41 protein-coding genes (2 of these 41 cut by a window edge) are annotated in these 57,671 nt (G+C 49.0%); 37 read left to right on the top strand and 4 right to left on the bottom strand.

The features are described from left to right. The 9 genes from BN98_RS03145 to BN98_RS03105 all read left to right on the top strand — a co-directional run. Positions 1-1,239, top strand: partial view of a glutamine synthetase III domain-containing protein gene (locus BN98_RS03145; RefSeq protein WP_040942519.1) — the 3' portion only. 843 nt of this gene lie to the left of the window's left edge; the window shows 1,239 of its 2,082 coding nt (coding positions 844-2,082); its start codon lies off the left edge, out of view; the stop codon is at positions 1,237-1,239. 29 nt (positions 1,240-1,268) lie between these two features. Next, positions 1,269-2,618, top strand: a complete 1,350-nt coding sequence (gene hisS, locus BN98_RS03140) for a histidine--tRNA ligase (protein ID WP_019189777.1) — start codon at positions 1,269-1,271, stop codon at positions 2,616-2,618. Next, the gene (gene thrS, locus BN98_RS03135; RefSeq protein ID WP_019189778.1) at positions 2,615-4,522 is read left to right on the top strand and encodes a threonine--tRNA ligase; all 1,908 of its coding nucleotides are present in this window, start codon (positions 2,615-2,617) and stop codon (positions 4,520-4,522) included. The genes hisS and thrS overlap by 4 nt, the downstream gene beginning before the upstream one ends. Positions 4,523-4,604: 82 nt before the next feature. Continuing rightward, positions 4,605-4,883 (top strand): hypothetical protein, encoded by a 279-nt coding sequence (locus tag BN98_RS03130; RefSeq protein WP_019189779.1) that lies wholly within the window; start codon positions 4,605-4,607, stop codon positions 4,881-4,883. Between the two features lie 180 nt (positions 4,884-5,063). Continuing rightward, positions 5,064-6,137, top strand: a complete 1,074-nt coding sequence (locus BN98_RS03125) for a metal ABC transporter substrate-binding protein (RefSeq protein WP_019189780.1) — start codon at positions 5,064-5,066, stop codon at positions 6,135-6,137. Further along, positions 6,137-6,814 carry a metal ABC transporter ATP-binding protein gene (locus BN98_RS03120; RefSeq protein WP_019189781.1) on the top strand — a complete coding sequence of 226 codons (678 nt, stop codon included), beginning with the start codon at positions 6,137-6,139 and terminating at the stop codon, positions 6,812-6,814. The genes BN98_RS03125 and BN98_RS03120 overlap by 1 nt, the downstream gene beginning before the upstream one ends. Further along, positions 6,808-7,626 (top strand): metal ABC transporter permease, encoded by an 819-nt coding sequence (locus BN98_RS03115; protein WP_019189782.1) that lies wholly within the window; start codon positions 6,808-6,810, stop codon positions 7,624-7,626. Before BN98_RS03120 ends, BN98_RS03115 begins: the two co-directional genes overlap by 7 nt. 264 nt (positions 7,627-7,890) lie before the next feature. Continuing rightward, complete coding sequence (locus tag BN98_RS03110) at positions 7,891-10,407, top strand: ABC-2 transporter permease (RefSeq protein ID WP_019189783.1); 2,517 nt, start codon at positions 7,891-7,893, stop codon at positions 10,405-10,407. Between the two features lie 9 nt (positions 10,408-10,416). Then, positions 10,417-11,121 carry an ABC transporter ATP-binding protein gene (locus BN98_RS03105; protein WP_019189784.1) on the top strand — a complete coding sequence of 235 codons (705 nt, stop codon included), beginning with the start codon at positions 10,417-10,419 and terminating at the stop codon, positions 11,119-11,121. A gap of 1,173 nt (positions 11,122-12,294) precedes the next feature. Here BN98_RS03105 and rplT read toward each other — a convergent pair. The 3 genes from rplT to infC are packed head-to-tail and all read right to left on the bottom strand — an operon-like array spanning position 12,295 to position 13,373. Further along, positions 12,295-12,639, bottom strand: a complete 345-nt coding sequence (gene rplT / locus BN98_RS03095; protein ID WP_019189786.1) for a 50S ribosomal protein L20 — start codon at positions 12,637-12,639, stop codon at positions 12,295-12,297. 14 nt (positions 12,640-12,653) lie between these two features. Beyond that, positions 12,654-12,851: a 50S ribosomal protein L35 gene (rpmI, locus tag BN98_RS03090; protein ID WP_019189787.1), complete on the bottom strand. Its 198-nt coding sequence runs from the start codon at positions 12,849-12,851 to the stop codon at positions 12,654-12,656. 9 nt (positions 12,852-12,860) lie between these two features. Continuing rightward, positions 12,861-13,373 carry a translation initiation factor IF-3 gene (gene infC / locus BN98_RS03085; RefSeq protein WP_040942662.1) on the bottom strand — a complete coding sequence of 171 codons (513 nt, stop codon included), beginning with the start codon at positions 13,371-13,373 and terminating at the stop codon, positions 12,861-12,863. 296 nt (positions 13,374-13,669) lie between these two features. Between infC and BN98_RS03080 the strand changes: the two genes are divergently transcribed. From BN98_RS03080 to BN98_RS02990, 19 genes are all read left to right on the top strand, one after another. Continuing rightward, the gene (locus tag BN98_RS03080; RefSeq protein ID WP_019189789.1) at positions 13,670-15,034 is read left to right on the top strand and encodes a TrkH family potassium uptake protein; all 1,365 of its coding nucleotides are present in this window, start codon (positions 13,670-13,672) and stop codon (positions 15,032-15,034) included. Between the two features lie 35 nt (positions 15,035-15,069). Then, the gene (locus BN98_RS03075; RefSeq protein WP_019189790.1) at positions 15,070-15,744 is read left to right on the top strand and encodes a potassium channel family protein; all 675 of its coding nucleotides are present in this window, start codon (positions 15,070-15,072) and stop codon (positions 15,742-15,744) included. Next, positions 15,723-16,565, top strand: a complete 843-nt coding sequence (locus BN98_RS03070; RefSeq protein ID WP_019189791.1) for a TrmH family RNA methyltransferase — start codon at positions 15,723-15,725, stop codon at positions 16,563-16,565. Before BN98_RS03075 ends, BN98_RS03070 begins: the two co-directional genes overlap by 22 nt. 24 nt (positions 16,566-16,589) lie before the next feature. Then, complete coding sequence (locus BN98_RS03065; RefSeq protein ID WP_019189792.1) at positions 16,590-17,627, top strand: phenylalanine--tRNA ligase subunit alpha; 1,038 nt, start codon at positions 16,590-16,592, stop codon at positions 17,625-17,627. Between the two features lie 9 nt (positions 17,628-17,636). Continuing rightward, positions 17,637-20,090: a phenylalanine--tRNA ligase subunit beta gene (gene pheT, locus BN98_RS03060; RefSeq protein WP_019189793.1), complete on the top strand. Its 2,454-nt coding sequence runs from the start codon at positions 17,637-17,639 to the stop codon at positions 20,088-20,090. A gap of 13 nt (positions 20,091-20,103) precedes the next feature. Continuing rightward, positions 20,104-20,535: a cell division protein ZapA gene (locus BN98_RS03055; RefSeq protein ID WP_019189794.1), complete on the top strand. Its 432-nt coding sequence runs from the start codon at positions 20,104-20,106 to the stop codon at positions 20,533-20,535. Further along, positions 20,532-22,835: a peptidase U32 family protein gene (locus BN98_RS03050; protein ID WP_019189795.1), complete on the top strand. Its 2,304-nt coding sequence runs from the start codon at positions 20,532-20,534 to the stop codon at positions 22,833-22,835. The genes BN98_RS03055 and BN98_RS03050 overlap by 4 nt, the downstream gene beginning before the upstream one ends. Before the next feature lie 255 nt (positions 22,836-23,090). After that, positions 23,091-26,417, top strand: coding sequence for a heme ABC transporter substrate-binding protein IsdE (gene isdE / locus BN98_RS08130; RefSeq protein ID WP_019189796.1), 3,327 nt, complete (start codon positions 23,091-23,093; stop codon positions 26,415-26,417). Next, a complete protein-coding gene (locus BN98_RS03040; protein ID WP_019189797.1) occupies positions 26,395-27,429 on the top strand; it encodes a FecCD family ABC transporter permease in 1,035 nt (344 codons plus the stop codon). Before isdE ends, BN98_RS03040 begins: the two co-directional genes overlap by 23 nt. Next, complete coding sequence (locus BN98_RS03035; protein WP_019189798.1) at positions 27,419-28,204, top strand: ABC transporter ATP-binding protein; 786 nt, start codon at positions 27,419-27,421, stop codon at positions 28,202-28,204. Before BN98_RS03040 ends, BN98_RS03035 begins: the two co-directional genes overlap by 11 nt. Positions 28,205-28,249: 45 nt before the next feature. Continuing rightward, positions 28,250-33,469 carry a X2-like carbohydrate binding domain-containing protein gene (locus BN98_RS07840; protein ID WP_052332290.1) on the top strand — a complete coding sequence of 1,740 codons (5,220 nt, stop codon included), beginning with the start codon at positions 28,250-28,252 and terminating at the stop codon, positions 33,467-33,469. A 124-nt stretch (positions 33,470-33,593) separates the two neighbouring features. Then, the gene (locus tag BN98_RS03025; protein ID WP_019189800.1) at positions 33,594-33,992 is read left to right on the top strand and encodes a YbaN family protein; all 399 of its coding nucleotides are present in this window, start codon (positions 33,594-33,596) and stop codon (positions 33,990-33,992) included. Next, positions 33,989-35,731 (top strand): ABC transporter ATP-binding protein/permease, encoded by a 1,743-nt coding sequence (locus BN98_RS03020; RefSeq protein ID WP_019189801.1) that lies wholly within the window; start codon positions 33,989-33,991, stop codon positions 35,729-35,731. Before BN98_RS03025 ends, BN98_RS03020 begins: the two co-directional genes overlap by 4 nt. Beyond that, positions 35,715-37,418 carry an amino acid ABC transporter ATP-binding/permease protein gene (locus tag BN98_RS03015; RefSeq protein WP_040942517.1) on the top strand — a complete coding sequence of 568 codons (1,704 nt, stop codon included), beginning with the start codon at positions 35,715-35,717 and terminating at the stop codon, positions 37,416-37,418. The genes BN98_RS03020 and BN98_RS03015 overlap by 17 nt, the downstream gene beginning before the upstream one ends. Before the next feature lie 125 nt (positions 37,419-37,543). Then, positions 37,544-39,889: an endonuclease MutS2 gene (locus BN98_RS03010; RefSeq protein ID WP_019189803.1), complete on the top strand. Its 2,346-nt coding sequence runs from the start codon at positions 37,544-37,546 to the stop codon at positions 39,887-39,889. Between the two features lie 12 nt (positions 39,890-39,901). After that, entirely contained in the window at positions 39,902-40,612 is a 711-nt protein-coding gene (locus tag BN98_RS03005; protein ID WP_019189804.1) for a hypothetical protein, read from the top strand. 8 nt (positions 40,613-40,620) lie between these two features. Next, the gene (locus BN98_RS03000) at positions 40,621-41,958 is read left to right on the top strand and encodes a tetratricopeptide repeat protein (protein ID WP_019189805.1); all 1,338 of its coding nucleotides are present in this window, start codon (positions 40,621-40,623) and stop codon (positions 41,956-41,958) included. A gap of 9 nt (positions 41,959-41,967) precedes the next feature. Then, positions 41,968-42,390, top strand: a complete 423-nt coding sequence (locus BN98_RS02995; RefSeq protein ID WP_019189806.1) for an MORN repeat-containing protein — start codon at positions 41,968-41,970, stop codon at positions 42,388-42,390. Then, positions 42,339-44,288 carry an acyltransferase family protein gene (locus tag BN98_RS02990; RefSeq protein WP_019189807.1) on the top strand — a complete coding sequence of 650 codons (1,950 nt, stop codon included), beginning with the start codon at positions 42,339-42,341 and terminating at the stop codon, positions 44,286-44,288. Before BN98_RS02995 ends, BN98_RS02990 begins: the two co-directional genes overlap by 52 nt. A 63-nt stretch (positions 44,289-44,351) precedes the next feature. Here the strand turns inward: BN98_RS02990 and murC are convergent, their stop codons facing one another. Beyond that, positions 44,352-45,746 carry a UDP-N-acetylmuramate--L-alanine ligase gene (gene murC, locus BN98_RS02985; RefSeq protein WP_019189808.1) on the bottom strand — a complete coding sequence of 465 codons (1,395 nt, stop codon included), beginning with the start codon at positions 45,744-45,746 and terminating at the stop codon, positions 44,352-44,354. A 135-nt stretch (positions 45,747-45,881) separates the two neighbouring features. Here murC and BN98_RS07835 point away from each other — a divergent pair, with 135 nt between their 5' ends. From BN98_RS07835 to eno, 9 genes are all read left to right on the top strand, one after another. Beyond that, positions 45,882-47,006, top strand: coding sequence for a DapH/DapD/GlmU-related protein (locus BN98_RS07835; RefSeq protein ID WP_019189809.1), 1,125 nt, complete (start codon positions 45,882-45,884; stop codon positions 47,004-47,006). 53 nt (positions 47,007-47,059) lie between these two features. Next, positions 47,060-48,013 (top strand): ribose-phosphate diphosphokinase, encoded by a 954-nt coding sequence (locus BN98_RS02975; protein ID WP_019189810.1) that lies wholly within the window; start codon positions 47,060-47,062, stop codon positions 48,011-48,013. Continuing rightward, complete coding sequence (gene pth / locus BN98_RS02970) at positions 48,010-48,696, top strand: aminoacyl-tRNA hydrolase (RefSeq protein WP_019189811.1); 687 nt, start codon at positions 48,010-48,012, stop codon at positions 48,694-48,696. Before BN98_RS02975 ends, pth begins: the two co-directional genes overlap by 4 nt. Further along, positions 48,693-52,205 (top strand): transcription-repair coupling factor, encoded by a 3,513-nt coding sequence (gene mfd, locus BN98_RS02965; RefSeq protein WP_019189812.1) that lies wholly within the window; start codon positions 48,693-48,695, stop codon positions 52,203-52,205. Before pth ends, mfd begins: the two co-directional genes overlap by 4 nt. Next, positions 52,202-53,179 (top strand): peptidylprolyl isomerase, encoded by a 978-nt coding sequence (locus BN98_RS02960; RefSeq protein WP_019189813.1) that lies wholly within the window; start codon positions 52,202-52,204, stop codon positions 53,177-53,179. The genes mfd and BN98_RS02960 overlap by 4 nt, the downstream gene beginning before the upstream one ends. Positions 53,180-53,278: 99 nt before the next feature. Continuing rightward, positions 53,279-54,283: a type I glyceraldehyde-3-phosphate dehydrogenase gene (gap, locus tag BN98_RS02955; RefSeq protein WP_019189814.1), complete on the top strand. Its 1,005-nt coding sequence runs from the start codon at positions 53,279-53,281 to the stop codon at positions 54,281-54,283. A 64-nt stretch (positions 54,284-54,347) separates the two neighbouring features. Beyond that, positions 54,348-55,541 carry a phosphoglycerate kinase gene (locus tag BN98_RS08575; RefSeq protein ID WP_019189815.1) on the top strand — a complete coding sequence of 398 codons (1,194 nt, stop codon included), beginning with the start codon at positions 54,348-54,350 and terminating at the stop codon, positions 55,539-55,541. 33 nt (positions 55,542-55,574) lie between these two features. Continuing rightward, positions 55,575-56,330 (top strand): triose-phosphate isomerase, encoded by a 756-nt coding sequence (gene tpiA / locus BN98_RS08570; RefSeq protein WP_019189816.1) that lies wholly within the window; start codon positions 55,575-55,577, stop codon positions 56,328-56,330. 33 nt (positions 56,331-56,363) lie between these two features. Then, positions 56,364-57,671, top strand: the 5' portion of a protein-coding gene (gene eno, locus BN98_RS02940; protein WP_019189817.1) for a phosphopyruvate hydratase. The gene runs 6 nt beyond the window's last position; 1,308 of the gene's 1,314 nt are visible here — the first part of the coding sequence; the start codon lies at positions 56,364-56,366; its stop codon lies off the right edge, out of view.

Here is a 57,671-nt window from a genome sequence, read left to right as displayed (position 1 = left end):
ACCGTGGATCAAAACATGGTCGTGATGGACATTTTAGAAAATGTGGCAACACATCATGGCTTCCAGTGCTTACTGCATGAAAAACCGTTTGATGGCCTGAACGGATCGGGCAAACACAGCAATTTTTCCCTGACCACATCGACGGGCGAGAACTTATTTGACCCCGGCGATGAACAGCCGCATGATCTGCGCTTTTTGCTGTTTGTGACAGCCTTTATCGTGGCGGTGGATCGCTATCAGACGCTGCTGCGCATGGCGGCTTCTGATGAAGGCAATGATCATCGCTTGGGTGGCAATGAAGCGCCGCCGGCTATTATTTCCATTAACTTGGGAGAAACGCTGCATGATCTTTTTATTGAATTGGCCAAGACAACAAAGATTCCGAAGGTGAAACTCACCTCAATTTTGGAACCGGTGGTCACGCTGGCGGATCTGTCTATTGAAACGACGGATCGCAATCGCACCTCACCGGTATCTTTCACCGGCAATCGCTTTGAGCTTCGCATGCTCGGTTCGTCGCTCAATGCCTCGGCCATGAACACCTTCCTCTTTGCGGGCATGGCGGAGTCCTTGGAAGAGATTGCTCTGCAATTGGAGTCGTCGGATACTTCTACACCGGAAGCCTTACATGACACCACGATGCAGATTTGCCATCACGCGTTGGAACAGCATCAACGCATCCTCTTTACCGGCGACGGTTATAAGAAGGAATGGGTGGAGGAGTCGAAGCGCCGAGGACTGGAACAGGTGTCCGGCTATTTGGACAGTATTGATGCCATTACGCGAGAAGAGACCGTGCGCCTGTGTGAGCGCTTTGGGGTTTTAAGTCGTGAAGAGCTCGTGGCACGCCGCGAAATTCTTATCGAGCGATTCAACCATTCGGTGGGCTTGCAAGGGCAGGTATTGGCACGCATGGCGACAAAGGGAATATATCCGGCGCTTATGGAATATCAGATTCGTTTGCAAAAAGCTGTCGCCGGCGGCTTGAGCACCTCGTTGGAGAAAAAAGCGAAGGAAAACGCACGACTCATGGATGCCTTGGATGTCGCGAGCACGGCACTCAAAGAATCGTTGAAAAAGGCGGAGGGCATGGATGATGCCAAACGCCAAAGTGTTTGTTATCGCGACGAAGTGCGGGAAGCGATGCGCGCCTTAGAGGATATTTGCAATGAAATTGAAGCGTTTGTACCGGAAGAGTTGCTTCCGTACCCCGCTTCAAGCGTTTTAGTTGTACAATAGGAATAGTATAACTAAAGGAGGTAGGAAGGATGATTCAACCGAGTATTCTGCCGGGATTTATGGAACTACTGCCGGAAGAGCAGGTTCTGTTTGAACACGTCAAGCAGGCCATCGAAAAGACCTATCAACGTTACGGTTTCTGGCCTCTGGATACACCCGCTATCGAAAAAAACGAAATTCTTTTTGCCAAAGGCGGCGGAGAGACGACAAAACAGATTTATCACATCGAGAAGGGAGAAAATTCTGCCGATCAATCGCTACGCTTTGATCTGACGGTGCCTCTGGCGCGCTATGTGGCGCAGCACACTTCTGAGCTTTCGTTCCCGTTCCGTCGTTATCATATTGGAAAAGTCTATCGTGGCGAGCGGAACCAAAAAGGTCGCTATCGCGAGTTTTATCAAGCTGATGTGGATGTCATCGGGCTGGATAACCTCTCGGTGATTAATGATGCCGAGTGCCCTGCGGTCATTTACGACGTATTTCAGGCGTTGGAAATTCCCGGCGTACACATTCATATTAACCATCGCGGCATGTTGAACGGCTTCTTTACCTCGTTAGGGATTCGCGATGCACTGGAAGTCTTGCATGCCATCGATAAATTGGCCAAGATTGGCGCTGATGCAGTGGCGGATCTGTTGGAAATGAACGGCGTCAATCCGAAACAGCAGGAAGAAATTTTCCGCTTCATCGGTCTTACCGATGATCGTCCGGCCGAAGAACGATTGGAAGCCTATGCGGCGTCTTTACCGGATGATGCTCCCGGCGCCGAAGAATTTAAGCAAGGATGGGCCGATCTGCAGACTATCATAAAAGCCATGCAGGGCTTTGGCATGCCGAAAGAATCCATCGTGTTGGATCTTTCCATTACACGCGGCTTGGATTATTACACCGGTGTGGTCTATGAAACCTTTATCGAAGGCTACGAATCCATCGGTTCCGTCGCTTCCGGCGGTCGCTATGATGATCTGGCGTCCAACTTTACAAAACAGAAAATGCCCGGTGTCGGTATTTCGATCGGTCTCACACGCCTGTTCTATCAATTGCGGCAAGCCGATTTGATTCGTCCGAAAAAAGGCGATTATATCACAGCACTCATCATTCCCATGAGCGCGGAGGAACTGGATTTTGCGCTCGAATGTGTGCATGCGCTACGAAAAGAAGGCATTACCGTTCAACTTTATACCGAAACGGGTAGAATGAAAAAGAAATTCTCCTATGCCGATGCCGAAGGCGTACGTTTTACGATCATTCTCGGCGAATCCGAACGCAAGGAGAAGAAGATCAGTTTGAAGAATATGGAAAGTGGAGAACAAACGACAATGACGCTTGCGGAAGCAATTGATATCATGCGCGACGCAAGTGGAAGGGGGAACGAATGAAAGTTTACACGAAGGACGGCAGCGCCCTGGAATTACAGGAGGGTGCAAACGCATTAGATGCCGCCAAGGCCATCAGCCAGGGCTTGGCCCGCAATGCGCTGGCAGCAGAGATTAACGGAGAGGGTGCGGATCTGCGCACCGTTTTGCACAACGGCGATAAAATAGCCATTTGCACCTTTGATGACGAATATGGCCGTCTGGCCTTCCGTCATTCCACTTCGCATTTGATGGCACAAGCCGTGCAGCGCCTTTACCCCGAGGCACGTTTAGCCATCGGACCCGCTATTAAAGAAGGATTCTACTACGATATCGATTTTGGCGATACAGTGCTTACCGATGAAGATCTGCCGAAAATCGAAGCGGAAATGAAAAAAATCGTGAAGGAAAATCCGGACATCACGCGCTTTACGAAATCGCGTGAAGACGCTATTGCTTTCTTCAAGGAAAAACAGGAACCGTACAAAGTGGAGCTGATCGAAGATCTGCCCGAGGATGCGGTCATTAGCTTTTATCAGCAGGGCGATTGGGTAGACCTCTGTGCCGGCCCGCATCTGATGAATTTCCACGGCATTAAGGCGATTAAGCTGACCAGCCTTGCCGGCGCGTATTGGCGTGGCGATGAGCATAATAAGATGCTCACCCGCATTTACGGTACCAGTTTTCCAAAGCAATCCATGCTGGATGACTATCTGGCACGCATTGAAGAGGCTAAAAAACGTGATCACCGTAAGATCGGTAAGGACATGGAGCTCTTTGCCCTCATGGAAGAAGGACCCGGTTTCCCGTTCTTCCTGCCTAACGGCATGCGCCTGAAGAATGCCTTGCTGGATTACTGGCGTGAATTGCACAAAGAGGCAGGGTATCTGGAAATCTCTACACCGACGATTTTGAATCGCCAGCTGTGGGAAACCTCGGGTCACTGGGATCACTATCGTGAAAACATGTATACCACGAAGATCGATGGGGAAGATTATGCGATTAAACCGATGAACTGCCCGGGCGCTATGCTCGTGTACAATTCGAAGCCGCATTCCTATCGTGATCTGCCGCTGCGTTTGGCGGAACTTGGCAATGTCCATCGCCATGAGCTTTCAGGTGCTCTTCACGGCCTTTTCCGTGTGCGCAACTTTACGCAAGACGATGCGCATATTTTCTTAACGCCGGAAATGATCGAGGACGAGATTCGTAAAATTGTGGCATTGATCGACCGTGTCTATTCGAAATTGGGCTTTACGTATTCGATGGAAATCTCGACGCGCCCGGAGGATTCCATGGGCTCGGATGAGGATTGGGAAGTAGCTACCGCCGGTCTTAAGAATGCCTTGGATTCCTTGGGCAAGCCCTATGAAATCAACGAAGGCGACGGCGCCTTCTATGGCCCGAAGATTGACTTTAAGATTGAAGACGTGCTGGGTCGTACCTGGCAATGCGCGACCATTCAGCTGGACTTCCAGCTGCCGCAGCGATTCGGTGCGGAATACATCGGTAAGGATGGCGAAAAGCACCAGCCGGTTCTGATTCACCGCGTGATTTACGGATCCATTGAGCGCTTCATCGGTATTCTTATCGAACAGTTTGCGGGCAACTTCCCCCTGTGGTTGGCCCCGGTACAGGTCGAACTCATACCGGTGAACAATGCGGCTCATGGTGAATATGCGCAACAGATGGCAAGGGAACTCGAAGATCTCGGTGTTCATGTCGACGTGGATCTGCGCGAAGAAACACTGGGCAAAAAGATTCGTGATGCCCAGATTAAAAAATCCTTCCTGCAAATCGTGGTTGGCGACAACGAAATGTCCGAGCATACCGTCAGCGTCCGCATCCATGGCGAAAAAGAAGCCAAGAGTTACGCTTGGGAAGACTTCAAGAACTGGATTACGGAGCAGATTGCAACGCGCGCATAAAGATGGCGCCGCTTGCATGGCACAGTTTGATATTAGGGAAGGCGGCCCGTCGGGTCGCCTTCTTTCGTTTAAAGGAGAAGCAATGATTACGGTCTATGTTATGAAAAGTTGTGGCGATTGTGCGTCTTTATCCGCTCAACTGGAACACAATGACAAATTTTTACGTAAAGATATCGGGGAGGACGTGCGGGTGTTAAAAGAATTTTTGCAGCTGCGCGATCATAAGGATGCCTTTATCGATGTGCGCCTTAAGGGACTGGTCGGCATTCCTTGCTTTGTTCGAGAGGATGGGACGGTAACCCTGGACCCGGAAGAAGTGGGATTATCCACCGGTCCCGATGATGCACCGACTTGCCAATAAGACGAGCGTCTTCTCTAAAATACCCGACCCCTACCCCTTATGGGTATTGCACCGTTTTGTATACTGTTAATGAACCTTAACCTGTGCACGGGAAAAATCATGGCGACTATTGTTTTCGAAATCATTTGGTCGCAAGAAACGGTCGTTTGATGCGATCGTAACATTAACAGAGGAGAAACTATGCAACAAAAAAGAAACAAGGGGCTTGTCCCCGCAGGACGTATTTTAGCTCTTTCACTGGGCATGGCCCTTCTTTTTGCCGGATGTGGTCAAAAAGGGAAACCCGCTACTTCGCAAATGACTTCACAAGAAGAATCGGTTGCGACTTCATCGACAGAGACAAAAGAAAATACAAAAGAAGCTTCTTTACACATTATGGCAGCAACGGATCCGATCTATGACTTTGCCAAAGCCATCGGCGGCGACCGCGTGGCAGTGACGGATCTCATTGAAGGCGAAGCCGATGAACATCATTGGGAACCATCGCCACAGCTGTTAACGCAGATCAATGATTCCGAGCTGTTTCTGGTGAGCGGTGCTGGATTGGAGAACTGGTTGGATGATGTGAAAGCCTCCTTGACGGATAAAGTCAAAGTGTTGGATATGTCAGAAGGGGTGAAGCTTGTCAAGGTGGAAGAACATGAAGACGAGCATGAGCATGAGCATGAAGATGCCGACGCCTCCCATGACGAACACGAAGAACATGAACATCACCATCATCACGGTATCTACGATCCGCATTATTGGCTGAGCCCGAAAGCAGCAGCTAAGCAGGCTGAAAACGTATATAAGGCGATGGTAGCGGCAGATCCGGCCGGCAAAGAAACGTATGATGCCAACTATAAAAAAGTACAGGCAGAATTTGATAGACTGAATAAGGCCTATGAGGAGAAGCTAAAACCCTTTGCGGGCAGATCGGTAATTGTACCGCACGAGGCTTTTGGGTATCTCTTTGATGAATATCAGTTAAAACAGGTTGGTTTGGAAGGAATGCTCGCAGAAGGACAGCCGGATGCGAAAAAGTTGGCGCAAATTGTAGATCTGGCCAAAAAAGAGGGAATTAAGACCATCTTCTACGAAGCCTATGGCGATGATAAAGAAGCGGACGCGATTGCAAAAGAAATTGGAGCAAAGACGGCCCCCCTCTACACCTTGGAAGCAGAATCCAAAGAAGATCGTGAAAAGGGTGAGAATTACTTCACCTTTATGATGAAAAACCTGGATGCCATTGTGGCATCGTTCGGAGGAAAATAATGCAGGAAGTCTATCGGCTGGAGCATGTGCAATTTCAATACGATGCGGATGTTGTACTGGAGGATGCCACGTTTTGTGTGCGTCCGGCGGACTTTGTCGGCATCGTCGGCGAGAACGGGGGAGGGAAAACAACCCTCCTTCGTCTTCTCACGGGAGAATGCAAACCTCTGGCCGGTAGACTTTTTTTCTACGGGCAAGAGGGGGTGCGTGGCCCAGCGATGCGCCGCATCGGCTATGTGCCGCAGATGAATCCAACGACCGGCATGGCGTTTCCGATCAGCTGCCGCGAGGTAGTATCGCTCGGGCTCACGCGCTCCATTGTGCCTCGCTTTTTTTTGAATCGCAGTGAAAAACAAAAAGTGGATGATTCTTTGGCACATCTGGGGGTCGAGGCATTGGCCGATCGCAACTTTCATGCCCTTTCCGGGGGACAGAAGCAGCGCGTTCTTATTGCAAAAGCGCTTGTAGATGCACCGGATGTTTTGCTTTTTGATGAACCGACCGTGGGCATTGATGAAGAGAGCAAGGCACAGTTTGTCAAAACGCTCGATCATATGAATCAGGTGCACGGCATTACGATTCTGGTGGTTACCCATGAACGAGATATCGGCGAAGGGCACTGGAATCGCCTTTTCTGTGTGCAAGAGCATCGCGTTAGGGAGGTGAAGGTATGCTGAAATATGCTTTCATGCAACGCGCCTTTTTAGTAGGCATTCTTTTGGGTCTTATTATTCCGTTAATGGGCGTCGTTGTCGTGAATCGTCGCACCTCCACCATTGGCGATGCGTTGTCCCATTCGTCGCTTGCCGGTATCGGTTTCGGACTCCTTTTTGGTTTTTCTCCGCTGGTCGGATCGGTAATCATGACAATACTCGGCGCATTTTCCATTGAACTCGTGCGTCGTCGCTTTCCCAAAAGCGGTGACTTAGCAACAGCCATGGTGATGTCCGTCGGCGTCGGGCTGGCTTCGATCTTATCCGATGTCGTACCGACTGCCATGAAGTTTGAAACCTATCTTTTCGGCTCCATCGTAACGATTCGTCCGGAGGAAATGTTCTTAAGCCTGGCGATCGGTGTCGCGGTGCTGGTGCTGTTTTTTACGCTTTACTATCCTTTACTCTACATCAGCGTTGATCCGAACGGGGCGCGGCTGACGGGCCTTCCGATGCGCTTGTTGGATACGCTTTTTACCGTCCTATTGGCTATCACCATAGCGATGGCAGCGCGTACGATCGGGGCGCTCATGGTGTCCTCTCTGATGATTCTTCCGGTGGCAACAGCCATGCTTTTTGCGAAAAGCTATCGCCGTGCGGTACTTTTTGCGATGCTTTGTGGTGCGCTTTCCGTCCTTTCCGGACTTACGGTATCCTTTTATATGGGCTTAAAACCGGGTGGGGCCATTGTCCTTATTGGGATCGGCATTTTTCTTCTGTCTCTTTTGGTACAACAGATGCAACGTATTCGAAATCGTAGCGTCTCACGTCCGTAACGTTTTCTAAATTAAGTGAAATTCTTTTCTGAAATCGATTTTTCGCTATTTTATAGCATTAGAAGTGTAAACGGGGTATATTAGCTTTAAGTCGAATTGCTTTTAATCCTTTAAAAGGAGGTAACAATGAAAGCACGTCGTGTCAAAAAGCTTTTTTTGTTGTTCACCCTATTGCTGACCGCTGAATAGCTAAACACTCAATGTATGATGGAAAAGCAATTCAACCTTTTGCGTATCGCACGGTAACGATGGAGGAGGCCCGTTATGGTGTTTTTTGAGTGTAAAAAGTTCATCAAGAAGAAAAACGTTTTCATAATACTCTTTTTTGCGCTCCTATCCGCCGCTTTCGGCATCCTGATGCAAAAACAAGACAATGTTTCGAAATTTCAATTTCGCGTGGTGGAAGATGAATTTGCTCCTTATCCCATGTTTTTGGCAATGAATTCTAGCGAAGTGACCGAAGAACAGAAAACGGCGTATGAAAAAGCAATTCAGTTGAATCCGACGTCTCAGGAATCGGTAATGTTAGAAATGGCATTAAAAGATATGCCATTATCGGATCCGACATATCTCGAACAGTATCATCGCCTGGTTCAATATACCTTGGACGAATTCACGGGGGATTTGAAGCTATATGATGCTATGACGACAAAGAACCCCAAGTTGAAGACCGAGGAGAGCGAAAGACTGGCGGAGATCGGGCGATGGGAAAACTATAAAAATCAAAAAATCGTTTCCGAGGGTCTTCAAGATCCCTATTACCCCACGCATCCGGGCGGGGACAATTTGGTACAAGCGTTTTTGTTTCAGCAGGAAAATATCTTTGGAGTTTGGCAACTCTTGTTTTTCCTTGTATTATTCTCCACCTTTTACTCCAGAGAACGAGAGCAGGGAACCTTATCGCTTTTGCATACCCAAGCGTATTCGCGACGCCATATTCTAAGCGCTAAGGCGGTTGTGATTGCGTTCGGCGTTTTACTATACACGATAGCGGCATTTCTGTTTTTTGTTGCAATCAGTACCCTCCGCGGTATGCCCTTTACCGGCTTTCAAGATATGTATCGCTTTATCACCGGTGAAAAGGCATACACCGTCATTCGCGGATGGCTTCTGCTTCTCCAAGTCATGGGCGTCTTTTTTGTCACCGCTTTCATGGTTGCTCTGTTTGCTTTGTTCTTAAGTACACGCCTATCCGGCGAACAGGCATTGGCTGTGAGCTTAGCTTCTTTTGCCATTCTTTATGTGTTCACCAAAAACACAACATGGTTTAGACACATTGCTAACCCGATTTACGGGGTACAGTCCTTTAATGTGCTCTTAGGGTATTTTGCCCTCCAGACGGATGCAGCAGGCGTTACCACACTAAAACAAGTCCTCGCTTTTCCGTGGTACAAATACGGTCTGTACGTTTTGATGGCTCTGGTTTTCTTCCTTTTGAGCTGCTTTCCTAAGGAGCAGGTTAGCGCCTCGCGTTTTTCGCGGCATACGTGGCGTATTTCTTCACTGCCTGCTTTTGAACAAAAGAAAAGTCTGTTGTCGCAAGGGGCCCTCATTTATGTGTTGGCTTTTGTGATTTTGATCGTCTCCAATTTTTTCATTTTGTCAAGAATCGATCATTACACCGAACTCGAAAATTTGGGGGAACACAATAGTCGATTGGCAGACTATCAAGACAGAATAAAGGAGCAGCAACAAGCGTTAGATGACTTTGATGCCCACATTGCAGCCATGGATTCGTCCAAATGGTCCGAAGAGGACAAAGAAGAGGTGAAGCGGGACCGGGATAATTACGTGGTCGAACTTGAAAACGCCAGAGACCGGCTGGGCTTTTATCAGTCCATGATCACTGCCTACAAAAATAAAGACGGTAAAGAATTCTACGCTCTTGCGGCACGGACGCAACAGATTGAGGGCAACATCGAATATGTGCCCGGCTTAGCCAATGATTTTCCCAGTGATTTTACGACGGCGATGAAACAACAATTGCTGCAAAAAGCATCGGATCAGAATTGTCCGCCGATGTTTTCCTTTGCACCGCATGTTTCTGCCTTAGAGACACATAAGGATCCCTCCTTTATCGAAAAGAATTCCGAAAATGCCGGCTATGCCTCGCATAGTGCAAGTTACTTACCGTTTCGATTGATTCGCAGTCATCAACTGACGCTTTGGATCGACGCTCTTGTGCTCCTGATTGCAGGCATCGGTTACGCCAATGACCGGGAACACGGATCGCAATGCGCTTTTCTTTTCACCAACGGACTCTCGCGCAGACGGTATACGTTGATGAAACTTTTTGCACAATGGGGACTTGGCGTTGCCATTTTACTGATTGGCTTTATATTTGTCACGCTCATCGGCCTTGTGTCCGGCGGCATTGGCGACTATAACTTTCCCGTGACGGTTTATCAAGAGATGGCAACGAAAACCATTCCTATGTGGCATTACTACGTACGCTGGTTTATAGCGATGATCGGCAGTATTACGTTTATCGTTTCTTTGCAGATGGCGTTATCGCTTGTTATTGACAATAAAGCAAAGCTTCTGGGCGCCTTTGGCTTACTTACGGTGATTGGCCTATTGTTCACAGAAGCTTTCGGTCCGCTCAAAAGCCTGAATCCCTTTATCTACTTGAAATCCAATGTCGTTGCGGACCAATCCATCGCCATTATTGCGCATACGAATCTGTTTTCCTATCCGATCGCCCTGGCCGTTCTTTTCGGCTGGTCGCTTCTTTGGATACTCTTGTCATGCAGCTTCGTGAATCGTTTGAAAGTGAAATAGGAGGGAATTATGTCCATTTTAAAAATCGAAAACGTGACGAAAAATTATGGACGTCATGAAGTATTAAAGGGCGTCAACCTTCTTTTGGATAAGCCCGGTATTGTGGCTCTTGTCGGGCCGAACGGGGCAGGGAAGTCCACCCTCTTCAATATCATTTCTAATCTGTTAAAGCCCACCGCCGGCACGATTGAAGTGTTGGGGAAGAAAAACACCGATCCCTCTATATTCTTAGAAGCCTCTTTTTTAAAGGATAACCGGGTGCTTTACGAATACCTGACGGGTCTGGACCATTTGGATTTTATTCGCATCGCCCAGAAACTGCCGAAATCCAGAGTGGATGAAGTTATTGCCAAAATGAATATCCAAACCTATGTGAAGAAAAAAGTCGGCACATATTCCTTGGGCATGAAGCAGCATCTCCTTATCGCAATGGCACTACTCAACAAGCCGAAGCTTTTGATTTTGGACGAGCCGTTAAATGGTCTGGATCCGACATCGGTCATTTTGGTTCGCCGTTTGCTTAAATCCTTAGCGGCGGAGGGCTCCGTTGTTCTTATTTCTTCTCACACCTTAAGTGAGATTGATCAAATGACGGGCAATATCCTTTTTCTGAAGGATGGGCAAATTGTCGAAAGCACCTTTGATGAAAAACTGACGGCGGAAGAAAAGTATTTGAGTATTTTCCCGGAAGAACTGGAGAAAATTGCGCCGTGAGAAGGAAAAGGTGACGACGCAAAAGTGGAAGGGGCAGCCCCAAGAGGTAAACTTTTGGGGCTGCCCCTTCTTCTGTTCCATTCACCGGCCGGGGAACGGCACATTTTAGGCGTCGACGAGGCTTAGGCGTTAACGAGGTTTAAGCGTCGACGAGGTCATTTCGACTTTTCGCTATTTTCTACAAAAGGCACGGTCACGCCCGACACCGGAACGCACTTTTCGACCGTGCCTTTGGGGATTTTTAGCAAAAGGCACGGTCGCCAAGCTCACTTGAATGCACTATTCGACCGTGCCTTTGCCGATATTTTGTAAAAGGCACGGTCGCTTAGCTCACTTGAATGCACTTTTTGACCGTGCCCTTGTCGTTTTTTTGCAAAAGGCACGGTCGCCAAGCTCACTTGAATGCGCCTTTTGACCGTGCCTTTGGGGATTTTTAGCAAAAGGCACGGTCACGCCCGACACGAGAAAGCACTTTTTGACCGTGCCTTTGCCCATTTTTTGTAAAAGGCACGGTCGCGCCCGACACGATAACGCACATTTCGACCGTGCCTTTGTCGTTTTTTTGCAAAAGGCACGGTCGCTTAGCGCACTTGAATGCACTTTTTGACCGTGCCTTTAGCGATTTTTAGCAAAAGGCACGGTCATGCCCGACACCGGAACGCACTTTTCGACCGTGCCTTTGCCGATTTTTTGCAAAAGGCACGGTCGCGCCCGACACAATAACGCACTTTTTGACCGTGCCTTTGCTGATTTTTTGTAAAAGGCACGGTCGCCAAGCTCACTTGAATGCACTTTTTGACCGTGCCTTTGCCGATTTTTAGCAAAAGGCACGGTCGCGCCCGATACGATAACGCGCTTTTTGACCGTGCCTTTGGGGATTTTTAGCAAAAGGCACGGTCGCGTAGCGCACTTGAACTCGTTCTTCGATCACGCCTTTAGCGGGGTTAAATCAGAAGGAGTCGGCCACCGGCCGACGGCAGGCAAGGATAGCGCCGCTCATGCGGGGCCAAGCGGACTCGTCCACCGGTCGACGGTCGCTAGGGAAGAGCGCCGCCATGCGGCGCGGCTCAGAACGTCGCCAGAGGCCACGTTTCTCTTTGCATCACATAAAAAAGCATCGCCACCAAAGTTCACACCATGGCAGCGACGCTCTTCTTTTATTTAGGAAAGTCCTTATTTTACCTGGTTAATTAAAGCCTTGAAGTCTTCCGGATTATGAATGGCCATTTCCGAGAGCATCTTACGGTTGATCGTAATGTTCTGCTTCTTCAGGCCGTTCATGAAGCGGGAGTAGTTCGTTCCGTTTTCGCGGCAAGCTGCGTTAATACGAGCAATCCACAATTGACGGAATTGACGTTTGCGCTGTTTACGTCCGACATAGGCGTACTGCAGGGATTTGATAACCGCCTGCTTAGCCACGCGGTAAAGCTTCGACTTGGCGCCGAAATAGCCCTTTGCTTTGCGCAAAATTTCCTTATGTGTTTTCTTGGCGTTTACGCCACCTTTTACACGTGCCATTACTCAGTCCTCCTTTACCGCGGCAGCATCTTGTCGATGCGCTTCATATCACTTTTGCTGACGACGGTCGACTGACGCAAATGACGAATGCGCTTGCCGGTATACTTGCCGGTCATATGGCTTTTTCCGGAGAAGAAGCGTTTCAGCTGACCGGATCCGGTGCGTTTGAAACGCTTAGCCGAACCGCGATGGGTTTTCATTTTTGCTTTCATGATGACTCCTTAGTTTTCAGTTTTCGGTTCCACCAGCATTACCATGCTGCGGCCTTCCATTTTTGGCTTTTGATCCATCTGTCCAACTTCTTGCACGAAAGAAAAGATCCGTTCCAGGACTTCGCGCCCCTGTTCGGTATGACCCAATTCACGGCCGCGGAAGCGGACACTGACCTTGACCTTATCGCCGCTTTCCAGAATCTCCAAAATCTTTTTGGATTTTGTTTCCAGATCGTGGTCGTCAATGCGCGGACTGAGACGAATTTCTCTGGTCTCACTGTTCTTTTGGTTCTTGCGCTGTTCTTTTTGTTTCTTCAGCGTTTCGTAGCGATACTTTCCGTAGTCCATCAGACGACAGACGGGCGGGTTAGCATTGGGCGAAATGAGAGCCAAATCCAGATGCTGTTCCTCTGCTTGCGCATTGGCGTCTTGGATGGACATGATGCCAAGCTGTTCGCCCAAAGCATCGATCAGTCGCACCTCTTTCGCGCGGATTTGTTCGTTGATAGCCAGTTCCTTAATAGTGCACCTCCTGTTGAACACAAAAAAAAGCGGGCAAAGCCCACTCCAAAACGCAAACTGCGCATTCCTTTTCAGAAATAACCGAAACGCCTGTGGCGGTCGGTGAGAGTGGGGGCTCTTCTTGATCTCTTAGAAGTATAACGAATCATTGGGGTGACGTCAAATATTTTTCTTCTTTTTCTCGGCTTGCGCTATAATGGTCTTTCCACATAAAGGAAAGAGTGCGGTATAATAAAAGATGTCGCAATCCGTTGTAGAAACGGAGACTAGCTGCTTTCCGAAGAAAGGGGGAGCGTATGCCGTTTAGCGCACGATTTCATAAAAAGAATTGGCTCGATCAGTTGAAGGGGAACACCCCTTTGTATTTTCTCATCGGGTATGTGGGCGTCATTTTGGTAGGTACGCTGTTGTTACTGTTGCCAATATCGACGGCGAAAGGCGTCATTCCGGCGCCGGTGAATGCGCTCTTTACGGCTACCTCGGCCGTTTGTGTGACGGGACTTTCGCCGGTGGTGACCGCCGAATACTGGAGTATATTCGGACAGGTGGTGCTCATCCTTCTCATTCAAATCGGCGGTTTGGGCATTATGACGTTTATGGCGATATTCGGATTGCTGACGAATCAGCATTTTTCTATATCCGACCGAAAACGCTTCATGGAAGAGAAGAATCAGAATGAATTAACGGGCATGGTACGCCTGATTAAATTCATCATTATTGCTACATTTTTGATTGAAGGCGTAGGAGCGTTGCTACTAGGGTTTCGATTTGTACCGGTCTACGGATGGGGCAGAGGAATCTGGTTTTCGGTATTTCACGCCATCTCCGCTTTTTGCAATGCCGGCTTTGATATTTTGGGTGCAGCAAGTTTGGTGCCCTATCAAAGTGATCCATTGGTAATGATGACGGTGGCAATGTTAGTCATTGTCTCTGGCATCGGTTATACGGTGTATCTGGATCTTTGGCATGCGCATAAGGGTAGTCGGCTGCACCTGCATTCTAGAATCGTCTTGAGTATGACGGCGTTTCTGCTTGTTGCTGGGACGGTACTCATCTTAATAGCGGAGGCATCCAATCCGGAAACGCTCGGGGCCATGTCGGAACCGGTAAAAGTGCTGAATGCCTTTTTCCAATCGGTGACAACGCGTACGGCCGGCTTTTATAGTTTTGCCCAGGAAAAAATGTCACAGGCAGCAAGTATCACATCCATCTTTTTAATGTTCATCGGCGGCTCACCGACCGGTACCGCCGGCGGTTTGAAGACAACCACCATGGTCGCGTTATTGCTGGGCATGGTAGCGTCGCTGAGGTCCTCGCGTGACACATCTATCTTCCATCGCACTATTGCAAAAAATGTTGTGTACAGTGCGCTTGTTCTGTTTGCTCTGTCCATTTTTTGGAACCTTTTGGTTCTGTTCCTGCTGACGTTTTCGGATTCGCATATCGCTTTAGGAGATTTGCTGTTTGAGACGATTTCCGCCTTTGGTACGGTGGGGTTGACGCGCAATGTCACCGGCGTACTGAGCACGGTGGGGAAACTCTTGATCAGTGCAACGATGTTATTTGGAAAACTTGGTCCTTTGACACTGCTTCATGCGCTGGTGCCAAAGGCGCGATTGCAAAACAATCGCTTGGCGGAAGAGCGCATTATCATAGGCTAGCCGCATTTGTAGCATTGCTATATAAGGAGAAAAGTATGGACAAGAAAAATAGATCTTATGCCGTGATCGGCTGTGGCCGTTTCGGGCGTAGTCTTGCACTGGAGCTTGCAAAGTTAGGAAAAGAGGTATTGGCAGTGGATGCCAATCCCGAGCTAGTCAATGAATTAGCAGAAGGTGTGACCGTGGCCGTGCAAGCTGATGTGACACAGGAAGGGGCGCTTGACGGTATCGGTTTGAGTAACGTTGATGTGGCGATTATAGCGATGAGTGGTAATTTTGAAGCATCTGTCATGGCAACGACAATTTGCCGCGAGAAGGAAATTCCCGAGATTATTGCGAAAGCCAAGGATACCCGTCATGGGCGCATTTTGCATCGTATGGGAGCTATGAAAGTGATTTTACCGGAACGCGAGCAAGGTATACGCCTAGCGCATACCTTGACAGACAGTTCGATCTACGAACATTTGCGCATGTCCGAAGATTTTTCCATGGAAGAATTTCCGGTACCGAACACATGGATCGACCAGAGCGTTGGTGACTTGGATATCCGTAAGAGTCTGGATATCAGTATTGTTGCCATCATGCGTGATGAAGGTCTTGTGATCAATCCGGGGCCGGATGAGCAATTTCATGCCGAAGATATCGTCTATGCCTTGGGACCGAATGAAGCGTTTGAAGGGTTGGACAAATGGGTGAAACTACGAGAGTAATAAAACGCATTGATAGTGACAAAAATGCGAGCTATAAGCAATGGCTGAAATTAAAAACAGCACATGGTCGAAAAAAAGAGGGACGTGTCTTGCTGGAAAGCCGTAAACTGGTGGCGGAAGCCCTGGATGTCGGAAAAACCGTGGACGTTTTGATCGTGGAAGAGGGTAAAGAAAACGCACTCGAATCGATGCTGGCTTATTGCCGCATTTTTACTGTCAATGGCAATGCCAACCTGCCGCCACAGGTGGTCTTGGCGTCATCGCTATTTCGGAAATTATCCGTAATGGAGCAACCCGATGGCATTTTGGCTGTGTTATGCATGGATCAGCCGGATGCTATGCCGTCCATGAAAAGCGGACGCTGGCTTTTACTGGATCACTTGCAGGATCCGGGGAATGTCGGTACTCTGTTAAGAAGCGCTGAAGCCTTCGGCTTTACGCATATCGTATCGCTGGCGTCAGCAGATTTTGCAAGCGAAAAGGTCTTACGCGCTTCCATGGGTGCAGCGTTACGTCTGCATCTGTATCATGCAGACGAGGGAAGCGTTAACGGTTGGAAAAAACGGGGCACGATCCCTTGGATCGGCGCTGATCTTGAAGGACAAGCCATCGATGCATTTGCCTTTCCGAACGATTTTGTGCTGGTCATCGGTAACGAAGGCCGAGGATTATCGCCGGAAGTAGCGGATGCCATGGACGCCTTTGTCACCATTCCCATGCAGGGCGGCGGCGAATCGCTCAATGCGGCCGTTTCCGGGTCCATCTTGATGGCGTGGGCGGCCCTTCAACCATCAGAAAAACGGCATAGTAATCCGCAATAAGAAGATAGAGGAAGAGAGGAAATTATGTTAGAGCAGCTGGAGATACTCCGTTCAGAGGCACTCGAACGCATCAAGAATGCCCCCTCACAGGAAGCATTGGAACAGGAGCGCGTTAGCTATTTAGGTAAAAAAAGTCCGTTAACGGATGTATTGAAGAACATTCGCTCTTTGGATCCGGAAGAACGCAAAGCCGTGGGACAGCGCGCGAATCAGGTGAAGCAAGAGATTCACGAAGCGATTCGGGATCGCAAGGAAAATTTGATGGAAGAAGCCAGCGTTTTGTCGCATCCATTGGATTTAACGCGTCCGGGACTGCCCGTGGGGCGTGGTGCCTTACACCCGATTACGCAGATGATGTACGACTTAAACGATGCTTTTCAGTCCATGGGCTTTGAGATCTTTAGTGAAGATGATATCTCCAGCGAAAAATATGCCTTTGATAATTTGAATTTCCCGCCGAATCACCCGGCACGCGAATCCATGGATACGTACTGGTTGGCGGGTACGGAGCACGAACATGGCGCGAAGCGCTTGGCTCTGCGCCCGCATCTGACGGGGGCATCGGTGCGCTATTTGCTGAAACACGGTGCACCGGCACGCTTTATCTATCCGGGCAGCGTCTATCGTAACGAGACGACGGATGCTCGTCATGAACGCGCCTTTACGCAATATGAAGCGTTGATGGTTGAGAAAGACTTTTCCTTTGCCTCCGGCAAATTGCTCATCGATACAATTTTGGAGAAGGTCTTTGGCCATCCGATTCGTACGCGTATGCGCGCCGGCTTCTTTCCCTTTGTGGAACCGGGCTTTGAAATTGATATGGAATGCCAAGTTTGCCATGGCAAAGGCTGCCGCACCTGTCATAATGCCGGCTGGATTGAAGTCATGCCGGGCGGTTCACCGCATCCCAATGTGTTGCGTGCTGCCGGCTTAGATCCTTCGGTGTGGTCAGGTTTTTATATCAATATCGGCTTGGACCGTTTGGTGATGATGCGCTATGAAGTGGATGATGTACGCCTGTTCCATAGCAATGATCTGCGCTTCCTGAAACAATTCCACTAAGGAGGAACCATGAAACTTTCCTATAACTTATTGAAGCAATATGTGGCGCTGCCGGACGATCTGACGATGGAGCAGCTGGCCTATGATTTAACCATGCGTACCGTCGAAGTGGAAGGAACGACCAATCTCGCCGAGCAATATGAGCACATTGTTGCCGGTAAAATCCTCTCTGTCGCTCCGCATCCGGATGCCGATCGGTTGCGCATTGTTCAGGTGGATGTCGGCCCTGAAGGGAAACAGCAGATTGTCTGCGGCGGCAGCAATTTATATGAAGGCCATTATGTGGCAGTCACGTTGCCCGGTGCCCATGCCGTTTGGCATGGCGAAGGCGAGCCTGTCTTAATTGAGGCTGCCGCGCTTCGCGGCGTGGATTCCTATGGCATGATTGCGGCAGCATCGGAAATCGGCCTTGACACGTTGTTCCCGACCGACGAGCCGCACCATATTTTAGACTTGACAGAAGAAGGGATCGAAGAGGAAGTGACCCTGAAACCGGGCATGCCGCTGGCGGAGGTCTTGGGTCTTAATGATGAAGTCTTGGAGATTGAAAACAAATCCATCACGAATCGTCCTGATCTTTGGGGCCATTACGGCATTGCCCGTGAATTGGCAGCAATTTATCACACGACCTTAAAACCAATGGATGTACCGGCGATGGCGGATGTACCGACTTATCCTGTGCAGATAGAAGCACCGGAACTGTGCAGTCGCATGATGGCCGCGCACTATACTGGGGTGGACACACGCCGTGCACCGCTTTGGATGCGCGCCCTCTTAATGAAATGCGATATTCGTCCGATTACGGCACTGGTTGATATGACCAACTTCGTAATGATTGTCTACGGTCAACCGACCCATGCCTATGATGCCAACCATATTGAAGGCGGCTTGGTGGCGCGTCGTGCCGGCAATGGAGAAGCCTTGGAACTGTTGGATGGTAAGGAACTCTCTTTATCGTCGGAGGATCTGGTGATTGCCGATTATAAAAAGGCACTCGGCCTTGCCGGAGCAATGGGGGGAAAGCTTGACTCCATCGGGCATGAAACGCAAGAAACCGTGCTTGAGATTGCGAACTTTAATCCGGCAACCATTCGTAAAACAGCGCAGAAGTTTGCAATTCGCACGGAGGCGTCTTCTCGCAATGAGAAGGGCATCGATTCAGAGCGTATTGATCCCACCTATGGTCTGTGGCAAAAACTGATGAAGCAAATTTTCCCGGATGCTGCGCTGGTGGCCTATGCCAATGTAGCAAAAAAGGAAACCGAGAAAGCAAAGATTACCCTGTCTCTTGAATGGCTGATTCGCCGTTTAGGACGCTCTCTGACGATACAAGAACTGCACGAAACGCTGGAGCCGTTGGGCTTTGTCTTGGAAGCAAAAGGCACGAATGCGGAGAATGGCGAACATCTGCTTGAGGTGACGGCCCCAACATGGCGTTCCACCGGCGATATTTCGTTGCCGGACGATATCTTGGAAGAAGTGGCCCGCATGATCGGTTACGAGAATTTCGAGCGCATTTCTCCGACGATTACTTTAACGGGGGCATTGCATCAGCCGCAAATCGGCTTGGATCGCCGCTTACGTGAATATCTGGCTTTTGCTTGCGGTTTTCAGGAGTTGACTTCTTATCCGTGGGTGAAAGAAGAGTATGCGTTGCTCGCCGGGGTGAAGCCGGACGAGCCCGTTCTCTTGGAACAGGCACCGGCGCCGGATCAGACCGGCCTGCGCACCACGCATGTTCCAAATATCATTGAAGCGATCGTGAAAAATGTTCGTTTCTACGATGCCTTCCGTATTTTTGAAGTTGGACAGGTGTATGCCCATGGCGCGATGAGCCCCTCTTCGTCGGATGAGGTGTTACCGGCCATGCATCGCGAGTTGGCTGGCGCTGTGGTAGGAACGGATCCGGAAGAACTTTTCTACACCGTGAAAGGTGTTTTGGAGGGGGTTGGTCAAGCCATTCAGACGCCGAGCTTCTCTTTCGCACAGGCAGAAAAACCGGCGTGGGCAGATAAAAATGCATGGCTTACCATCAAAGTTGGTGACAAAGCCATTGGTGTCATGGGACTGCTGTCCATTAAAACGAAGGCTCGCGCTGATCTGAAGTTCCAAGACGCCTGCCTCTTTGTCCTGAATCTGGAGGAACTGAAAGCTTTCGATTCGCGCACCAATCATTTTGAACATCTGCCGCAGTATCCGCATGTGTACCAAGACCTTTCCTTGCTCGTCAAAGAGGAGAGCACTTGGAAGGATATGGAAAAAACCATTGGGGATCGCGCGGTTTCCATCACGTTTGTGGATGAATATCGCGGCAAGCAGATTCCGGAAGGTCATAAATCGGTTACATTGCGCGTCGAATTGGCATCCGAAGAAGGTACGCTCACAGCAGAAGAGATCAATGCGAAGATGAAGGACATTCGCGAAGCTCTGGCCGATGCTGGCGCCACACTGCGTGCACAATAAGGAAGGGGTCGACATGGCAGAACGGAATCGATTGGAAGTGAAAATTTTTGGCAATGATTATGTACTGCACAGTTCGCGTCCGGACGAAGAGATGCGCGCTGTGGTGGATTTTGTCAAAAAGCAGATTGACGATGCGGCCTCTACGCAGACGCGCTATAACAAGACAATGCAGGTGACATTGGCCTGTATCAATGTAGCCGATGCGTATTTTCAGGAGAAAACACAATCCGACGAAGCAAAAAAACAGATTTCAGCGCGCGAGAGTCATGAAGCGGAGTTGAAGAAGGAAATACGCGATCTGCAACAGAAGCTGGAGCAGGCGCAAAAGGAATGCAGAGCACAAAAAGGGGAAGCGGACGCGGTACGCAAGAATTTAGAGGAATCGGAAAACAAGCGCCTGGAGCTGGCAAAACAATTTCAGGAATTCCAGAGGACGCATCGATGAAAATGCCGGAAATTTTGGCCCCTGCCGGGAATAGGGAAATGGCACAAGCTGCCTTTGCAGCGGGATGTGATGCTATTTACGTGGGCGCCAAGCAATTCGGCGCACGCGCCTATTCTAAGAATTTCGAGCAAGATGAGCTCATTGCATTGATCGGAGAAGCCCATTGGCGCGGCGTTAAAGTATTTTTAACCGTCAATACCCTTTTGAAGGAAGAGGAAATGGAGGACGCACTGGCTATGGTGCGTCCTTTGGCTGCTGTCGGCCTGGATGCGGTTATTCTTCAAGATTTGGGACTGACGGCTCGTTTGCGTAAAGAACTGCCGCATTTGGAACGCCATGCCTCAACACAATTATCCGTTACATCTCTAGCCGGTGCAGAAGTCTTAAAAGCTATCGGCTTTACTCGCGTTGTGTTGGGACGGGAAACATCTCATGAAGAGGCGCAGCGTATCATCGATGAGACAGGCCTTGAGGTCGAAATCTTTGCGCATGGTTCTCTTTGTGTCTCGGTTTCCGGACAATGCCTTCTCAGCGCCTTTTCCGGCGGCCGCAGCGGCAATCGTGGCTGCTGCGCCCAACCCTGTCGTAAGAGCTATACCTTAGAGCGTCCCGATGGCACCGTTCTCGGCAAGGAAAATACGTATCTCAGTCCGCGGGATTTGATGACCTTGGACGAGGCAACCACCTTTGCCACCATGGGCGTTAATGCGTTAAAAATTGAAGGACGCATGAAAAAGCCGGAATATGTATTTGCGGCGGTACGCGCCTATCGTGCTGCGCTTTGCGGCGAAGAAACGCATGCCGATGCCCTGCGTCTCATGACCAATCGTCCTTTCACTAAGGGCTTTATCTTTCATGATTTTGGCGTGGACTATACTTTCGATCAACATCAGCCTACCGGGGAAGCCGTAGGTAACATTTGTCGGATGAAGAACGGCAAACTTGCTTTGCATCCGACACGTGCGCTTTATTCCGGCGATATGCTGCGTCTGCAGGGCAAACGCGGTGCTTTTCCTTATACCGTGCAACAAACCATGAACGCAGGCGAAAGCCTTCTTTTCTCACAAAATGATATGCCGATCGGATCAACGGTGTACCGCGTCTATACGGAATCGGTGCGAAACGATCTTACAGCGGCGCTGGCTGCCGACGAAGCACATCCAAAAACCGCTCCGCTTTCTATGACTGTATTCCTAATGCCCGGTAAGCCCTTATGCGTACAGGCAAAAAGCGGCGATTGCGTCATGCAGTGGGAGGGAGCCGCCGTCGAACAGGCTCGTAATCGGAGTCTGGATCAGGAAACGGTGGAGCGTTCATTTCGCAAGGTGGGAGATACGCACTTTTCTCTGGATAGTTTGACAATTCACTTAGAGGATGGTTGTTTTGTGCCGGTCAGTTTGCTTAATGCCGCTCGCCGCGATGCACTGGAGGCCCTCTGGCATTCTCTCACGGGTAAAGCACTGACAGCCGAGAAGGAAGACGCGGATACGCCTTTTTCCGACGATTTTTTTAATGCTACGTTTCCAAAGCTTTCATCTTCTGCCACAAAACCGTCTGCTGAAAAACCACGTATGTTATTGGAAACAGCACGGGGACCGGAGGCTTTTACGGCGCACCTTTCCCGCATTTCCCGTGTCTTGTTAAAAGACTTGCGTCTTGCAAAGCGTTGGCGAGAAGCGGGCGTTTTTGTCGAATGGGATTTTCCGCAATTGCAGGAAACGGAGGCGGCGTATCAACGCTGGAAGGAAGCGGAAGCGCTCGGCTTTCCCTTTGATGGCATTTATGCACGCACAGTAAACGAGTTGGGGCATGCGCTTCATGGCATGTCACGCTTTTCAAAATCGGTACCGCTGGCACTGGGCCCGGGCTTTAATCTGTGCAACTCCGATGCCTTTTACGAAGTGTGGCGTTGGGCGGAAAAGTGGCCCATCTCTCGTGTCGCGCTTTCTTTGGAGTGTACATCAGAAGAAGGCGTTATCTTCCCGCTGAATGGGCCGGCGCTTGAAATGTTAGCCGAAGGACCGGCACCGGGGATGCTGTTAAAGCACTGTCCGTGTTCCTTACTCAAGGGTTGCCATGATGATAGCGAATGTGCGCACTGCGCCTATCAAAAAAACGTGTGTCTTGTCGATGCCTTCGGGAAACGCTCTATGGTGCGGCATTACGGCTACACGGAGCTTCTTTCGCCGCGGTATTTGAATTTACGAGAGGTACAGCCTCTCTACGAGCGTCTGCAACCGGCTTGGCTACGCGTGGTGGATGAAGGGGAAGGAAGCAACGAGTTTCTCGAGCAGTGGTAAGGAAAGTCGATTCCTCCTTATCTTGACAAACGTTTTTTCTTGGGCTACCATTTATTAGCACGTCTTTACCTAGACGTGGCACAATGTGTTAGCAAACACTAACAGAAAAGATGACACCCTTTCGCCTTTCGAGGGGCACCTCTCTGACAGTTAGTTATAGCTAACCTATTTTATAGTTAGCCATAACTAACTGTCAGAATATTACATAACTTTTGGACACATTCATAAAAGATGTGTTCTTGCAGGGAGGAGAATATGGTTTTGGAAAAACATAAGCCACGTATTTTTTGGAAAACCGTAGCAATGGTGATGGCTTTAGCGTTATTTATTGTCTCTATAGGAACGGAAAAAACTTTTGCTGCGGAGGAAAAGAATACTTTCGAAGTACCCGTTAAATTGATGCACGCCTATGAAAAGAGTCAACCATCCATGGGGAATCCGGCGATGCGTCAAACTGCTGTTATTACGGAAACCAAAGATGGAGCAGATATTGAACTGCAATTTACGGCTTTAGACTTTATGAACATGCATGGCCATTTATTGAAGCTATATGCTTGGGATGGAGAACCGGCTCCCGAACGCAACGCTACTTGCAAGGACACCAAGGTGATAACAGAGGAAAAAGACGTAGGGTTGGATGGGAAGCAGATGGTTTTCCCCTCGAAGATTGTAATTCATCGCTCATTGCTGCGAGAAAAAGAATTTTATGTGCGTGTGCGTGTGGATGCTATGGACAGTATCGCCGGTGGTGACGGCAAGGGAGAGCAAAACGCCCGTTTGGTCTTTGATTATTCCAAGGCTCCGGCTGTGCCGGCAGGAGCAAAGATCGCCCAAGCAGCACCAGATGCGAAAGCGCCTCAGGAAGAAAAACATACAACGATTGGCAAAAACTATGATCTTTCCAAGTTAAAAGATGGCAATTACACCGTAAAGATCGATTTATGGCATATGCATGAGGATCGCCCCTCCATGGGGAACGGCTCCATGAATCATCTGGCGTTATTAAAAGTCAAAAACGGAAAAGTCGAATGCCAATTCACTGTACATCCCATGGGTGTCAGCGGGATTGTTGCCTCTCTGATTACCTTTCAATATCCGGATGAACAGGGCAAGTTAGCCTTTGCAGAGGCGGTGGAGAAAAAACTGGAGGGTGGGAAGGCCAGCAAATTTAGCTTTCCTCTCTATAAGGGTGAAGAATTCATGCACTGCATGGTTGATCCGAATGTTGCCGCCATGGGAAATAAACCGGTGGATGCACGGTTTCGCTTCTATTGGGATACGCTGAAGAAAGTGAGCGACACATTCGTTCTTGAAGGCAGCACAGAAACCTCTTATGGCGATGTCTACACTCCGTCGGTGGATCAAACGGACAAAGCATCCGGCATCCGTCTCTTGGCTGATGAGCGTGTGTTGGCAAGCGGCGTCGTATTAAAAGTAGAGGAAGTAAAAGACGGTGCGGTATTCCAAAAGGCGGCGGATTTTGGCAAAAAGCAGGGCCTCAGCTTAAAACTGTACAAAATCGATTTAGTAGACGAGAAGGGTAGTCCGTTGAAGCCAGTGCGCCAGATTCGCATGCAGTTCCCGCTGCCGAAGAATGCGAAAGCGGAAAAATGCCAAATTATAAATTTTGCGGAAGACGGCACGCCAAATCCTCTGCAAGCAAAGAATGTAGAAGGAAAAATGGAAATTGTTACGGCAACCGACGGCTATTACGCTGTTGCTACACCGCAATCTGCTGCTATTCCGGCATGGGCATTTCTTGGAGCGTCCATTGTATTCTTACTTGTTGTAATCGCACTGATTATGCGACAGAAAAAAGAAGGCAAAAAGAGTGTAGCTGCGCTTGCACTGTTACTTATCGTCGGACTAAGCACACAACTGCTCTTTCTACCTGTAACCGGTCATGCTGCTGCGGCAGCACCTGAAAATGGAGCGTATATTACGCGAATTTTCGGCTCCTATCTCAACCCTGAAACGGGGAAGACGGAGGATGGCGGCACTCAAAACGCGGCCATCGGCGAAGGAATGGTGGATGGCGTTGTTACACCGTCCGATCCTGCTGGCGGTATTAACAGCGTGTTTCATAAACCGGCGCCGGGAGAAGAAAAATATGCCGACGCTCTTATCGAAAAACGCTTAGATGGCAAGATGTTTGCGACGATTCGCTTATATCTCATGAACTTCATCAACTTTAGCGAAAAGGACGGCCCGTTTTTCAAAGTTCAACAAAAGGACGGTACATACCAAAAAACGCCATATCAAATCACCAAAAGTCAAATGCAAGGGGTCGATGGGATCAATTATAGCGATTTCCGCTTTGAGGTACCGGCTGAGAAATTCAACTGCTCCATTGAAATGTTTGTTAATCCCATGGGGCGCGCTGTGAAGTATTTTGTTATTTCGACGGGAGAACTCCAGAAAGGCAATAAGGACTTCAATGACTACTTCGTCCAAGATGACACCTATTATTTAAAGAAAAAGCAACAAGAAAAGATGCTTTTGATTGGCGGGGGCGTGGCCGTAGTTGCCATTATTGCGGCAGTTTGGATCGTAAAAAAAAACAAAACTAAAAAACAGATCCTGAGCGCTTTTCTGCTTCTATTGCTGGCGACTTCTCTTAGCGCCTGCGCCGGCAAAGGTCCGGTTTATTCGGAACGTCAGCTTCCGGAAATCGGAAAAGGCATTAAAGTACCGGAAGAGTATTTAAAGGACGAAACCGACCTGAATGCCGTCAATAAAGATAAAAAATCAGAACCCGAAGGGCAGGAACGCGTAGTTTGCACCTCGGTTGCTTTATGCGAAATGATGAATCGCCTGGACGTTCACTTAGTCGGCCGTCCGTCAACGAAATTGCATCGCATGCCGCCGCGCTACGATAATACTGTGCAGATTGGCATGCCCATGAATCCGAACATGGAAGTCATCTATTCGCTAAAACCCACGGTAGTCTATTGCCCGGATACATTGCAGGACTGGTTGAAGGAAGGCTTTGAAAAGCACCATCTGCCCATCTCCTTTGTGGATCTTCGCAGCGTGGAAGGACTCTATCGCTCCGTGGAAACAATCGGTAAGCGCTTTGGAAAAAGCGAAAATGTGCAGAAATTGCTGAAAGAATACCATGATTTTTTAGCCAAGTACCAGGAAGCCACAAAGGGCATGAAAAAGCCTCGCGTTTTGCTTTTGATGGGATTACCCGGATCGTATGTTGTGGCAACCCCACGTTCCTACGTGGGAAGCCTGTTAGCAATGTCCGGCGCCGAAAATATTTTTGAAGGCGATGGTAAATCCGAATTCATGAATTTAAGCACGGAAGAAATGTTGGCGCGGGACCCGGATATTATCTTGCGAACCGTTCACGCCATGCCAGAAGTCGTGAATGAAATGTTTCGCAAAGAGTTTGCGGAAAATACCATCTGGAAGAATTTTCGTGCGGTAAAAAACGGCAACGTCTATGACTTGGACGCGGGGAGCTTTGGTATGAGCGCGAACTTTGAGTATCCAAAGGGGCTGGAACAATTGCGGAAAATTTATACTCAATATAACGAGAAAGGCGTTTCGCATGAAAACGACAGCAGCCATTGATGCGACTTCTCGACACGATGGTAGACGCAGCGCTTTTTTTATCAAACTGCTGGTATTGTCGGTTGCGTTTGTTGCCCTTTTGGTGTTTTCAGCCATTTTTGGAAGCCTGAAAGTGGGAGTCGTGCAGTTCCTTACCGGTCTTTTCAATGGCAAGGACGATCTCGTAAATGCCATCATCGATCTTCGCTTTCCGCGTATTTTGATCTCTGCCTTGGCAGGTGCGGCCTTAGCTTGCTCCGGATGTCTTTTACAGGCATGCCTTAAGAATCCGTTGGCGGACCCGGGCATTATCGGCGTTTCGGGTGGCGCTCAATTTATGGATTTGCTGGTCGGCATGCTGTTACCGCAGCTATTCTTTGCCAAGCCGCTGTTTTCGTTTTTAGGCGGTGCGTTAGGCTTCGGACTCGTCTACGTTTTATCGGTTAGAGATGGTTTGAAACCGCTTCGCATCATCTTAACGGGCATAGCGATCAATGCAATGTTTTTAGGCTTGGTATCAGGTCTGAAGTACTTTACGGGGCAATTGATGGGGGCAGCACCTGGGTTAAGCCTTGTGAATATCAATATGAAGGGCTGGCAGGACGTTGGCTTTCTGTTGACCTATATTCCGGCTGGCCTTGTTGCGGCATTTCTTTGCGCGCGCTTGTGTGATCTCTTGTTGTTAGAGGAAAAAACCGTATCCGGCTTGGGAGTACGTGTTGGCAGAATACGTTTTATTGTATCCATAATCGCCGTATTTTTGGCTTCGATCGCTTCTTCTATTGTCGGGATTATTTCCTTCTTGGCTCTGATTGTGCCTCATTTGGCGCGGACGCTCGTAGGAAATGCACATCGCAGATTGCTGCCCTTTGCTTCTCTGCTGGGGGCATTTATCTTTTTGTTTTTCGATACGCTGGGAAGAACAGTGTTTGCCCCGGTCGAAGTGCCGGCATCCATCTTCATGATGGTAATTGGCGGCCCGGTTTTCATTCTGCTCTTTCGAAAGGGGGATCGCATTGGCTATGGGAAATAAGGATCTTCTTTTTAAAGTGCAGCATATGGATTTTGCCTATCCGGAAGCGCCTCTGCTTTTCAAGGATTTTTCTTTGGCACTGCCGAAAGGTGAGGTGATCGCCATAGTTGGACAAAACGGATGCGGTAAGAGCAGCTTACTGAATCTTTTAGCGAAAAATCTGCACCCGAGCAACGGAGCCATAGTATTGGAAAATCGTTCGTTGGACACCTTCAACAAGCGAGAATTTGCGAAACAGGTGGGCATGGTGCATCAACAAAACCATGCACCTTCGGATTTGCTGGTTGAGGAATTGGTTTCCTATGGACGAACTCCCCATAAATCACTCTTTACTTCTCGTCTGTCCGCGAAGGACTGGGAAGTTATCGATCGCGTCCTGCAATGGACAGGTGTAGAGGATCTGAGAAAACGCCCGATTGGCACACTTTCGTACGGGCAACTGCAACGCGTCTGGATAGCCATGTCTTTGGCACAGGAAACGAAGATTCTCTTCTTAGATGAACCGACAAATTTTTTGGATATTCGTTTTCAAATTGAAATTCTGAAACTGGTGCGTTGGCTCAATCGCGAACAGGACATGAGCATCATCATGGTGCTGCATGATATCAATCAGGCCACGGCCTTCAGTGACCGCATCGTAGCCTTGAAAGCGGGAGAACTGCTCTTTAACGATGCGGTACAAGAATTCTTACAACCTAGCATTTTACGTGAGGTTTATGACATAGACCTTGAGATAGTTCATACAGGTCAGGTCGATCTGGTAAAGACGGTCTGACAGGGCGAGTCCATATGGATTCAATGTATTGAAAGGAGATCTTCGATGGATAATAAGCGCAAAGGCATAAATATCCAAACGTGGACGAGAAAGGGACTGAGCTTTTTAATGGCCCTTCTTCTTTGCGTAACGACGGTCTTCTCCGTACCGACGGTAAGTTTTGCCGCGGAGGGAGAGGGAACGGCGCAGACGGCAACCGAAGAACAAACTTCGCCATCCGAAGGAACATCTGTCGTTTTCAAGAGAAATTCTGAGGATAGTGAAAATCCGGAGTCTGCAACAGAGAATGAAGTGGAGGCGAACGATGCAGAGATTGAGAGCGCAGGAAATGCGTTAAAGAATTCCGTTTCTGCTTTGCAGAATCCACAGCCTGCCGGCTTAGCAGACGGCCTATACAAAGTGCCATTGAAACTGAAGCACGCTTACGATGGAGAAAGACTTTCCATGGGCAACGGTGCTGTAATTCAGACGGCAACCATGGATGTGAAAAACGGTAAAGCTACGCTGTATATGCAAATGCGCGGTTTACACTTCATGGGAATGTATGGTCATCTTTATAAGTTGTTCCAGTGGAGAAGTGACGGAAACGGCGGCGATCCATATAGCTTTCAAGGCAAAAAAGAACCTGTGCAAGTGATTCGCACGGGCAAAGACAGCAGCCTTATGGGCGAATTAATGGAATTTCCTGAAATTCTCAAGCTCACGGACTGTGACGTGACAAAACCCTATGTACCGGTTTGTGTCTGGGTAGACGCTATGGACGCCATACAATCCGGGGGTGCCACCTCTTATGACCAGATCAGACAGGGCGCCGGCGAACAGAGTGCGAAATTAACACCGGATTGGAGTAAGGCGGAAGAATTAGCAGCAGGAACCGATTTAGAAGCGGTACTGTTGCAATCTGGAATAAAACAGTATGTGCATGATGCATCTCGGGATGCAGCGAAATACAGCGCAAAGAGCTATGCGCCGTACAAAAAGGCGCTGGATACTCTGGACAGCTTAGCTTCCGGTGAACTTCAGGATGCGAACACACTGTTTAACGCGCTGCAGGATTTTAAAGCGGCCAGACACAACTTAGTCGATGCCAAGAAGGCGGATCTTAAAGATCTATTGGATCAGGCGAAACAATTAAATGCGAAGGACTATACAAAGGAGAGCTGGGACGCCCTGCAAAAGGCGGTAAAGGATGCATCGAAGACCTTCAACAAAGCCATGGCGAACGAGGCAGAGATTAAAAACGCAGAAAATGCGTTAAAGAATGCCATTGCCGCTTTGCAGAAGACGCAGCCTGCCGGCTTAGCAGACGGCCTATACAAGGTGCCATTGAAACTGAAGCACGCGTACGATGGAGAAAGACTTTCCATGGGTAACGGTGCTGTAATTCAGACGGCAACCATGGATGTGAAAAACGGTAAAGCCACGCTGTATATGCAAATGCGCGGTTTACACTTCTTGGGAATGTATGGTCATCTTTATAAGTTGTTCCAGTGGAGAAGTGATGGAATCGGCGCCAATCCGTATAGCTTTAAAGGCAAAAAAGAACCTGTGCCGGTGATTCGCATGGGCAAAGATAGCAACCTTTTGGACGAATTAATGGAATTTCCTGAAATTCTCAAGCTGACGGACTGTGACGTAACAAAACCCTATGTACCGGTTTGCGTCTGGGTAGACGCCATGGACGCTTTACAATCAGCGGATACTTCCTCTTATGACAAGATCAAACACGGCGCCGGCGAACAGAATGCGAAATTAACACCGGATTGGAGCAAGGCGGAAAAATTAGCAGCAGGAACCGATTTAGAAGCGGTGCTGTTGCAAGCCGGGATAAAACAGTATGTGCATGATGCATCTCGTGATGCAGCGAAATACAGCGCAAAGAGCTATGCGCCGTACAAAAAGGCGTTGGATACTCTGGACAGCTTAGCTTCCGGTGAACTTCAGGATGCGAACACACTGTTTAACGCGCTGCAGGATTTTAAAGCGGCCCGACACAACTTAGTCGATGCCAAGAAGGCGGATCTCAAAGATCTGTTGGATCAGGCGAAACAATTAAATGCTAAGGACTATACAAAGGAGAGCTGGGACGCTCTGCAAAAGGCGGTAAAGGATGCGTCGAAGACCTACTACAAAGAAAAGGCAAACGATGCAGAGATTAAGAACGCAGAAAATGCGTTAAAGAATGCCATTGCCGCTTTGCAGAAAAAGGAAGATCCGCAAAAAGCCCAAGCGTTAAAAGCGCTACAAGAACAATTGGCGAAAATCCGCGCTTTAAAGGAATCGGACTATACGCCGGAGTCCTGGAAACCATTGGCGATGCAAAAAGAGGCAGCAGAAGCATTATTAAAGAAGCAAGATGCTACGACAGAAGAGTTGCATCAGCAGGTGAAAGCCCTAAAAGCTGCTGTTGACGGTTTAAAAAAAGCTGCACCAAAACAGATGCCAATGGTAGATTCTAAGGATCAAGCACCGAAGGTGTGGAAGAAGAACGAAACAAAATCCTTTACTTGCCGTATTATAGCCCCCATGATGAACTTAAAGAGTGTCAAAGTGGACGGTAATGAGCTTGCGAAGGAAAACTATTCGGTCACCGAAGGCAGTACCATCATTACTTTAAAAGAGTCATATCTGAACTCTTTAGCCGCCGGTAAGCATACCTTGACGGTAGCCTTCAAAGAAGGCAACGGTTTCGCAGCAGGAACGGTCGAACAGACCTTTGAGGTAAAAGAAGCTCAACCGGCGCCGAACCCGGATCAACCAAAGCCGAATCCGAACCCGGATCAACCAAAGCCGAATCCGAACCCGGATCAGCCGACGCCGAATCCGAACCCGACGCCAAACCCAGGTGATTCAAAGCCGCAGCGTACAGAAATCTATTATGAGGTTCCTGTGGAGCTGATGCATGCCTATGAGAAGAAGCATTCCATGGGAAATCCGGCTTTAGTGCATATGGCGAAAGTATTTGTAACAAAAGATGGATTATCCTATGAATTGGAATTTACCGGCATGGCGTTTATGGGCATGTACGGTCACCTATGGAATCTCTACTATCGCAACGAACCATGCGGCGCGGAAGAATGGACACCGGCGGTTGTCTTGGAAGAGAAAAAGGACAAGGATTTAGAAAACAAGATGCGTAAATTCCCGTCCAAGTTCCGCTTAAATTGTACGGGAGAAGCGCAGAAGAACCTGCCGAATCTGAAAACAAAGAGCCGCATTCACGTAAAGGTTTGGGTAGACGCAATGGATGCGCTGAACAATGGCGCTAAGACCTATGACAAGATTGTTAAGGGCTCCGGAGCACAGAAAGCCTATTTGGAGTTTGATTGGAGCAAGGCGGTAAAACACGAATCGACGCAACCTGCACCGACGCCGAATCCGAACCCGGATCAACCAAAGCCGAATCCGAACCCGGATCAGCCAAAGCCGAATCCGAACCCGGATCAGCCGGCCCCGAATCCTTCAACACCGAAACAGAAGCCAATGTTAGATTCTAAGGGTCAAGCACCGAAGGTATGGAAGAAGAACGAAACAAAATCCTTTACTTGCCGTATTATAGCCCCCATGATGAACTTAAAGAGTGTCAAAGTGGACGGTAATGAGCTTGCGAAGGAAAACTATTCGGTCACCGAAGGCAGTACCATTATTACTTTAAAAGAGTCGTATTTGAACTCTTTGGCGGCCGGTAAGCACACCTTGGCGGTAGCCTTCAAAGAAGGCAATGGTTATGCAGCAGGAATGGTCGAACAGGCCTTTGAGGTAAAAGAAGCGCAACCGGCGCCGAACCCGGATCAACCAAAACCGAATCCGAACCCGGATCAACCAAAGCCGAATCCGAACCCGGATCAGCCGACGCCGAATCCGAACCCGGATCAGCCGACGCCGAATCCGAACCCGACGCCAAACCCAGGTGATTCAAAGCCGCAGCGGACAGAAATCTATTATGAGGTTCCTGTGGAGCTGATGCATGCCTATGAGAAGAAGCATTCCATGGGAAATCCGGCTTTAGTGCATATGGCGAAAGTATTTGTAACAAAAGATGGATTATCCTATGAATTGGAATTTACCGGCATGGCGTTTATGGGCATGTACGGTCACCTATGGAATCTCTACTATCGCAACGAACCATGCGGCGCGGAAGAATGGACACCGGCGGTTGTCTTGGAAGAGAAAAAGGACAAGGATTTAGAAAACAAGATGCGTAAATTCCCGTCCAAGTTCCGCTTAAATTGTACGGGAGAAGCGCAGAAGAACCTGCCGAATCTGAAAACAAAGAGCCGCATTCACGTAAAGGTTTGGGTAGACGCAATGGATGCGCTGAACAATGGCGCTAAGACCTATGACAAGATTGTTAAGGGCTCCGGAGCACAGAAAGCCTATTTGGAGTTTGATTGGAGCAAGGCGGTAAAACACGAATCGACGCAACCGGCACCGACGCCGAATCCGAACCCGGATCAACCAAAGCCGAATCCGAACCCGGATCAGCCAAAGCCGAATCCGAATCCGGTTCAGCCGACGCCGAATCCGAATCCGGATCAGCCGAAACCGAATCCGAACCCGACGCCAAACCAAGGCAATACGGAGCAGCGCGGTTCGGGAACCTCCCATGGCACGCAGTCAAAACCTCAGGGCAACACTAAGGGGCAAAGCAACATTACAAGCAAGATTTATAATGTGCCCGTAAAACTTATGCATGCGTACGAAAATCGTCCATCGATGGGCAATCCGGCGCTGGTAAAAACGGCGCGTGTCATTTGTCAATCAAACGGCAAAACGCAAGTGCTTCTTTCCATCAACGGCATGGAGTTTATGAATATGTACGGCCACGTCTGGAATTTCTTCCATTATGTCGGAGGCAACCCGGTGGCGGCACAAGTCATGAAATGGCACAACGACAAGAACCTGATCGGAAAACTGCAGAAGTTCCCTTATCAGTTCAGCCTGTTGCGCAGTGGAAAAGAAAGTCGGATTAAAGTGCGTGTGTGGGTGGATGCGATGGATGCTCTGAAGAATGGAGCAAAAACGTATGATAAAATCCAACCGGGCTCCGGCGCACAGGACGCGTATCTTGTTCTCGACTGGTCAAACGCCACGTTGATTCAAGAAACGCATAGCGCACAGATTGCGGGAGGGAAAGAAAGTTCGCAATCGGCACCGGTTGATACTTCGGATTCCTCCCATATCACTCTTGCAGCAGCGGTTCTCATCGGCGGTATCGGTATCTTGGGACTGATGTATTACTTCAAGAACAGAAAGAAAGCGTAACAGCCTGATGGGCTAATAAACGCTATATTACAGGAGGGAAGCCACGAAACGGCATGAAAAATGCGGATTCGCGGCTTCTTTTCCTATTTTTTGGTATTATAAATGATGCTTTTAGGAGGGAATGATGAAACGATTTCGCCTTTTTTGGCTGCTTTTAGGAATGGTAACGCTCGTTTTGGGCACTATCGGTATTTTCCTGCCGTTATTGCCAACCGTTCCGTTTTATTTGGCAACGGTCTTTTGCTTTGCACGAAGCTCGGATCGACTTCATGACTGGTTTTTGCAGACTTCTTTATATGCGAGTACCGTCGGTACGTATAAAAAGCGGGGCGGAATGACATGCGGTATGAAAGCCCGCGTTCTGCTATTGGTCAGTGTGTTGTTTGGCATGGCCATCTTTTTCATGAGAAAGCACTGGATTCCTTGCGGCATCGTTTCGGTGGTTTGGTTGGCGCACATCTATGTTTTTTTGTTTCGCATCAAAACACTGAAATCGTCAGAATTGAAAAGGGAGGAGAAATGATAAAAAAAGAATTGCTGGCCTTGGTGCCGCAGGCAAAGAGGTATATTGCGCTGACAATACTCTGCCAGTGGCTCCAGTTAGTATCGCAGATTGCCGTGGTGTTTTCTCTGTCTGCTTTTTTGCAAGCGCAGCTCTTCGAACAGGATCCGAGCGTTCTGGCTATGTGTCTTCCGGCGTTTGCTACCGCTGTCGTGTTGCGCTATGTCGGACAAAAAGGCCAGAGCCTTTTTTCCTATCGCGCCAGTGCGGATGTGAAAAAAGTATTGCGCGAAAAGTTATTTCAAAAATTGCTGCGTCTGGGACCAACCTATACGGCGCATGTATCCACGGCGGAAGTGGTGCAGCTTTCCACAGAGGGCGTGGATCAGATGGAGAGCTATTTTGGTGGTTATTTACCGCAGCTTTTTTATGCTCTTTTGGCACCGATAACGCTCTTTGCCGTACTGGCACCTCGTTATTTTAAAGCGAGTGTTGTCCTTTTGCTCTGCGTGCCTCTGATTCCGCTCTCTATCGTTGCTGTGCAGAAAATCGCCAAACGTATTTTGGCAAAATATTGGAATTCTTATACCGGCATGGGAGATCACTTTCTTGAGAATCTGGAAGGCATGACCACCTTGAAAGTGTACGGCGCAGATGCCGAAAAAGCAGAGGAAATGGATGTCGAAGCGGAAGACTTTCGTATCGCTACAATGCGTGTTCTTACGATGCAGCTTAATTCCATTAGCGTGATGGATCTTGTTGCTTACGGCGGAGCTGCTATCGGTATGTTTTTTACCTGCCATGCGTTTTTGAATCATACCATTAATTTTTCCACTGCATTGAGCGTGGTACTGCTTGCCAGCGAATTTTTCCTGCCTTTGCGCTTATTGGGTTCTTTTTTTCATATTGCGATGAATGGGATGGCGGCCGCCGATAAGGTTATGCGCATTTTATCGCTCGAAGAGCCAAAAGACGGAACCGAGCCATTTCCGGACGGACAGGCGCAGCTCTCCATCAAGAATCTGTACTTTTCCTATCATGAAAATGAGCCGGTGCTGCAAGACATTCGCTTGACTTTCCCGGAGAAGGGGCTGGTTGCGATCGTCGGAGGATCCGGCTGCGGAAAATCAACGTTAGCAAATATTATAGCCGGTAAGTATCGCAACTATGCGGGAAACATACTATTCTCCAGACAAGAAGCTAAGAATATCAAAGCACGTAGCTTGCATCAGGCGATCGTCCGTGTTGGCATGGACAGTCATCTTTTTAAGGGCACAGTAAAACAGAATTTGCGTATGGGAAATTTGAAGGCAACTGAAGAAGATATGAAGCTGGCTCTTGCGGCGGTGAAGCTGCAAGATGAAATACAATCTTCCGGCGGTCTCGATGCGGCCATTGCTGAACGCGGCAGCAATCTTTCCGGAGGGCAAAGGCAGCGGCTGGTATTGGCACGTGCGCTTCTGAAGCCTGCGAAATTCTACATTTTTGATGAAGTGACCAGCAATATTGATATGGAAAGTGAAGCCGTCATCATGGAGCAAATTTATGCGTTAGCCAAGGAAAAACCGGTGCTGTTAATTTCCCATCGCTTAGCCAACGTGGTTTTGGCAGAACAAATTTATTTGCTGAGTAAGGGAGAAATCGTACAACAGGGGACGCATGAGACGTTGATGCAAGAGAAAGGGCTATATCGCGACCTCTATGAAAAGCAGGAGAGCTTGGAGCAATTCGGATGGGAGGATCATGATGAAGACAGATAAAGCTATTCAACGACGCAGCAGCATTGCGATAATGCGCCGCATGGTCGGACTGATTCGATCCCTTTTACCCATCATGATTTTGGCCATTCTTTTTGGCGTAGCGGGTTTTCTCTGCGCGATATCTCTTACGGTTTTAGCGACTCAAGCACTTTTACGCGTCTTGATGGAGATGCATATCGTGGAGGGAATGCCAGGACTTCTTCAACCTCTATCATTTTCCACCCTGCTTGGCGTTATGCTTGTATTTGCAGTGTTGCGCGGTATTTTGCACTATGTAGAGCAATATTGCAACCATTTCATTGCCTTTAAAACCTTGGCGCTTATTCGCCACAAGGTTTTTGCCGCCTTGCGCCTTTTGTGCCCCGCAAAACTCGAAGGCAAGGAACGCGGTAATCTTATCTCTGTTTTGACCAACGATATTGAGCTTTTGGAGGTGTTTTACGCCCATACGATTTCGCCCATTGCTATTTGTCTTGTTGTTTGCCTCTTTCTTTTGGCATTTTTCTGGCAATACCATTGGTCTGTAGCCATGCTTGCCCTGCTCTCTTATCTTGTCGTTGGGGTATGGATTCCGCTAAGGAATGGCAAGAGAGGCGCCGAGGCAGGTCTTTCTTTCCGCCAAAAAGCAGGCGATATGAATAGCTTGGTATTGGAATCCTTACGTGGGCTCGAAGATATTATCGCTTTTGATAAGGGGGAAGAACGCACAAAGCGAATCATTGAAGAATCGGATGCACTGTCGCGCGACGCTAAGAAACTGGCGGATAATGGCGGCACTCAGCGTGCCTTCACTTCTCTTATCATTCTTTTGGCGACCTTTGCGAACCTTCTTCTCACCACCTGGCTTTATCGCCAGGGGCAGGTTAGCGTCGGTACCGTTGTAATTACCACAGTTGCATTGATGGGTTCTTTCGGTCCTACGGTCGCCTTATCGAACCTCTCCAATAATCTGACGTTAACACTGGCTTCCGGCGAGCGCGTACTGCGGTTATTGGAAGAAAAGCCGGAAGTGGAAGAAGTGCCGGGCGGTGGCGATGTAGACGTATCTTTTGAAGGCATGGCCGCGGAAGAGATCACCTTCAGTTACGGAGCGCGTCAGATTCTGGAAGATTTTTCTCTGTCGATTCCCCCCAAACAGATTTTGGGCATTCATGGACCGAGCGGATGTGGGAAATCTACATTGCTAAAGCTGTTGATGCGTTTCTGGGATGTACAAAAGGGGCGCATCACTTTAAATAAGGTGGATCTGAGAAAGGTGCCCGGTGCATCGCTTCGAAAAACGCAGAGCTACATCAGTCAGGACACACACCTCTTTAAAGCCACCATTGGCGAAAACATCGCCCTGGCAAAGCGAAATGCCACTTCGGAAGAGATTTCGGAAGCGGCAAAGAAGGCCTCTCTTCATGATTTCATCATGAGCCTGCCAAGGGGGTACGATACACCTCTTGCCGAATTAGGAGAAGGGCTCTCCGGCGGACAGCGACAGCGTCTGGGCCTGGCGCGTGCCTTTTTGCAGGATGGGGATTTGATTCTTCTGGATGAACCGACTTCCAATTTGGACGCCTTAAATGAGGGATTAATTCTAAAAACACTCAAGGAAGAAGCTACGTCAAAAACGCTGGTGTTGGTTTCCCATCGGGAATCGACGTTGCGCATTGCCGACACGCGTGTGCAGATGAAATCGTAGCGCAGTGTTAAGTCACTTCTATCATAGAAAACTTAACACTTGCATTTTTTAAAGGCGCCGATTACTCTTAGGTATAGCCTTTATAAAGGGCAGATTTTTCAACCAATCGTGCGGAAGGAGTCATTATGCAGGAGAGCGTATTAAAAACGCTGGAATACGATAAAATTTTACAGCGCGTTGCCGAGCATGCGGCATCCTCTCTGGGCAAGGAGCGTGTCTTAGCTTTGCGTCCCTCCGCAGATCGTAATGTTATTTTGCAGGCACAAGAGGAAACCGCCGATGCGCTACGCCTTTTACTGGCCTTTGGTAACCCGCCTCTTTTCGGGATCTATCCCATTCGAGCCGCACTCAAGCGCGCGAGTCTCGGAGGTGTGTTAACCATGCGTGATCTGTTGCGCATTGCGGACAGCTTACGTGTCGCGCAGGCATTACATGCCTATGTTTCCGAAGCAGAAGATGGCGTCATCGTGCGTCAGTTGCGTGCGTTATTTTTGCAAGAAGGCTTGGAACAGGAAATCACGAATGCGATTCTGACCGAAGAAACCATGGCCGATACCGCTTCGCGCACGCTTTATGGCGTTCGCCAAAAATTACGGGCGAAAAACGACCAAATTAAAATTAAGCTGAATGAAATTTTAGCGCACGCCGGACAGGCGGGATATCTCAATGAAAATTTAATTACGATGCGTGACGGTCGTTATGTATTACCGGTGAAAGCCGCCCATCGCAATCAAGTAAAAGGTGTCGTACATGATTCTTCGGGCAGTGGGCAGACGGTTTTTGTCGAGCCGTTGGCAATTGTCGAGCTCAACAATGAGATTCGTACCTTGGAGGGAGAAGAACAGGAAGAAATCCAGCGGATTTTGGCGGAACTCTCCATGGAAGTGGCGGGGTTTGAGCAGGAGCTTCGCGGCAATGAAGAGGCTCTTGTTTTTGTGGACTTTACGTTTGCCAAAGCACAGTATGCACTGGAAATTCACGCATCCCGTCCTGAATTTTCACTGGATCGTTCGGTGAAACTCGACGAAGCACGGCACCCGTTATTGGGCAAAAATGTCGTACCGATTGCAATTCGCCTCGGTAAAGAATTTAATACCTTGATTATTACCGGTCCAAATACCGGTGGTAAAACCGTTACCTTGAAGACGCTCGGTCTGCTCCAGTCCATGGCACAGGCCGGTTTGCAGATTCCGGCGCGCAGTCCGTCTACGGTGGCTGTCTTTTCTTCCATTTATGCGGATATCGGTGATAAGCAGTCCATTGAGCAGAGCCTGTCTACGTTCTCCGCTTCCATGACGAATATTGTTCATATTTTGAAGGATGCTGATCCGGATTCCCTACTGCTCTTTGATGAATTGGGCTCAGGAACGGATCCGACAGAGGGCGCTGCCATGGCGATGGCCATCTTAAAGCGCTTGCGTGATGAGGATATTCGTACAGTGGCTACGACGCATTATGCTGAACTTAAGCTTTTTGCCATCCAGGAAGAGGGCGTGCAGAACGCTTCGGTGGAATTTGATGTGGAGACGCTGTCGCCGACGTATCGCTTGATAATAGGGCTACCGGGACGCTCGAATGCGTTTGAAATTTCGAAACGTTTGGGATTACCCGAGGATATCCTCGAAGAAGCACAACATTATGTGGATCATGGTACGATTCGCTTTGAAAATGTATTGGCAGATATTGAGAAGAGCCGCATTGCCTCCGAGGAGGAACGAGCGCAAATCCGCCGTGAACGTGAAGCCTATCAGGTAAAATTGTCAGAAATGCAAAAGGAACTGGAAGCGGCCAAACGCGCCTACGAAAAACGCATGGAGGCTTCCCGCGCTGAGGCGGCATCGATCATACAAGAAGCGAAAGAGACGGCACAGGAGATGCTTCGTCAGGCAAAGGATGCGCTGAAAGGGGAACGTCCGGCGCTCGATCGCTCCTATAATAAAATTCACGAATCAGCCAAGGCCTTTGAGAAAAAGCATCAAAAGGCCAAGGTGGATCCCGCTCGTAAGGGACCGGCGGATCTTACCGTAGGAGAGTCGGTAAAAGTTTTATCGCTCAATCAAAGCGGTGTATTAGTTGAAGGACCGGACAAGAACGGGGACGTGAAGGTGCAAATGGGCATCTTAAAGATTAATTCCAATGTGAAGGACTTAGCCCGTGTGGCGGATCCGAAACAAATTGAAGTGCCCTCTGCGCCCAAATCGTTTGTGTCCGTGCACAAAGCGGCGGAGCAGATGCCGTACCTAGACTTGCGAGGCAAGCGCTACGAAGAAGCTTTGGATATTGTAGACAAGTATTTGGATGACTGCGTGCTGGCGGGGTACAATAAAGTTCGCGTGATTCACGGAAAGGGAACTGGCGCTCTGCGTAAGGGCATCCAGGAAAAACTGAAAAAAGATCGTCGGGTTGCCTCCTTTGACTTTGCCGATGTGCGCGAAGGCGGAACCGGTGCGACGGATATTATTTTAAAATAAGGGGAGGATGCGGTGGAAGATATTAAGAACGTATACACCAGCTTCTATGAGGATATCAAAACGATGATTTCATCGTTACCGGTGCTGATTTTGGCTTGCCTGATCTATAGCGTAGGACAAAGCCTTGCGGCGCCGCTATTTGCTCGTTTGGGCGAACTACCCCACGGCTTATTGAGTTGGATGTTAGAGATGGTGATTATGATGCATTTTGCTTCTCTCATGATTACACTCTTTGCACGGGAACATTTGGTCCCCGGCGACCTTCTGCATTGGGATTTTCAACTCTTTTATCCACTGACCCAATCCTACTTTGTCGTGTTTTTGGTATCGATGGTGTTTACACTGCTGTTTGCGCGCGCTCTGCCTATTACGATATTGGAATTGATCACTTTATTATGGATCATTTTTACGGCACCGCTCTTTGAGGCAGTTTACCTGGGACACGAATCTTCGGCGCATGTATTGTCGTCTTTGCTGGAATTTTGGCGCACAAATTGGATTCCATTACTGCTTTATACAGCGGTAGGCGTGGTTATCTATGTGGGCGTATTTCCCTTTTTGGCAACAGTTGACCTTATTTCGCCACTCGGCTTTGGCGTGATTTTTTTGAAAGCAACACTGTGGGCATTCTACTGGATGACGAAGGGCATTCTCTTCCGAATTTTGTATTTTTCAAATCCGCGTTCACGCGCCTTTCATCGACATTTCGGACAAGATCGTTAGGAGATCGTATGGACAATAAAAAATGGGAAACACAACAGGAACCCCATCGCCATAGCGATGCGTGTGCGCATGAGGCATGCGGGTGTGAGCATCACGGACACAATCATGAGGCGTGTCATTGTCACGATCATGACGAGGACGAAGTACAGGATATCGACAGCTATTTTCGTGAGAAAAATCCACGGGTTGCCTTTATTGAATTAAAAGAACAGGCCGAGGCTGCGCCTTCCTCTTTGGTGGGGATTCCTTTGCCCATCCGCCTGTGTGACTTTATGGAGGGACTGCAAGAGCATTTTGATCGCGAAATTCCCGTGCGTGCCATCTTAAACGGCATGGTGTGGATGCTCGCCATCGATCCGGCCTTTCGTTATACTGACGATTACAAGAAGTTTTTGCAGGAAGCCGTGAAAGATCCGACGGGCTATGCGCTGCAGTTAGGAATGGGGCATCTGAAACGGGCATACACGTTGCAACAGGAAATAACGGACGCGTCTACATCTGTTGAACCAAATGATAAAGTGCATGAGGCTGTCGACAAGGAGTGGGAGGCAGCATTGCTATCGTTTCGTGGCGCTTATATCCTTCATCCTGATGAGCCGCTGGCGGCAGTGGAGTATGCGCGTCTGTTATGGCGAGAGGGACAGCAGTCGATTTTTCTGGAAGAAGCCAACCACATCCTGGAACAGGTATTGGAAAAAGACGAAGAGAATGTGGCCGCCAATACCGCATTGGGAGATCTGCACGAACAGATGGGGCAGTATCTCAAAGCGACAGCGTATTACAGCCACGCACTGGAACATTGCAATGATGAAACCGTAAAGCAGGAATTGCGAGAGAGCATGACGCGTATTGCTCCCGATGCGGCCATTGAAAATGGTATTTATTATTTGCGTCGCGCGGATTATCCGCATGCTCTGGAAGCACTGATGAAAGCCAAAGCCGAAAGCAATCGTTACGATACCGATTACTATTTGGGCGTAGCGTACCAGAATATGAGCCATTTTGATGCGGCAGTAGAGGCATTTCGTGCCAGCTTGGATAAGGGTGGGGATTTTGAAGACGTGTATAACGGCTTGGTCTATGCCCTGAATGCGGATGGGAAGATCGATGAAGCGCTGGAGGCGGCAACCGAAGGCCTTAAACAGCACCCGGATGCGTTGCGTCTTCTTTTTAATCGAGCTGTTCTCTATGCGCAAAGCGGCGATAACGATGCTGCCGAAGAGGATTTGAAAGAAATTCTCTCGTTTGATGACTTATCCGACGAATTCTTTAACGAAGTCATGCGACTGCGAGAGCAAGTGCTTGGCACATCACAGGATCCGGTAGAGGGAACTTCGGAAGAATAAGGGGGCACTATGGTTAAAACCAAAGCCAAAGGCTTCAAAAACGTGATAGCCCTTTTTCTCTGTTTGTGCGCATTGGTATTTTGCGGTATTTTTTCTCTGCTTCCGCCAAAAGAACAGCAGGTGAAGGATCTGTCTCTTTTGAATGGAAAATATACGGGAAGCATGCAGCGCGGCCGTTTTAACGGAGAAGGCGTGTTCATCGGTAAGGATGGCGCTCTGTATCGGGGTACGTGGCAAAAAGGTCGCTTTGAGGGAAAAGGGACCTTTCAATCGAAGCAGGGCTGGTCACTACAAGGCGATTTTAAACTGGGCGAACCGCAGGAGAAAGCCATTTTAACGCTTGAAAACGGGGAGCAGTGGATTCTTAAGAAGGAGGAAGGATGGATTCGCTACAACACAGCGGAACAGCATCCGTCGAACGAAAAGAAGTAAAAAAACCGATGGTACACCGCATGGAATGGCTGGATAGCCTTCGTGTTTTGGCCATGGCGGCTGTGATATTCTATCATTTTTTTCCCAAGAGTCTTCCTGCGGGTTTTTTCGGCGTTGATGTGCTCTTTGTGCTTTCCGGATTTTTAATTACGGCAACGCTATTGGATGAAATGATAGAAAATAAGACCTTTTCTTTGCGTGCTTTTTTTGAGCGTCGTGTGTTGCGGTTATTACCGCCGTTGGCCCTTTTGCTGCTCTGTATTTTGCCGCTTGCGTTATTCATTCATTCGGATTTTCTGGTGGATTTTCGTCGCCAGTTGGCAGCCGTGTTCGGCTTTACCACGAACTGGTATGAGATTTTTACCGGCGGCAGTTATGAGAGTCAGTATATCAAGCATCTGTTTCTGCATACCTGGTCTCTGGGTCCCGAGTTGCGATTTTACATCCTCTGGGCAGTGGCCTTAAAAGTGATGGCGCGACAGAGCGTGTCACACCGTTCCGGACGCCGTAAAAGAGAGACGACTAATGCAGGACGGCTGCGCGTGAATATCTGTTTTACCAGTGCTGTGCTCTTTATGGGGATGACGCTTTTGCAATGGCTATTAACGCTATTTAACATAAATACATCGTTTCGCTATTTTGCCGATGTGACGCGCATGGCTCCATTTTTTGTCGGCAGTTTTGTAGCCGGCATCAGCGGCTTTAAACATCAGTCGATGGTGTTTTTGCGCCGTGCCCAAAAGCAATCGTCGTTAGGCCCAGTTGCGGTCCTCATTTCTGTACCGGTGCTGCTTTTCGTGATGGCAAAATGCCTTGATTACACCTCAGCATGGACTTATGTGTTGGGCTTTCCGCTGGTTGCTTTATTGAGTGGTGCATTTCTATATTGTGCCCGTTTGGTCGCGCAGAAACCGCATGGCCGCTATGAACCGGAAGGCATTCGTTTTCTAGCCAAGCTGACGTATCCGCTCTATCTTTTTCACTGGCCGTTTTTTGTTCTGTTGGAACGACATATGAGCCAGCCGTTGGCAGCTATCATTGCCTTTCTTTTGGCGTTTCTCTTAAGCTTATGCAATGAGTTTCTGTGGCAGTCGCTGTGGTTTCATCGTCCGCTACGCTTAGGAAAACAAACGAAGGTGTTGACCTCATTACAGAGGATAGCCATACTCACAGGGTGTTTTTGTTTATTCCTGTTCACATCCGCAGCGGCATTTCATCGTGAACCGGCCATGTTGCAAATGGAACGACAAGTCTGGGCTAACGGCTTGGAGCAAGACTGGGAAACTATGCAAGATCTTCACGACACCGTTGCCGATCAATCGCAGGCGTTACGGGAAGCCAAGCAAAAGAAAGAAGCAGCGCAACTGCAAAAGAAGGTGGACAAACAAAAGATCACGCTTATCGGCGATAGCGTATCATTAGTGGTGCGCTCCTCATTGGTTAAGAATATTCCCAATCTTTCAGTGGATGGCGCCGTGAGTCGCTTCTTGCATCAAGGCGCAGACATCCTTGCACAAAAGGCAAAGGGTGGGAGTCTCGGGCATATCGTTGTGATCGCTCTGGGCACGAATATCTATCCGAATTATCAAAAGCAATACCAACGCATCTTGGACGCTTTGCCAAACGGACATCGTCTCATTTTCGTCACCCCCTTTGATAAGAGTAAAGACAGGGCAACGGAATCCGTGCAATATACGAATTTCTTGCGTAACGTTGATAAGCCGTATTATGTGACGCTGGCGGATTGGGCGAAAATCTCCCAGGAACACCCGGAGTACTATGAAGGGACGGACGGCGTGCATTTTTACGGTAAGGATAAGGCCATCGCACATTTTGTCTCCATGCTGAAAACCGCTTTACAGCAAAGCATGAAGCAACCGGCGAAGGGGGAAAAATAAAGCTTAAAAATATAAAGGCGACCCGCACGGGTCGCCTTTTATTTCATAAAACAGTTGCGCTTCTTATTTCTTTTCAGATGTGACAAGAAGCTCCGCCAATTCATCGACATTGCCGCAGCCGGTGGTTAGGATAATATCGCCAGGCTGCACTTTTCCATCCAAATAATGGAGGACATCCTCAAAGGTCTGACGGCAGACCGCATGATCCCCGTTTTGATTGACACGTTCGACGAGCTGTTCGCTCTTCACTTCACCGGTATCAATCTCTCGCGCCACCTGAATGGCCGTAATCACCGTCTCATCCGCATGATGAAAGGCTTTCGCAAATTCATCCATCAAGGTTTTCGTACGCGAGATAGTATACGGTTGGAAGACGCACCACAGTTTTTTCATCTTATGTTCTGCCAAGGCCTCCAAGGTGGCCCGGATTTCCACGGGATGATGTCCATAGTCCGTTAATACGCGTGCCCCTTGAAAATCGCCAACGTATTCCATGCGACGGTGGAGGGGACGATATTCTTCAATACCTTGTTTAATGATGCGACGATCCACATGCGTAATATCGCATGCGATGATCGCTGCCATGGCATTATAAATATTGAAACGCCCGATGATGCCAAGTGAAAAACGCTGTTCGCTCTGATCCGGGAAATGCAGGGTAAAAGAGGGGTGACCGTATGGATCAAAAGTAACGTCAGTGGCATTATAGTCCGCATCGCTGTTATTTACGCCGAACGTAATGGCTTTTCCTTTTACATGAGACGCCAAGGTTTTCGAATTGGGATCATCCGCATTGATGATGGCATAGCCGTTCGGACGAATATTTTGCATATAGCGTTCAAACGCCTTTACGATGTCGTCCAAATCCTTATAGTAATCCAGGTGGTCCTCATCCAAATTAAGAACGATGGCAACCTGCGGATAGTAATAGCGTATATTGCCCTTGTATTCACAGGCCTCCGCGAGGAAGAAGGGGCCTTTTCCCGACAATACATTACCGCCGATATCGTCCAGGGTGCCTCCCAAGAGTATGGTGGGCTTTTCATCCGTGCGAATCAGAATATCGGAAATCATGGAAGTAGTGGTGGATTTTCCGTGAGAGCCGGAAACGGCAATGGACGCTGGAAAATTCTGCATCAGAGCGCCTAAAAATTGGCCGCGCGTGACACACGGCTTTCTGGTAGCGATGGCCGCCTGCAATTCCGGATTGGTGGGGAGGATGGCATCCGTATACACAAAAAGCTCCTGATCCTTTATGTTTTCAGCCGACTGGCCGATCGTTACCGGAATTCCCACCGATTCCAAATGCTTAACATATTTATTATCACGAACATCGGAACCGGTTACCTGATAGCCTGTATCGTGCAACAATTCCGCAATACCAGACATGCTGACACCGCCAATACCGATGAAATGGACTTTTTTCATGTCCGATGGATTCAAACTAAACTGAAACATTTTCCCTCCTCTTATTACTCAAATTAGTATTATACCATACTGTCACGGGCGCTAGTGAAGTTCCTGCCCTGTTGGTTTCTGTTAACGGTTTGTGTATAATAATTTTGATTTGATTGGTATTGATGAGGAGAGAATATGCCATCTGTAATTATTTTATCGTCACCCTTTTTGAACACGCTTCGCGCTCGGCAGGAAGAGACGAATGCGTTGTTATTAGGGCATCCCGTCGTGGATTATGTGAAGAAAGCCTTATCAGGTCCGTCCTGGACAATCCTTCCGGGCGGACTTGACGTGTGTCAGGGGGACCTTTTGGTCATCAATGAAGCCTGCTGTGGGTTGGATGAGGATGTATTATATCGATTCTACAGCTCTGACCAGCTTATCTTGGCGGATTATCAGGGCACGCCGGGCATCGTTAAGGTACGCGAAAGCGAGCTGGCTTCTTTAAAAGAACTGGGCGATGCGGATTTTGACACCTTTTTTGACGCCTGGACGGATATGGTTCAACCGGAAGAAGCGGATCCGGTAGTGGATGAATTGTTCCTAGATGTGCCCGTAGTGGACTCCTATCTGTTAGTGCAATTGGCAGAAAGGAGTTTGGCACAAAATATCTGCTATGATTGGATGGAAAAAGGCGTACGCATTGATGAACCGACGTTGACGCGAATTGCGCCGGAAGTTGTGATCGGTGCGGGCACCTGGATTCAAGGCAATGTGCGCATTATGGGCGAAACTAAAATCGGCAGCGGCTGTTTGATTACGGATCGCTCCGACATCTCCGACTCCACGCTGGGCGATCAGGTTACGGTGCGTTCTTCCGTCATCGAAGAATCCGTCATGGAGGAGGGTTCCAATATCGGTCCTTACTCCCATTTGCGTCCACATGCGGTGATTGGCCCCCACGTGCACATTGGTAATTTTGTGGAGGTAAAGAAGGCGACCTTGGGCGAAGGGACCAAGGCAGGCCATCTGGCGTATATCGGCGATGCCGATGTCGGGAAGGATGTGAACATATCCTGTGGCGTCATTTTCTGCAATTATGACGGCAAGAACAAGCATCACACGGTAGTAGGCGATCATGCCTTCCTCGGCTCCAATGCCAATCTGGTGGCACCGGTGGAATTGGAAGACGAGGCCTTTGTGGCAGCGGGATCCACCATTACGAAAAAAGTAGAGCAAGGCGCGCTGGCTGTGGAGCGAGCGGAACAGAAAAGTATTCCCGGCTATGTTGCTAAGCGTAAAGCCAAGGGTTTATTGTAAGCGTCAAAGGCACGCACTGTGTCGAAAAGGAAGAAAGGATCAAAGGGGGATCTATGGAACGTGTAGGAATGAAGGTTTTTTCTGGAAACGCCAACCTTCCGCTGGCAGAAGCCATTTGTAAAGAACTGGGACTGCCGCTGGGCGACATGAAAGTCGGCCATTTTGCGGACGGAGAGATTAACGTCAAGATCAACGAGACCGTTCGCGGTTATGATGTTTTTCTGATTCAGCCGACCTCCGAACCGGTGAATGATCACCTGATGGAAGCTTTGATCTGCACCGATGCCTTTAAGCGTGCTTCGGTCAGCCATATCAATTTAGTCATGCCCTATTACGGTTATGCCCGCCAAGATCGTAAGACCAGCGGCCGTGAACCGATTACCGCTAAATTGGTAGCGGACCTTCTGGCCACCGCAGGCGTGGATCGTGTAATTACCGTGGATCTGCATGCCGGCCAAATTCAGGGCTATTTTGACATTCCTGTGGATCATTTCCAAGGCGGCAGTTTACTGGCCGACTATTTTGAGCCTCTGGTCAAGGACAATCCTTCTGATTGGATGGTGGTTTCTCCGGACTTGGGTGGTGTAACGCGTGCGCGTGCCTTCTCTCATCTGTTGAATTTGCCCATCGCCATCATTGAAAAGCATCGTCCGGAAGCCAATGTGTCGGAAGTCGTGGACATCATTGGTAATGTGGAAGGCAAGAACTGCATTATCATTGACGACATCATCGATACTGCCGGTACGATCACAAACGCCGCGGATTATTTAACCAAACGTGGTGCCAAGGATGTGTATATCACCGCATCTCATGCGATTTTCTCGGGCAATGCAACGGATAAGATCCTGCAGTCCTCTGTCAAAAAATGTGTTGTTACCAATACTGTAAAGGTGGACGAAGCCAAGATGAACCATAAGATCGAAATTATCTCCATCGCCCCCTTGCTTGCGGAAGCCATTCGCCGCGTGTATTCGTTCAAATCCGTCAGCGGGATGTTTACGCGATGAGCACGAAGCTGATTATCGGTCTCGGCAATCCGGGCGCACGTTATGACGGTACGCGTCATAACGTGGGCTTTGCCGTGATGGACCGCTTGGCAAGGCGGTGGAATATTGCCATTGAGCAGCTGAAATGGGATGCCTTGGTCGGTGAAGGGCGAGTAGCTGGCGATAAGGTTGTGCTTATGAAGCCGCAAACCTTTATGAATTTATCCGGTAAAGCCGTGCGACAGGCGGTGGATTTTTTCAAAATCGATCCCCAGGATGTCATTATTGTTGTGGATGATATCGATATTCATCTGGGTACTGTGCGCGTGCGGGAAAAGGGATCGGCCGGCACGCATAACGGATTGCGCTCGGTGGTGCAAGAGCTTAGCAGCAGCAATTTTATTCGCGTTAAGATTGCGACCGGACATCGGCCGGCTTCTTGGGATTTGGCTGATTTTGTGCTCTCTCATTTTACGGAAGAGGAACAAACGACCATCGATGAGGAATTGGATGCCGCCACAGAGGCCGTGGAGGAAATTTTGGAGAAGGGGGTTCGTGATGCCATGAACACCTGGAACGGCTGGAAGGCACCCTCCCTACTGGAGCGCAGTGAAGAAGAAAGCGAACGGATTCGTGCTTTGGACCGTGAACGAGCCAAGCAGGATGCCTTTCGTAAAAAAGCAAAGCGCTGTGGAGATTCATGACAAAAACCGACGAACTGTTTCTTCTTGAACCGCGTTTTACTCGTCTACTGCATGAACTGGACGGGGGAAAACGCCGCATCCATCTGCACGGATTGGTGCCGGAAAGTACAGGACCCTTTGTTGCCGCCCTTGCGGCGCAACGCGAGTGTCCTGTTTTTGTCGTGTCCGAATCTGCCGTAAAGGCGCGCGCATTCACGGAAGAGTTGCAGAATGCGGGTGTTGCACGAGCCTATACCTATCCTGAAGAAGAGCTGCAATTTTTCAAAACGGATTCGACGATTTCGCCGGTGTCCAGGCAACGTCTTTCTGTGTTACAGGAAGTCTATGCCGGTGGCACAATGGTCGTGTCAACGACCCTTTCCGCTCTGAAAAGGCGCATTGTTCCGCCGCGTCGCTATGCAGAGTCGGTTGTAACGCTGGCCGTGGACACCTCGGTTTCAGAAGAAGAAGTGATTCGTAAACTCGTAGCCATGCGCTATGTGCGCACGACTTCGGTGGAACATGCCGGTGAATTTTCCGTTCGTGGCGATATTCTGGACGTTTTCCCGCCTGCATCAAAACTGCCGTATCGCATTGAATTTTTTGATACGGATATTGAACGCATTCATTCGTTTGAGGTGGAGACACAGCGTTCGGTGGATCCGCATGAAAAGATCCTGTTGACCCCGGCAGAAAATTTATTATTCACGGATGCGGACTGTAAAGATGTTCTCTCGCGCATGCGCGTTGATTTAAAGCAAGCGGAAGCCGTTGCTAAAAAGCATCATCTGCATCCCAACTTGGATAAGTTTTATCACCTGATGGATGAATTGGAAACGAACAATCACGTTTCCAATCCGGATTTGGCGGAGGCATATCTTAATGATGACTCGACGGCGGGACTCATGGATTATCTGCCAGATGATGCGGTAATCGTTCTTGACGATATTTCGCGTATTTTAGAGACGGAAAAGCGGCGCGATGCCTTAGCCTTGGATACCTATACGACGCTGGCAGAGCAGTCGGAAATCTTAAAAGCACATCTGTCACATCGTCTCACCATAACCGATGTATACGAAGCCCTTGGCGCCTATGCATTAGTGAATCTGACGCAGATTCTAAAAAGCGTGCGCGAATTCACGCCGGATGCCTTGCTGCAGATTCGCAGTATGGAGGCGGAAAACTTTAATAATCGCTGGAGCGAGTTTACGGATGCGCTCCACTGGTCGCAGAAACAAAAAAAGAAGATTGTATTGGCGGTGGGCAGCGGAAAAGAGGCTCTTGCAGAGCGGCTTTTGGCGTCCGATATTCTCTTTACGAACGAAACGCCACGTACCCGTTTCAAGGATATAAAGGACGGGGAAATTCTTCTTTCGTCGTTGTCACTTGGGCACGGTTTTCTATTACCGGACGGCAATCTTCATATTATTTCGCGCACCGAAATATTCGGAAAAGAAAAGAAACGCAAGGCCGTGCGGCGTCCCCGTCGCAAGAGTGATCTGCTCAATTATCAGGATCTGGCGCCGGGAGACTATGTCGTGCATGAAATATACGGCATCGGTGAATTTCTGGGGACGGAAACCATTGAATATGACGGTCTCAAAAAGGATTTCATCAAGATCAGTTACAAAGGGGCGGATGCTCTTTATGTGCCGACCGATGAAATGGATCTGGTCACGAAATATATCGGCAGTGGCGGGCCCAAGCCGCGGATTTCATCGCTGGGTGGTTCGGAATGGAAACGCTCCAAGGAAAAAGCGCGCAAAGCGGTGGATGCCATTGCGGAGGATTTATTGGAACTCTATGCCAAACGTTCCAAAGTGAAAGGACATGCGTTTGCTGCGGATTCGCCTTGGCAGCAAGAATTTGAAGAATCCTTTCTGTATGAAGAAACGCCGTCGCAGCTGCGTGCGGCGGAAGAAATCAAAGCGGATATGGAGAGTTCCAAACCGATGGATCGTTTGCTCTGCGGCGATGTCGGCTATGGTAAGACGGAGGTAGCGTTACGTGCGGCGTTTAAAGCCGTCATGGACGGCAAACAGGTGGCATTTCTGGCGCCGACGACGATTTTGGTGCAACAGCATTATCAGACGATGATGGATCGCTTCCTGTCCTACCCGATGCGCATTGAATTTTTATCGCGCTTTAAAAGTGCGGAGAAGCAAAAAGCCGTCGTCAAACAGATTCGGCAGGGTAGCGTAGATATTGTTGTGGGCACGCATCGTCTGCTGTCCAAGGACATCCAATTCAAAGATCTGGGTCTTCTCATTGTGGATGAGGAACAGCGCTTCGGCGTGAAAGACAAAGAGAAGATGAAGAAGATCAAAGAAAATGTAGATGTTCTGACGTTGTCTGCCACGCCTATCCCGCGCACGTTGCAGCTTTCATTGACAGGGATTCGTGATATGAGCTTATTGGAGGAGCCGCCGGAGGAACGCTATCCGACCATTTCCTATGTGATGGAGACGGATCCGGTTGTTTTGCGCGATGCGATACGGCGCGAGCTCGATCGCAACGGACAGGTCTACGTTGTGCACAATCGGGTGCACGATATCCATTTTGCTTATGAACGTTTGCAGGCCTTAGTACCGGAAGCAAGAATTGTGGTAGCGCACGGGCAGATGAGCATTCGTGAACTCGAGAACGTAATGGAACAATTTGTTTCAGGCGAGGCGGATATTCTGCTGGCTACAACGATTATTGAAACGGGGATGGATATTGCCAATGTAAATACGCTCATCGTTGAGCAGGCGGATCGCATGGGCCTTTCGCAGCTCTATCAGCTCAAAGGCCGTATCGGGCGTTCCGACCGTCAGAGTTATGCCTATTTCACCTACGATCGTTCCAAGGTGTTATCCGAAATCTCCGAGAAGCGTTTGAAGGCAATACGTGATTTTACCGAATTCGGTTCAGGCTACAAGATTGCCATGCGCGATTTGGAACTGCGCGGTGCCGGCAATCTCTTGGGCGAGAGTCAGTCCGGACATATTGAATCCATCGGGTATGAACTCTATGTGCGTATGTTAGAAGAAGCCGTCTCTCGCGCCAAAGGCGAGGCCAAGACTGTGCATGCAGGGGATATTAACGTGGATGTGAAGGTGAGTGCCTTCATTCCTGACGAATACATCCCTCAAAGTTCTGACAAGATCATGATGTATCGTCAAATCGCTTCCATTGAAAATGAAGAGGAATACAGTAAAATTGTAGAGGAGCTCCTGGACCGCTTCGGCGATCCACCGGAGAGCGTGGAAAATCTGTTGGACATTGCTCTGATCAAACGATGGGCGAGCGATTTGGGATTTTCGCGCATCAAGGAGACGAAGGAAGCCATTGAATTGCGTTATGAAAAATTCGAACAATTTTCTGTGGAGCAACTGAAGGCGATTTCGGAGGGATACAGCGGACCGCTGACTTTTGATTTTCAAAAGGAACCGCGTTTTAAGATTGCGGTTTCACCCCATAAACTGAAGGATACGAAACGTTTGTTGCAACTCATGACGCAACTGAAAAACAGGGAGGAAAAGGAATGAAAATCGGTAAAAAATTCGTAAGTTTGGCTTTGGCTGGAATGTTGTTATTGGCAGGATGCGGATCCGGCTCGGGAGCAACTTATGCTACCGTTAACGGCGATAAAATTCCAAAAGCCAAGTACGAATCGCAGTTGGATCTTTATAAGAGCATGATCGCGGCACAGTATCGTCTGCCCTCGACCATTCGCGAATCCTTGATCCAAGAACAGGTCATGCTGCAGGATCTGAAGAAGAATAAAATCGAACTGACCGATAAGGACTTTGCTGTGGAATACGATAAAGCGGTGAAGGCATACGGCGGAGCAGCTAACTACAGCAATACGTTAAAACAACTGGGCGTTACGGATGAGCAACTGAAGGAAAGCCTTCGTTTCGAGACCATCTCTCGCAAGCACAAGGCTCTTTATAATGAACAGCATAAGCCTTCTGATGCGGAGATTAAGCAGTATTTCGATAAGAACAAAGACGCTTTGGTCACGGTGGAAGCCCGCCATATTCTGGTTAAGACAGAAGATGAGGCAAAGAAAGTCAAGGAGCGTTTGGCAAAGGGTGAGAAGTTCGAGGATGTTGCCAAAGCAGTATCTTTAGATAAAGGTTCGGCGGAAAACGGCGGCAGTTTGGGCTCGACCAGCCCTTCGAAATTTGTGAATGAATTCAAAAAAGCTATCCTGGAACAGAAGGTTGGCGAAATCGGTAACCCGGTGAAAACACAGTTCGGTTACCATATCATTCAGGTCCAAAAGCGCAATGATACGGTGGAAGCTCTGAAGGATCAGATTATCGAAAAGCTCAACGGAGAGAAGTACACCGCATACCTGCAGAAGCTGGTACAAGATGCGGATGTCAAGATTGAAGGAGAATCTGCTTCGCAAGCGTCCACACAGGATTCGGCAAAAGGCTCTGCGCAGGAGTCCGCACAGGCTTCGAACCAAGAATCGGCTGCTCCGGCAGAAAGCAACGCTGAGAAAAACTGACCCTTACCCGACGGTTATGTACTAAATACAATAAAATAGGGTAGTAAACGAATAGTTGGCTCGTCATACCCGCCCCGGTGGGTGAGAACAGGAGGAAACATGGCTACAAAAGTTGCTATTAACGGTTTTGGACGCATCGGACGTCTTGCTTTGCGTGAAATGTTGCGCAATGCCCCGGAATTGGAAGTGGTCGCAATCAATGACCTGACCGATAACAAAGATCTTCTGTATTTATTAAAATACGATACGGCACAGGGAGCTTTCCCGTATGAGGTTTCTTTAAAAGGAGACAGTCTGATCGTTGAAGGGCACGAGATTCGTTGCTACGCTGAAAAGAATGCGGCAGATTTGCCATGGAAAGAATTGGGCGTGGACTTCGTTCTGGAGTGCACCGGATTCTATACCTCGAAAGAAAAATCACAGGCTCATCTGGATGCCGGCGCAAAGCGTGTTTTGATTTCCGCTCCGGCTAAAGGGGAAGGCGTCAAGATGATTGTTTATGGCGTTAACCATAAGAGCTTGGAAGATGAAGATCGCATTGTTTCTGCTGCCTCCTGCACCACGAACTGCCTTGCGCCGATGGTGAATGCTTTGAATGAAGCCTTTGGCGTGGATCACTCCATTATGTCCACGATTCACGGCTATACCTCAACACAGCGCATGCAGGATGCTCCGGGCGGACGTAAGAGCCGTGCCGGCGCTGCGAACACGATTCCGGCTACAACGGGTGCCGCTAAGGCTATCGGTAAGGTTATTCCGGCATTGAGCGGACGTATCGATGGTAGCGCCCTTCGCGTACCGGTCATCACCGGTTCCATCGTGGAGCTCTATTCCGTGCTTAACAAGAAAGTGACCGTGGACGAAGTGAATGCGGCTATGAAAGAACGCGAGGCGGAGTGGTTCCGTTACAACGAAGATGAAATTGTCAGCTCCGATATTATCGGCGTTCCCGTACCTTCCATTTTCGATGCTACACTCACCAACGTGGTGGAAGGTCCTGATGGAAAGCAAATCGTCAAGACTTGCTCTTGGTATGACAATGAAATGGGCTTCACCAGCAACATGGTCCGTACCCTCAAGTACTTCGCAGAACTGGCGAAATAACAAAACATCGGCGAGGAGGCGGAAGCTTCCTCGCCTTTTTTAACGTTGCGACAAAGGAGCGGTAATGGCAAAGAAAACATTAAAAGATTATGATTTTACCGATAAGAAAGTTCTGGTTCGCGTGGATTTCAACGTTCCGCAAACGAAAGACGGCACAGGACATATTGTTGATGATTCGCGTATTGTAGCGGCTCTGCCGACCATCCGTCAATTGCTTAAGCAGAACGCTACCGTGATTCTTATGAGCCATTTGGGCCGTCCGAAAGGACCGGAAGCAAAATTTACGTTGCGCCCTGTGGCGGAACGTTTGGAAGAGCTTTTGGGCCAAAAAGTTCATTTCTTGGCTTCCGAAACGGTGGTGGATGCCTCTGTGAAACAAGCGGCAGCAGCATTGAAGGGCGGAGAAGTGGCACTTCTCGAAAACACGCGCTTTGTTTCCGGAGAGACCAAGAATGATCCTGCTTTTTCCAAAGACTTGGCTTCTTTAGCGGATATTTTCGTCAACGATGCCTTTGCGACTTGCCATCGCGCGCACAGTTCAAACGTCGGCGTAGCGGCTCTGTTGCCGTCGGCGCTGGGCCTGTTGGTGCAAAAGGAAGTGGATATCATGGGCGAAGCTCTGCAGGATCCCAAGCATCCGTTTGTTGCGATCCTGGGTGGCGCTAAGGTGTCGGATAAAATCGGCGTTATTGAAAATTTGTTGGATAAGGTAGATACCATTCTGATCGGCGGCGGCATGGCTTATACTTTCCTGAAGGCGATGGGCAAGGAGATCGGTACGTCTCTTCTCGAAGCGGATAAGTTGGAGCTTGCTAAGGATTTATTGCACCGTGCGAAGGAAAAGGGCGTGCGCGTGGAACTGCCGACAGATGGTGTGATTGCCGATGCGGTAGCGGAAAATCAGAAGACAGCCATTGTCTCCATTGATGCGATCCCTGCGGATAAAATGTCCTTAGACATCGGGCCGGAAACAATAAAAACATTCACGAGTATCGTAAAAGAAGCCAAAACAGTGGTTTGGAACGGTCCCATGGGCGTATTTGAGATCAAGGAATTTTCAAACGGCACCCTTGCACTGGCGAAAGCGATGGCCGAATGCCAAGGCACCACGATTATCGGTGGCGGAGACAGCGCTGCAGCAGTGGAACAAGCCGGTTATAAAGAGCAAATGACGCATGTCTCTACCGGTGGCGGTGCATCGCTGGAATTTCTGGAAGGCAAAGAACTGCCCGGCATTGCGGCCATTACGGATCGCTAGTCGAGGAGTAGAAAAAAGAAGAAGGAGGGAATGATGCGTAAGTCTCTGATTGCCGGCAACTGGAAAATGAACAAAACGCCGTATCAGGCGCAGATGCTGGCTCGTCAAATTGATTCCATTCAGTTGGATGACGCTGTAGAGGCACTGATTTGTGTGCCGGCGATTGATCTGCAGGCGGTAAACGAAGTCTTGGATGATTCTCAGCTGCATCTGGGCGCTCAGAATATGTACTATGAGGATCATGGCGCATTCACCGGCGAAATTTCGGCTTCCATGCTGAAAGATTTACAAGTGGAATACGTAATTCTTGGACATTCGGAGCGCCGCGGCATTTTTGGCGAAACCGACGAAATGATTCAGAAGAAAGTTGAAGCGGCTCTGAAGGCCGGCATCCGCCCGATTCTCTGTGTGGGTGAAACGCTTGAAGAGCGCGAAGCCGGCAAACAAGAAGAAAAAGTGCAGGGACAGCTGCTATCCGCGTTACAGGGATTGAGCCCCAAGGATCTTGAATCGTTGGTCATTGCGTATGAACCGATTTGGGCTATCGGAACCGGAAAGTCGGCTTCAGAAGAGGATGCGCAAGAGATGGCAAACTTCATTCGTCAGCAGGTTTCAAGCATACTTTCCAAAGCAGCAGGTGATGCGGTCCGTATTCTTTATGGCGGTTCCGTGAAACCGGAGAACATTAAGGCCATCATGGAACAGGAAGATATCGACGGTGCCTTAGTGGGCGGCGCCAGTTTGGAAGCAGCAAGCTTCATCAGCCTGGTCAATTATCGTATCGATTAAGCCCAAAGATTGGATATCGGAAAGGAGATTCTTATGTCCCAAATTATTGATGTTTATGCTCGTCAAGTCCTCGATTCTCGCGGCAATCCGACGGTCGAGGTGGAAGTGACGACCGAACTCGGCGGTTTTGGACGCGCCATCGTTCCGTCGGGCGCCTCGACCGGTGCCTTTGAGGCGGTGGAATTGCGTGATGGCGAAAAGGCATTTGGCGGCAAGGGCGTTTTAAACGCAGTCGACAATGTAAACGATGAAATTGCCACCCTGCTGGAAGGCTGGGAGGTGACGGATCAGGTGGGAATTGATCATGCCATGATTACAGCGGACGGTACACCGAATAAGGCGAATTTTGGTGCCAATGCGATCTTGGGCGTATCCCTGGCCTGTGCCCGTGCCGCTGCCGACGAATACGGCATGCCGCTTTACAGTTACATTGGCGGTGTGAACGCCAAAACCTTGCCCGTGCCGATGATGAACGTGATTAACGGCGGAAAGCATGCGGATAACTCCGTAAGTTTCCAAGAATATATGATTATGCCGGTAGGTGCGGCGACCTGGTCGGACGCTCTGCAATCGGCAGCAGAAGTATTCCATACGCTCAAGCGCGTTTTGGCAGAGGACGGTCATCCGACCGCCGTTGGTGATGAGGGTGGCTTTGCACCGAACTTCAAGAACGATGAAGAGCCATTGCAATACTTGGTCAAAGCCATTCGCGCTGCCGGCTTCGAACCGGGACGCGACTTCATGATTGCCATGGATCCTGCCTCTACGGAACTTTATGAAGAAGCTAAAAAAATCGGCAAGGAAGGCTATTACTTCTGGAAAACCGATCAATTTAAGACAACGGATGAAATGATTGCCATGTACGAAGAATGGGTTGAAAAATATCCGATTGTCTCCATTGAGGACGGTTTAGCAGAAGAGGACTGGGATGGCTGGAAAAAATTGACCGCACGTCTTGGCAAGAAGGTTCAGTTGGTCGGCGATGATCTCTTTGTCACGAACACCGAGCGTCTAGCCAAAGGAATTGACATGCATGTTGCCAATGCGATTCTCATTAAAGTGAACCAGATCGGCACTTTGACAGAGACCTTGGATGCCATCGAGATGGCCAAACGCGCCGGCTATACGGCGATCGTTTCGCATCGCTCCGGAGAAACCGAAGATACGACCATTGCAGATCTCGTGGTTGCCACCAATGCCGGTCAGATTAAAACAGGTGCGCCGAGCCGTACAGATCGCGTGGCCAAGTACAATCAGCTACTGCGCATCGAGGATATGTTTGGCGATGATGCAGTTTATCCGGGCATGGACGCTTTTTATAATATTTCCAAAACCGAAGAA

The sequence above is a fragment of the Levyella massiliensis genome (assembly GCF_000308275.2).
Classification (GTDB): Bacteria; Bacillota; Clostridia; order Tissierellales; family Peptoniphilaceae; genus Murdochiella; species Murdochiella massiliensis_A.
The sequence above is the reverse complement of the archived record's forward strand: the minus strand, read 5'-3'. Positions and strand labels throughout refer to the sequence as shown.

Coding starts and splice junctions, on each gene's coding strand:
- pheT (WP_019189793.1), top strand. CDS start 17,637: ATGAAACTTTCCTATAACTTATTGAAGCAATATGTGGCGCTGCCGGAC.
- BN98_RS03040 (WP_019189797.1), top strand. CDS start 26,395: ATGAAAACGACAGCAGCCATTGATGCGACTTCTCGACACGATGGTAGA.
- BN98_RS07840 (WP_052332290.1), top strand. CDS start 28,250: ATGGATAATAAGCGCAAAGGCATAAATATCCAAACGTGGACGAGAAAG.
- BN98_RS03105 (WP_019189784.1), top strand. CDS start 10,417: ATGTCCATTTTAAAAATCGAAAACGTGACGAAAAATTATGGACGTCAT.
- BN98_RS03035 (WP_019189798.1), top strand. CDS start 27,419: ATGGGAAATAAGGATCTTCTTTTTAAAGTGCAGCATATGGATTTTGCC.
- thrS (WP_019189778.1), top strand. CDS start 2,615: ATGAAAGTTTACACGAAGGACGGCAGCGCCCTGGAATTACAGGAGGGT.
- gap (WP_019189814.1), top strand. CDS start 53,279: ATGGCTACAAAAGTTGCTATTAACGGTTTTGGACGCATCGGACGTCTT.
- murC (WP_019189808.1), bottom strand. CDS start 45,746: ATGTTTCAGTTTAGTTTGAATCCATCGGACATGAAAAAAGTCCATTTC.
- BN98_RS03130 (WP_019189779.1), top strand. CDS start 4,605: ATGATTACGGTCTATGTTATGAAAAGTTGTGGCGATTGTGCGTCTTTA.
- isdE (WP_019189796.1), top strand. CDS start 23,091: ATGGTTTTGGAAAAACATAAGCCACGTATTTTTTGGAAAACCGTAGCA.
- mfd (WP_019189812.1), top strand. CDS start 48,693: ATGACAAAAACCGACGAACTGTTTCTTCTTGAACCGCGTTTTACTCGT.
- BN98_RS03020 (WP_019189801.1), top strand. CDS start 33,989: ATGATAAAAAAAGAATTGCTGGCCTTGGTGCCGCAGGCAAAGAGGTAT.
- BN98_RS03015 (WP_040942517.1), top strand. CDS start 35,715: ATGATGAAGACAGATAAAGCTATTCAACGACGCAGCAGCATTGCGATA.
- rplT (WP_019189786.1), bottom strand. CDS start 12,639: ATGGCACGTGTAAAAGGTGGCGTAAACGCCAAGAAAACACATAAGGAA.
- BN98_RS03120 (WP_019189781.1), top strand. CDS start 6,137: ATGCAGGAAGTCTATCGGCTGGAGCATGTGCAATTTCAATACGATGCG.
- BN98_RS03065 (WP_019189792.1), top strand. CDS start 16,590: ATGTTAGAGCAGCTGGAGATACTCCGTTCAGAGGCACTCGAACGCATC.
- BN98_RS02975 (WP_019189810.1), top strand. CDS start 47,060: ATGGAACGTGTAGGAATGAAGGTTTTTTCTGGAAACGCCAACCTTCCG.
- BN98_RS07835 (WP_019189809.1), top strand. CDS start 45,882: ATGCCATCTGTAATTATTTTATCGTCACCCTTTTTGAACACGCTTCGC.
- pth (WP_019189811.1), top strand. CDS start 48,010: ATGAGCACGAAGCTGATTATCGGTCTCGGCAATCCGGGCGCACGTTAT.
- BN98_RS03070 (WP_019189791.1), top strand. CDS start 15,723: ATGGGTGAAACTACGAGAGTAATAAAACGCATTGATAGTGACAAAAAT.
- BN98_RS03025 (WP_019189800.1), top strand. CDS start 33,594: ATGAAACGATTTCGCCTTTTTTGGCTGCTTTTAGGAATGGTAACGCTC.
- BN98_RS03050 (WP_019189795.1), top strand. CDS start 20,532: ATGAAAATGCCGGAAATTTTGGCCCCTGCCGGGAATAGGGAAATGGCA.
- hisS (WP_019189777.1), top strand. CDS start 1,269: ATGATTCAACCGAGTATTCTGCCGGGATTTATGGAACTACTGCCGGAA.
- rpmI (WP_019189787.1), bottom strand. CDS start 12,851: ATGAAAGCAAAAATGAAAACCCATCGCGGTTCGGCTAAGCGTTTCAAA.
- BN98_RS03080 (WP_019189789.1), top strand. CDS start 13,670: ATGCCGTTTAGCGCACGATTTCATAAAAAGAATTGGCTCGATCAGTTG.
- BN98_RS02960 (WP_019189813.1), top strand. CDS start 52,202: ATGAAAATCGGTAAAAAATTCGTAAGTTTGGCTTTGGCTGGAATGTTG.
- BN98_RS03000 (WP_019189805.1), top strand. CDS start 40,621: ATGGACAATAAAAAATGGGAAACACAACAGGAACCCCATCGCCATAGC.
- BN98_RS08575 (WP_019189815.1), top strand. CDS start 54,348: ATGGCAAAGAAAACATTAAAAGATTATGATTTTACCGATAAGAAAGTT.
- BN98_RS03110 (WP_019189783.1), top strand. CDS start 7,891: ATGGTGTTTTTTGAGTGTAAAAAGTTCATCAAGAAGAAAAACGTTTTC.
- BN98_RS03125 (WP_019189780.1), top strand. CDS start 5,064: ATGCAACAAAAAAGAAACAAGGGGCTTGTCCCCGCAGGACGTATTTTA.
- BN98_RS03055 (WP_019189794.1), top strand. CDS start 20,104: ATGGCAGAACGGAATCGATTGGAAGTGAAAATTTTTGGCAATGATTAT.
- BN98_RS02990 (WP_019189807.1), top strand. CDS start 42,339: ATGGATTCGCTACAACACAGCGGAACAGCATCCGTCGAACGAAAAGAA.
- BN98_RS03010 (WP_019189803.1), top strand. CDS start 37,544: ATGCAGGAGAGCGTATTAAAAACGCTGGAATACGATAAAATTTTACAG.
- BN98_RS02995 (WP_019189806.1), top strand. CDS start 41,968: ATGGTTAAAACCAAAGCCAAAGGCTTCAAAAACGTGATAGCCCTTTTT.
- tpiA (WP_019189816.1), top strand. CDS start 55,575: ATGCGTAAGTCTCTGATTGCCGGCAACTGGAAAATGAACAAAACGCCG.
- BN98_RS03115 (WP_019189782.1), top strand. CDS start 6,808: ATGCTGAAATATGCTTTCATGCAACGCGCCTTTTTAGTAGGCATTCTT.
- BN98_RS03075 (WP_019189790.1), top strand. CDS start 15,070: ATGGACAAGAAAAATAGATCTTATGCCGTGATCGGCTGTGGCCGTTTC.